Source organism: Micromonospora sp. NPDC005174 (assembly GCF_040608495.1).
In the GTDB taxonomy this organism is placed as follows: Bacteria; Actinomycetota; Actinomycetes; order Mycobacteriales; family Micromonosporaceae; genus Micromonospora.
Genome location: NZ_JBEXIJ010000013.1, coordinates 143,257 through 183,838, shown reverse-complemented (window position 1 = coordinate 183,838; position 40,582 = coordinate 143,257). Strand labels below are relative to the sequence as shown.

9 protein-coding genes are annotated in these 40,582 nt (G+C 70.5%); 2 read left to right on the top strand and 7 right to left on the bottom strand.

Translation table 11 applies throughout. The features are described from left to right. Nucleotides 1-477 (top strand): non-reducing end alpha-L-arabinofuranosidase family hydrolase (locus tag ABZU91_RS16990; protein ID WP_355240684.1); only part of this gene is annotated, 477 nt, incomplete at its 5' end. Between the two features lie 60 nt (nt 478-537). On the opposite strand, the gene ABZU91_RS16985 is transcribed toward ABZU91_RS16990, so the two are convergent. The 4 genes from ABZU91_RS16985 to ABZU91_RS16970 all read right to left on the bottom strand — a co-directional run bounded on the left by ABZU91_RS16985 (nt 538) and on the right by ABZU91_RS16970 (nt 21,881). Continuing rightward, on the bottom strand, nt 538-1,161 hold the full coding sequence (locus ABZU91_RS16985; RefSeq protein ID WP_355240681.1) for a response regulator transcription factor: 624 nt from the start codon (nt 1,159-1,161) through the stop codon (nt 538-540). A gap of 38 nt (nt 1,162-1,199) precedes the next feature. Then, nucleotides 1,200-1,799, bottom strand: a complete 600-nt coding sequence (locus ABZU91_RS16980; protein ID WP_355240679.1) for a response regulator transcription factor — start codon at nt 1,797-1,799, stop codon at nt 1,200-1,202. A 98-nt stretch (nt 1,800-1,897) separates the two neighbouring features. Then, nucleotides 1,898-19,654, bottom strand: a complete 17,757-nt coding sequence (locus tag ABZU91_RS16975; RefSeq protein ID WP_355240677.1) for a hypothetical protein — start codon at nt 19,652-19,654, stop codon at nt 1,898-1,900. A 28-nt stretch (nt 19,655-19,682) separates the two neighbouring features. Beyond that, nucleotides 19,683-21,881 carry a hypothetical protein gene (locus ABZU91_RS16970; protein WP_355240674.1) on the bottom strand — a complete coding sequence of 733 codons (2,199 nt, stop codon included), beginning with the start codon at nt 21,879-21,881 and terminating at the stop codon, nt 19,683-19,685. Between the two features lie 185 nt (nt 21,882-22,066). Between ABZU91_RS16970 and ABZU91_RS16965 the strand changes: the two genes are divergently transcribed. Next, entirely contained in the window at nt 22,067-26,803 is a 4,737-nt protein-coding gene (locus ABZU91_RS16965) for a hypothetical protein (RefSeq protein WP_355240671.1), read from the top strand. 72 nt (nt 26,804-26,875) lie between these two features. Here ABZU91_RS16965 and ABZU91_RS16960 read toward each other — a convergent pair whose 3' ends face one another. The 3 genes from ABZU91_RS16960 to ABZU91_RS16950 form a co-directional block, all read right to left on the bottom strand. Then, nucleotides 26,876-27,682 carry a hypothetical protein gene (locus tag ABZU91_RS16960; protein ID WP_355240668.1) on the bottom strand — a complete coding sequence of 269 codons (807 nt, stop codon included), beginning with the start codon at nt 27,680-27,682 and terminating at the stop codon, nt 26,876-26,878. Nucleotides 27,683-27,708: 26 nt separating this feature from the next. Further along, nucleotides 27,709-28,023, bottom strand: a complete 315-nt coding sequence (locus tag ABZU91_RS16955) for a YbaB/EbfC family nucleoid-associated protein (protein ID WP_355240665.1) — start codon at nt 28,021-28,023, stop codon at nt 27,709-27,711. Between the two features lie 72 nt (nt 28,024-28,095). Continuing rightward, nucleotides 28,096-40,104: a hypothetical protein gene (locus tag ABZU91_RS16950; RefSeq protein WP_355240662.1), complete on the bottom strand. Its 12,009-nt coding sequence runs from the start codon at nt 40,102-40,104 to the stop codon at nt 28,096-28,098. Nucleotides 40,105-40,582: the final 478 nt, after the last annotated feature.

The following is a 40,582-nucleotide window of genomic DNA, read 5'->3' as shown; positions in this document are numbered from 1 at the left end:
ATGTACCTCTTCTTCGCCGGCGACAACGGCAAGATCTACCGCGCCAGCATGCCCATCGGTAACTTCCCCGGCAGCTTCGGCTCGAACTACACCACGATCATGAGCGACAGCACCAACAACCTCTTCGAGGCCGTTCAGGTGTACAAGCTCCGGGGCCAGAGCCGCTACCTCATGCTCGTCGAAGCCATCGGCTCCCGGGGTCGCTACTTCCGCTCCTTCACCGCCACCAGCCTCGGCGGCACCTGGACCCCCCAGGCCGCCACCGAGAGCAACCCCTTCGCCGGCAAGGCCAACAGCGGCGCCACCTGGACCAACGACATCAGCCACGGCGAGCTGATCCGCACCAGCGCCGACCAGACCTTCACCGTCGACCCGTGCAACCTCCAACTGCTCTACCAGGGCCGATCGCCCTCCTCGGACGGCGTCGACTACGGCCTGCTGCCGTACCGCCCCGGTCTGCTCACCCTGCAACGCTGACACCACCCACAGCACAGAGCGGGCCCGGCTGTCACCGGGCCCGCTCTGCCACTGCCGGTGCTACCGATGCGGCGACACGTAACCCAGTTCGATCGCCCGACGGGTGAGTTCGGCCTTGTTGGCGGCGTTCAACTTCGTTCGGATGCGCTTCAGGTACGTGCCGACGGTCGACTCGGTCACGCCCATCTGCTCACCGATCATCACGTTGCTCAGCCCGCTGGCGACCAGCCGCAGTACCTTGATCTCGCGCTCGGCCAGACGAACCGGATTGGAACTGAGGTGCCCACATACGGCCTCGACCAGTCCGGGACTGATGTAGACGCTGTCCAGGGCGGCGGTCTCGGTGGCCGTCCGCAGGTCCCGCTCGGCGTCGTCGGCGAGGATCATCGCGCGGACTCCGGCACGGAGCGCGTCCGGCAACGACAGCCGTACGTCCGGCCGGCACACCAGCACCACCCGGGTCCGCCGCGGCAGCACCGACCAGAGATGGCCATGTACGGACGCGCGCCGCAGCCCCGTGATGTCGACGATGGCCAGGGGCGGGCTGGTCGGGAGGGCAAGAAGCCGCGCGACCGAGGCGAGTTCGAGGCTCACCTCCAGACCCGGCAGGTTGGACACCAACCGGACCAGCCCGGCCCGGGCGACGTCGGACGGGGACACCACCGCCACGTCGAGGGTGCTCACACGTGCTCCTTCGCGTGGTTCAGGGCAGCATCTCCCGGTCAGCGGGGTGCGACGTAGCCGAGTTCGATCGCCCGGCGCGTCAGGTCGGTCTTGTTGGCCGCGTTCAACTTGCTCCGTACCTGCCTGACGTACGACGTGACGGTGGACTTCGTGAGGCTCATCCGCCCGCCGATCTGCTCGTTCGTCAATCCCCTCGTCACCCAGTGCAACAACTCGATCTCTCGTTCGCCCAGCGCGAGATGGCGGCGCTCGGTGTCCCCGGTCAAGATGCCCAGCATGTCGGCGGCCAGATGTATCCCGCCGTGCCGTGCGGCCTCCACGGCGAGAAGCAGGTCGTCCACCTCCGTGTCACGGGTCAGGAAACCTCGCACGCCGGCGGCTATCGCCCGACCGAGATCCGGTGGGTCGGTCGGGTCGCAGAGCAGCACGGCACGGGAGTTGGTCGGCAGCGTGCGGACGAGCGCGTCGACGGCGCGGGTCGGCCAGTCGAGCACCACCACGTCCGGAGCCAGTTCGGCAGGCATCTCCGCCAGGGACGCGAAGCCACACGGCGTGAACCTCGACGACGCCTCGGCGAGCAGACGACAGACGCCCTGCCGCACCACCGATCCGGCGGCGACGACAGCGATTGTTGTCATACGGACTCTCCTGTAGATCGCCGGACGAACATAAACAGATCGTCTTGACATCCACTGAATTCGCCTTGCGCGAGCGGGCGGTTACCGACGCCGCCCGGTCAGCAGTTGTAGACCTCCTCGGCCAGCGCCTGGAAGTCGGCGGCCCGGCTCTCATGCCCGGCGGCGACTCCACTGATCGCGTCCACCCAGTGCTGCTTCGCGTCGTTACGCAGTTCCGCCGAGTTCTTCTGCACCCAGTCGAGAGCAGCCGGCAGACCGTCGGCGAACATGAGGTCCACCGCCCGGAGAGCGGTGGCCGCGCCGGCGACCTGATGACCCGAGTCCTGGATGAGGCCTACGCGCAGGCCGACGTCCATCCCACGGCCCACGTCGCCGATCAGCAGGCTGTTGCGCTCCACCGGGCTCGTCAGCTCCTGGAAGTCGAGCACGAACTCGGCCCTGCCCGACCTACCGAGCTCGCCCAGCAGCGGCGTGAACTTCCGGAACCAGGGGTCGCCGTCCACCTGTTCGACGATCTTCCGCAGGTCGTCACGAGCGGGTTGACCAGTCAACTCGTCGCGGAACGCAGTGATCACGTCCAGCTTCGCGTTCCGGGTCGGTGCGAGCAGCAGCTTGCCGACCGCCCGGCTGGTCGAGTCGCCGTTCGGCCTGGCCAACTCAAGGGCCCGGAACAGGACAGAAGCCCGCAACGACTCGCCCTGTTCCTCGACGTCACCGTTGCCGCCGACGACCTGCCAGACCGGGGTCAGCGCGGACTGTTGGGACAGGACGGCCGACGGCAGCGCCGCCAGACCGCCCGACATCGCGCCCGATTTGGGAATGAGGTGCACGAAGCTGAAGCCGTACGTCTGTGCCATGGTCCTCAACGCAGGCGTCAGCCGGGCCGTGGTCACCACGACGGGTTGCTCTTTCCGCAGCGCCAACTGCTGCACCAGGCGTCCGACATCGCGTACGTCCGCGTCCAGCGGCTTCAGGCCCGGCCGGGCGCTGCCCAGGTAGACGACCGGGCCGTCCACCTCCGCGGCCGCCGAGCGGATTCTTTCGCCGCGAGCCGCGCTGGGTTGCGGCCCGACCCAGTAGAGCTGACCCGCATCGAGTTCCGCCCTGCTGCCCGGCGGCAGCACCACGGGGTCGGTCAGCGGTTCGACGGGCGTCGGCCGGGCGTCCAGGACCGGCGACGGCACGCGCGGCTCCGGTGTGACGAGGGTGTCGGGTACGCCGCTTCGGACGACGTCCGGTGGCGGATGGTCGGTGTCGGACGCGAGGTGACCGGCGGGGTCGATGCGCCGGGAGGTCACCGTGCCGTCCGCCTCGGTCAGGTCGAGGTGCACGTAACGACGCAGGTTGTGCGCGATGAGCCGGGCGGTGAGGAGCGGATCGTAGGTGTCCGGCGTGAGTCCGACGGGCGGTACGAGCGTGGGTTCCCGCTCCCGGACCAACTCGATCAACCTGGCGGTACGTGTCCGGAGCTCGTCGACGAAGGCGGGCGTCGGTTCGCTCTCGTTGATCTTCCACATCAGGTCGTAGCGGCCCGCGACGTCCCGGCGAAGGCGGACAGCCTCCGGGTCGGCCTCGCCGAGGTGTCTGACCGCCCACTCCTCGACGAGGAGAAGGCGGTGGTAGGCGCGACGGGCCGCCGAGGACGACACCACGACCTGGTTGGTACGGGCGTGGTCCCGGATGTGGTTGGAGATGTGCTCGGCGACGGTCAGCTGGTCGTGACCGGCCCGGCCCGGCACGCTGGCGAGCTGGTCGAGGTCGTGGCGTGGCGTGTGGTCGTCGGGTCGGGGCCACCGATCCGGCTCGGTCGCCGGCTCCGACAGCGGAACGGCTTTCAGGCGTGCCTGGAAATCGGCGATCTCGTGCTCGAACAGCTTGGCGTACACCGGCCCGGTGAACCGGTCGCTCACGAAGCTGCCACTCGACCGGGACGGATCCCCCTGCTCGAAGCGTTCCGCCTCCAGCCGGCCCTTGAACCGCATGCGCACCAGGTACAGCCGGCCCTGTTGCTTGACGTGCTGTTCGGTCCGGTAGTTCACGGTCTGCCCGCTGCCGTCACCCCGGGGAGCGACCCGGGCGAACTTGGGCTCGGCCGTCCCGGTGTGTGTTCCCCACGGCGCATCCGGTTGGGCGGTGTCGTTGACACTCACCGCCTGGTTCTGGTTGACGCTCGTCGACAGCTCTACGCGCAGGTGGCTCCTGCTCGCGGTCGCGGTCGTACCCGCCTGGTCCTTCGCATACCGTCCGGTGCCGCTGCCGTCGAGTTGGAACAGCACCTCGATGTGGTGCAGGTCGCCGACGAGGTGCAGGCTGGCGCGGGTACTGGAGTGACCGGGCAGGAACATGTCGTCGGTGAGGGTGTGTCGCTGACCGGCGACCGCCTGGTGCAGGAAGTTGCTGAGGTGGCCCGGCGAGAGGAGCGCCGGCAGCGTGACGGACGACCGGAATGTCACGTCGTTCGCCTCGGGGCCGAACATGCGGCCGAGCAGACCCCAGCCGGCGGCCAGGGCATCGGCTAGGAACACGCTGTGGATGTACGTGCCCTGCGGCAGTTTCGGGAGCGCACGCAGGTCGGACTTGTCGAACAGGCGGGACAGCCGGCGCGCCTCGGCGACGCTGTGCGGCAGTTTCAGCACCAGTTCGCCCTGGTGCTCGCGCCGCAGCGGCGCCGACTGCCCGGTGAAGGGCCGGGCACCGCGTAGGAGCAGGTTGGACAGCGGCCGGTTCGGCATGTCGAGCCGGTTGACCTCGACGCTCAGGGAGACGTCAGCGCGGGCCAGGTAGTGCGCCACCCAGTCGTAGACGGTCTGTTCCTGGGTGCTCTGGTGGGTCTGGACAATGCCGGTCTGCCGTCCGCCGGAGACGCCGAATCCGAGGCCGCCGCTGGTGTTCGCGGTGTCCTCGGCACCGGCGAAGGCCGGCTGAAGCGGTGACAGCACACCGGAGAGTCCCACCGACGTGCCCGAACTCTGCGCGTTGTACGCGTGGCCGTACCTCTCGATGCCGGTTTTGGGGACGAAGTCGAAGATCTGCGGGGGCGTGGCCAGTGTCAAACGCAGCTTGACTTCGACCACCTCGGTGAGTGCGCCCGCCACCTTGTTGACCAGGTAGAACTGGACGCCCTGCATCAGGTCGTCGCTCATCGACTTGAGGCGCGTGCCCGCGAACATGGTCTCCAGGTAGTCGAGGCCACCGACGAGACGCCCGATGACGGGCTTCTCGCCGACGAGACGCCGCCACCACACCTCCATCGGTCCGCGGTCCGCCGCGTTCGGGGTCCACTGGGATCGGCGCGCCCCCACGAGGCCCGGGACGGCGGCCTCGATCGCCTCGTGGACGATGTCGAAAGGCCGCACGCTCTTCTCCGCCGACCTGCGGAACGTCAGGGAGTGGACGCCGCTGTGGCCCAGCGAGGTCGGCCCGTTCGGGAGCAGGTAGTCCGGGATGGTCAACTCGGCGATGCTGTCGAAGCCGAGGGCGGCCAGGCGCGAACTGAGTGCGTCGTGGCCGCGATCGATCAGGTGCGTCCGCAGCTTCTTCAGCTCCTGGTGGTGCGGGTAGTCCGGCCACGCTCGCGCCTCCCGCTCCATCCGCTCGATGACGGCCCGGACGTCCCGGTGGTGGAGTTCCAGCTTCTTTTCGCTGTCCCCGTCCCCGTCCTCCCAGCGGCGCAACGCGTTCAGGAGTTGCGTGTGGCTGATCGGTACGGCCCCCGCGCCGTACCGCTTCAGCGCCTCGTTCTCGGGCAGCAGATAGATCATCTGGCGACCGTCGACGGACTCCGACGGCGGCCGGCGCACCGACGTGGGCAGCAGCTTCGCGTGCGCCTCGTACGTTCCGGTGACGATGAAGTCGACCGGGGCGAGGAAGGCGTACATGTTGTGGAAGTCCAGGTCGAGGATCTCCACACCGCCCGTGCGGGACGACGACCCCGACCTGTTGGTGCCGTACCGGACCCAGACCGAAGGCTGACTCTGGACCGCGGAGAGGTTGACGGCGGTGGTCCCCACCCGGGTCCGATGATCCACCGAGAACTTGATGCCGTGGCCACTGCTGTGTCCGTGTGACGCCTGGGACAGGTACAGCTTGATCAGGCCGGCGGTGAACTGGTCGCTGGTGGCGCCGACGAACTCGCTGGCACCGAGCGCGCCGTGCACGCCGAGGCTGCCCTGCTTGTGCCGGACAAGGCCGGAGCGGAAGAGGTTCTCGGTCTGATACTCGTCGTGCAGGATCTCCTTGAAGTACGAGCGCACGGCGGCCGTGCCCGTGAAGATCGAAAGTTCCTCGTCCCCCGGCTGCCCGGGGCCGCTGAGGTCGGGCTGAAGCCGACGTGCCGCGTCCAGCAGCCCGTGGGTGTCCGCGTAATAGATCACCGCCTGGTCCAGCACGCTCACATCGGTGGGGTGGGTCATGGGCTCCTGGTCGTCGAGCCGAGTGTTGATCGAGGGCACGAGCAGCACGGCCGCCGCACCGTCGACCGGGCCGCTCTGCCAGGTCGAGGACTGCTGACGCGGCTTGTACTCGTAGTCGACGGTCACCTGATAGCGGCTCGGTAGACGGAACTCGTCCACGTCCCCCGGGTACTCCAGCAACTGCGGCTCGCTGAGAGTCTGGCCCGCGGTCTGCGTCGCGCCCTTCGCATAGCTGTACTCGGCCGCCACACCCCAGGTCTGCATCAGCTTCACGCCGGCGCCGAATCGGGAGCCCAGGGCCAAGCCCCGTCGACCACCGGCGGTGTACGACCCGGAACTACTCCCGATAGCGAGGTTCACCAGGTGGTACTCGCCGGTCCGGCGCTGCAGCAGCGTCGAGTTGCCCCGTTCGTCCGTCCTCTTCAGCTCCTCCGGATCCTGAACCGCCCTGATCGTCACCCGCGCCGCGTGTCGTCGGTGTCCACGCGGGTCGCCACGCAGAGTGAAGGAGAGACCGTCCTGGTGGAGCTGGTCGTAGAAGGCGGAGAAGGCGTTGGTGGAGACGAACTTGTCGATCAGCGACAGGTTCGCCAGGCGACTGTCGCTGCCGATGTGGGCGTTCGTGCCTAGCGTCGGTTGCGTGGCGAACGGGAACCGGCGCGGCGGGACGTACCCGGTCCGGGCCAGCTCCGACAGCACCTCCCCTCGAAGCTCCTCCGCGACGTTGTCGTCTACCGTCGCGAGACCCATGCCGATGCCCCGCCCCTGGGCGACGTGGCGGGGCAGGACCACGTCCTGGAGTTCGCTCGCCGGCGTGCTGCCGTCGTTGACCAGGCCCGGGGCGTACTCGACGGTCGCCACCGAAGGGGCCGGTGGCTGTCGGAGCGCGGCGGTGTCGACCGGGAAGCCGTGCGCGAACGCCGCCGGCTCCGGGAGTCGGAGCAGCGCCTCCCCGCGTACGTCGGCGGTGGTCGTGGGCGTGCTCCGGACCCTGTTCGCGACGTGCACGACCGCCTTGTGCCGCAGGCCCACCCGGTAGCCGGCGGTGCGTCCGGTGTACCGCGACACGTGCACCCAGATTCCGGTGTGACCACCGCTGACCGAGTCGCTGTTGCTCCAGGTCCAGCCGACACCGACGCTCGGGCCCAGCACCAGACCGGGCAGAGGCATGAAGTTCAGCTCCCCGCTGGCCCGTACCTCGCTCTCGTTGGTCAGCCCGAAGCTTCCACTGTGCGCGCCGATCGCCGTGCTGACCCGCTCGATGTGCGACTTGTCGCTGGTGGCCCCGACCCGGGTGATGGCGGCGTCGGCATCCCGCTCGGTCTGGACGACCACCACGGCGACGGCGTGACCGGCCCGGTCGTGCAGGGTGATCGGATAACCGCCCGCATTCGCCTGGACCCGCCGTCGCCGCGCCTCCTCGTCGTCGGTCACCGCCGCGGGCTGCCGGTTGTTGATCGCCGTGTCGAGGTTGAAGCTCAACTTCCACAACGCCTGGCGCAGCTCGCGGCGCTCCGGGCCGTTCGGGTCGAGCGACAGTCCGTTGGTCCGTAGCTCGGCGACGATCCGGTCGTACAGTTCCGGCAGCCCGGTCAGCCCGGTCGCGAAGTACGTGTCCGGGATCTGCCTGCTCAGACGAGCGAACTCCGCGCCGAGCCCCTCGTCGGTCGGCCGCATGGCCTGGACCTGCGCCTCCCCCTGTTGCAGGTAGTGATCGGGGACCCAGACCTCAAGGCGCTCCTGCCCGTCCGGGTGCTCAGCGGCACTCGACCAGGTGGTCGGCAGATCGGCCCACGCCGTCGAGTCGTCGGGACGCGTCCGCACCGACCAGTTCGGCGTGTACGACACCAGCGTCGAGTCGATCCGGTCGTCCTGCACCCGGCCGGACTCGGCGTCCTGCACGCCCACCGTCGTACGGTCGACCCGGTTGGCCGTACCGGAGATCGTGACCCCGGCCCGCGCGACCTCGAGTACGCCCGGCCCAAGACCGACTCCGACGCCGAGGCCGACCGCGCCACGCAACGCGCCGGCCTGACCCGAGTTCGACAGGGAAGCTCCGCCCGTGTTGAAGCCACTGCTGGTCGTCTGGGTGGCGTGGAAGAGCTTCTTCCTGGCCTCCGGGTCGGTCAGGTGCGCGCCGCCCACACCCTCGGCGTCCCAGTCGTCGACCTCGTCGGCCGCGTAGCGTCGGTCGGCGAGGTTCGGGGCGAGAGTGGCGTCGGTGGGTTCGATCCGGACCAGCACCTCGACCGGGCCGACCTGGACGAGGTGACCACCCCCGACGAGTTCCCGGTAGTTGGCGAGCAGCCGGGAGGGCAGCATCGCCTGCTCGTTCGGCGACATCGTCACGCCCCTGACGTGTGCCGCCGCGATGATGTTCGCGACCGCTTCGTCGAGGTGCGGCAGGGTCTGGTGCGGGGTGCCGATCGTGTGTACGATCGAGCCCGGCTCGGGTGCCCGCACCGGTCGGGATTCACCCTCGGCCGCGCGCGAGTCACCCGTCGCGGTGGCGTCCGCGAGGGCACCGGTGGCGTCGGCGGGGCGGCGGATCGCGTCGTACCGATCGGCCACCGGCACGGCTGGCATCACGTGACCGTCGGCGGTCACCAGCAGACGCAACGGTGGCGCGTCGGTCGGCTCGACGGACTCCGTTGCCGGAACGGATTCGACGTGGGTGGGATGGATCAGGTCCACCCGCACGGCGAACATCTGCGCGAGCACCTGGGCGATCCGTCGCGGCGTCTGCCGGGCAACGGGCGCTCCGGGGGTGGCTAGCCGGGAGATCCAGCGCAGCACCGACTCCCGGTTCGCCGCCAGCGTCTCCGGTGCGAGACCCAGCAGCGGGGCGGCGACACCACCCGACGCCACCAGATCCGCGAGCAGCACCGCGGCGATGTTGTGACGCAGGGCCGGCGCGGGGATCTCGGCAAGGCCCGACATGCGCTGCTGACCGTGGCGCGCCGAGAGGCGCAGGGCCTCGAAGACCGAGTCCGGACCGGGCCGCGTCCAGACCGCTCCCAGGCGTGCCTCTTCGAGCGTGGCGATCTGGAAGTCGGTGAGCCGGTTGACCGACGTCGAACCCGGTGGCAGCACTGTCAGTTCGGCCGGGTCGGTGGTGGCCCCCTCGCCGCGGTCGACCACCGCGGCGCGTACCTCGCGCAGCGCCTCGGCGAGGCCGTCCCCGACGGGGTCGGCAACGCCGTGCAGCGCGCCGGGCAGCGACGCGGCGAGGTGCTCGGACGCCGGCAGGGGCAGGTCCTCGGCATCGACGAGGTGCCGCAGGAACAGGTGCAACCCGTCGAACGTCGCGACGTCGCTCGGCATGCTGCCCTCGGTGCCGAACTCGGTCGCCACCACGATGCGGTCAGCTCCGGCCGGCACCAGGGCCGGCACCGCCGCACGGGGTACGGTCGCCAGGAGCTGACCGTCCTCGGTCGCGACCAGCAGCAGGGCGTCCCGAGCCGGGTCCGGGTCACCGGTCCGGTGCACCCCGCCGTCGGGAAGAAGCACGTCGATCGGACGCTCGACCAGGTGGGACATGAGCGTGACCATCGCCCGGGTCCGCCCCGACGCCGAGTCCTCCAGTCGCAGCGCGGTACGGATCGTCTCGGGCACCCGGCTCGGTGGCAGACCCTCGGCGAACCAGTCGACCACCTGTTGGCGCGCGGTGTCGTCGGCGGTGTCCAGGCCGAGCCGGCGACCGACGGCATCGACGCCCGACAGTTCGGCCTCCAGCATCCCGGCCATGGCCAGGTGGAACATCTCAGGAGGTTGCTGGGCGAGTTCGGCGCCGCCCGGCAGGCGACGGTGCGTGAGGGTGGCGGTGACGGCCGCGAGGTAGCCGTCGTTGGCGGGCACCAGGGCCCGGAGTCCCGCCCGTTCGAGCACGGCCGCCGCCGAACTTCGGAGCGCCCCGGGCCCGACCGTCCAGGCGAGTTCGTCCGCGACAGACGCCGCAGGGCCGCCGGCCGACAAGCGAGGCAGGCCGTGCGCCCGGAACTCCCGGTACGCCCGCATCGCATGGCTGTCGCCCGTTCCCAGCTTCGCGGCGTCCCCGTCGGGAATCGTCGCCGGCGCCAACCGGCTCGGATCGGCGGTGGACAACTGCTCCGGAGGTGCGGCAACCAGGCCTGGTTCCTGCTCGCCGGCCGGCGCACCCACCCAGACCCGGACCCAGTCGTGGCTCCGGCCCCGATCGCGGGACGCGGTGGAGACCAGACGGACGGCGTCCGGTGTGAAAGCCACGCCATTCTTCGTCTGGTCGTGCGCCGCCAACAGATCCGTCAGCGTCTCGGTCAGCCGGGTGGAACGGGCCTCCGCCGTGCGTCGGCCCAACCCGCGATCCAGCCCGGGTACCCGTTCCGCGAGGCGGTCGATGAACCCGGGCGCACGGCCCGGCCCCACGGCGGCACGGAGGCGCAGTGGTGGCAGTCCGTCCTCGACGCGCCGCGACGTCTCGGCCACGACCGATCTGACGAAGGCGTCCAGCTCGGCATGATCGGGCCAGGAGAGGTCAGTGGCACCGGGCGCGAGGACGAACTCGGCTTGGAGGTCACGCCCGAACAGGGGTGTGGGCAGGGGCGGCGGCCCGTCGCGCAGGAACCGGTCGACGAAGTCACCGGCCACCTGTTCCGCCTCGTACTGCTGCCGATGGTCGTTGTTACGCAGCAGGTCGAGCATCCGGTCGGCGAGTTCGGCGCGGCGCACCGGGGTGAGTGCCGCGACCGCGCCGGTGAGATTCCGGGCCTCGACGACCTCGTCCGCCCACGTTCGGTACTCGTTCCGCAAGCTCCTGGGCAGGGCCGCGACCCGCCGGAACACCGCCGCCGGGTCCTCGGACAACTCGCGGGACGGTGTCACCCGGTCGGGGGCCGGCCGCCGCCGGCGGGTCGGGGTCAGCGACGTGAGCGTCGGCTGGTCCATCCGACGGTCCGGTACGTGCCGAGGAACTCCGCCACGAGGCCGCGCCACAGTGGGTTCCGGTTTACGCAGCACCCGCTGTCCGGTCGGAGGACGGCGCAGCGCCGACCACTCGGGAACCGCCGGCTCCACCAGGTCCGACAGGTCGACCAGCACCCCGGCGACCTGGTCCGCCTCGGGCTCGGACGGCTGCTCCTGCTCGAAGTAGCCACCGCCGTTCGGCCAGGACTGGCGCAGGACGAGCGGCGCGTCCGGAGAGGGAAGGACGAATCTCAACTCTCCCTCGGGGCTGTGCAGCAACAGGCTGGTCGAGTGGACGACCACCACCGTGTAACCGTCCGGGACGTCCTCGAACTCGAAGTCGTCGCTCTGCCCCCGCAACGGGAACCGTTCACCCGCGACGAGACGCTCGGCCACCGTGGCGGGAAGCATGACGTAGGTGTAGCCCTCGACCCGATCCGGGTTCCAGGCCAGGAGAGCTGCGGTGACGTCGTGCTCGTACCGCAGGTTGTCGGCCAACCTGCCGGTGGTGACGGCTGGGTGCTCGGCGAACATCCGCTCCAGCAGGGGCGCCGGGCCGGGCGCAGTGGGCGCAGTGACGTCGATGGTCCCGCCGCTGCGGCGTACGACGGTGTGCGGCGCGGTGGCGTGGCTCTCCTGGACGAACGCGATCTCCCAGAGATAGCGCGGCGCGATGATGTGGTCCCCGCCCGCGCGACCGATGTCCTGCATCAAGGCGGGAGGCAGGTCCGGACGTCGCGGCCCCCGAGGATCGTTCGTCGCGCGCTTGGCGCGGCGCAGGACCGACGAGTTCCTGTCCGGGCCGCCGCTCGCCACGTACTCGTCCGGCAACCCCAACAGGTGCAGCATCTCGTGCAGGACCGAATCCCGGACCTGCTGGACAGGCTCACGCAGGACATCCCGGGGCCAGGTGCCGGCGTCCATTCCGCCGCTCTTCGGCACCCTGATGACGTGGTGAGCGTCCTTCGCGTCGTCGGTGAACCGTACGTCCAGGTGGAACTGGTCCCCGCCGGGCAGGCGGAAGCGTCCGTTGATCTCCTGTCGGACGGCGTCCCGTGCGTGCGCCGCGTACGCCTCGACATCCGAGACGGACACGTCCTCCTGGGCCGCGAGGTGGATCCTGAGGTGGAAGACCCGCAGGAAACGCGGTGCGGAATCCGCACCTGAGAGCGCGCCGTCCTGGACCTCGACCCGTGCCACGTCATATTTGACGTCGGTGCCGGACAGGCTGAACAGCTGCGGACGGCCGGATCGCTCACCGATGTCCCTGATCTCGGCGTCCACCGCCCGGAAGGCCGATCCCGGTAGCGCCGCCACGATGCCGTCCGCGTCCGACATCGGGTCGTGTGCACGCCACCACCCGTCCTTCTCCGACGAGAGCGGGCTCAGACGCCATCGGCTCAGGTAGTCCAGCTTCGGGCCGGCGAGATCGTCGACACGTGTCGACGGTGCGGGCGGAATGACGTAGCCGAGTTGCACGGCCGGCTCGGAGCCATCGAACACCGGGTATATCTCGTGCTGGACCCCCACGCGGGAGAAGATCTCCTGGACCTGCTCCGGATCGGCGCGGACGCCTGTCAGAGCCGTGATGCGGTCGCCGATCGCTGTCCGGAGGCTCCGCTCGAAAGGGTCGGCCACGTAGAGGATGGCCTCCTCCGCGTCGTCCGGGCTCTCGTTGGCCTCGTCGTACGTGGCCGCCAGTTCGACGTACGGGCCGGTCGTCTCCTTCGGGGCCAGCTTGACGATCTGCTTGCCGAGGAACTCGTGGACGATCAGGTGCCGGAGCACAGCCTGGTCGGCGACCTCCCGGGCCAGCGCGTCGATCGCCGGCACCGCCTGCTCGGTCGGGTGCCGCGAGGAGGCGTCCAGGGCCACGTCGATGGCGCGCCCCCGCAGGATGTTGGCCCACTGTCCGGTCAAGCGGTGGGGTTCGCCCGGTACCGGCTCGTGGGTGAGGCCCCGCAGGCGGACGAAGTCCACGGACGCGGTACGTACCACCGAGTGCCGTACCCGGACCTGCGGTAGAACCCGTTCCTTGCCCTCCCGCTGCGCCCACCCGGTCAGCCCGACGTTGAGGTGTCGGTACACCTGCGCCGTCAGCCAGCCGCCGAGGTCCGCCTCCCTCGCCTCCCGGATCTCACGCGCCTGCGCCGTCTCGTCGGCGGGCACCGGCCGCAGGCCGATCTCGACCTCGACGGTCAGCCCGCGCGGGCCCGTCCCCGGCTGTTCACCGAGCAGTGTCGCCAGTGCGCTGTCGGTGGTCGCCGCGTTGACCGTGTCGCGCATCCACTCGATGGTCCGCCAGGCGGCTCCGCTGCCCCGATCGGCCGGTACGTCGTTCTCGGCCGAGGGGGCGCGCAGTCTGCGGAGGTAGCTGGACAGGCTGTGGCCCCAGGACACCGGCCAGTGGTCCGGACCGGGTACGACGTCGAGCAGGCCGGGCTCCTGCGCCACGACCGGCTCGTCCCACAGGACGGGTCCGCTCGTCTGCCGCGTATCGGGCTCACCCTGGACGTTGGTCACGTGACCGTCGCCAGACTGGTCGACGACGACCGGCCACCGTCCATGCATGCCGATGGGAGGGGCGGCAAGGGCGGAGTCGCGCCCGCTCCGCGCCGGCTTCGAGGCGGCGGCGGGCGGCAGGACGAGCTGGCGATTCTCGATCGTCCCGCCACCGGGATCGACGAGTAGAATCCTCGACTCCACCGGGTTTCCCAACTCACCGACGACGCTCGACCGGCCGTCGTCGGTGACGAGCCGTGCCTCCTCGGCGGCCCGGGGAGTGATCCAGACGTTGCGCTCGTCCGAGGTGCGGTGGACGGCCAGGCTCCGAAGCCGCCCGTCGACTCCCGGAGCGAGGACGAGTGCCGTGCTGCCCGGTCCCGATCGTCGAAGGGCCTCCTCCACCGCCTCCCACGACGGGGGCCGGCTCCAGTGCTCGATGGTCCGGAAGTCGTCCACGGCGGGACGCATACCGGTGACCATGTGCTGTGGGCCGGGCAGGGGTCGTACGCCCGCCGGGTAGAGCGCGCCGGCCAGGGCACCCAGCAACGCCAACTCGTCCTGGCTGCCCCCGACCGACTCGACCACGCGGTTGGTGATCGACGACAGCCGGGCCAGGGTGAACGCCCGACCGTTGAGGGCGAGCGACTCCCGGCGCGGATCGCCGTCGGCGAGCAGCTTCTCGGGCATCCGCCGGCTCTGGCCGTACAGGCTCTCGGGCGATCGCACGGGGACCGTCCGCCCGTCCGGCAGGTGCACCACGAACGTCAGTCCGTAGCGGTACAGCGCGTGCGGAGCGCGGCTCTCCGTGTTGCGCTCCACCACCTCGGTCAGGTCCTCGGCGAACGTGCCAGCCGAGCGGCGACCCGCCTTACCGGCGATACGTGCGCCGGCAGATTTGGCCTTCGCCGCCGGATAGGCAGCCCCGTCCGCGCTCAACCCCGCCTCCCAGCCGCTGGTGAAGCTGTTCGACGCCACCGGCTTGGTCTCGTTCTGCGCGTACCGGCGGGCCTTCACCGTGGCGCGCACGGGCATGCCGTCCTCGTCGAGCAGCTGCGCCACCTCGTTCAGCACGATGCCGACGCGCACGTCGGTCCCGGGCACCCGGTACCGGTGGTCCAGCAGTTGCTGCACGCGCGGACGCAGGTTCGGCTCCGACACGAACCGCTCCGGATCGACCAGGGCGTCCCCGAGGGTGAATCCGGTGAGCGCCAACAGGTGGCGGTACACGAATTGCCCCACGCTGTTCGTCGGCGCGACCTTGGCCGACAGGTCCGTACCCGACCCGCCCGGCTCCAGCGCCTGGATGAGGTCGTGGCCGAACTGCTCGGTGATCGGCAGGGCGATCGGAATGAAGGTGGGGTCGGCCGCCACCAGGTCGTTGAGTCCCGCGTCGCCGGCCTCCGGGGCGGCGAGCAGCGGTTCCCACTGCTGGCCGGCGCGGCCGGCAGGCCCGGTCAGATACGCGGGCAGCAGCCGACGGACCGCGCCGGCATCCGGCAGCGGTGTGGTGAGCTCCCACGCGTTGCGCTGCGGATCGATGATTTCGCGCAGCGCCGGGAAGCCGGACGCCAGAGGCAGCAGAGCCGACCGTACGGCGTTACCGAGCACTTGGAGCTTCAGCGGCATCCGGAACGAGTAACGCATCTCGACGGTGAAATGGACGCGGTTGTTGAGCTCGTGCGCCCCCTTTGTGCCGTACCGGAAGATGTTCTTGGTGGTGTGTTCCGCACCCTGCTCCTGCGACGCGCCGCGCCCGTAGTCGAACCGGAGGCCGCCACCCCCGATGCCCTTTTTCTCGCCGGCGGTACCCCGGCCTCGACCCGCGAGATTGACCTCCGCCGCCCATCCGGAGGAAGCGCTCTCTTGCGCAGAGTCGAGCGCCTGGGTGCGGAGGGTGAGGTCCACCTCGGGCCGGGACCGCTCGGACGTGACCGCACCGAGGCTGGCCTTGACCCGCACGGAGAGGTAGCCGGTGCCGAGCAGTCCGCCGGGAACGACGAACGACTCCTGGACGCCCCCACCGAACAGCTCGAACGCCTGGCTCTCCAGGGCGGACAGCGAGAACGTCCTGCTCAGTGCCGTACTCAAGCGCTTGGGGGCACCCTGACCCGGCGCGGGCAGGACACCTCGCTCGACAAGCGTGTCGAGGATGAACTGCAGCGGTGGTCGTTCGGCACGCAGCTTCTCGACGTGGCTGGCGGCCCGACCCAGCTGAGGGTCCAGCTCGTCGCGAGGCTGCGTCGGCGGCTGGACCGCGGCCGCCTCGGGTAGGCCGAGGTCGTGAGCCAGCCGGTTCGGTACCTGGAACTCCAGGCCGTTGTGCAGGTCGACTGTCGCTTGACGGACGATTGGCGGACCCGACGAGCGCCAGCCGGTCAGCTTCACAGTGAAGCGGACGAGACCAGCCCGGTAGCTGTGCACGAGTTGTTTGTAGGTGGCCCGGGTGATGTCGATGCTGCCCACGCCACTCGCGGCCGAGGCGTCCTGATGCACGGAGCCGTGTACGACCAGGGTGCCCCCGCCACTGTTCGAGGCGATCGTGGAATCCGTCGTGTCGCCCGGCGAATCGGAGTAGAGCACCCCGCCGCCGGCACCGAGCGAGGCCTGTCCACCCGCCTCTTCGGTGACGTCGAACTGCGAAGCCGCCTGCGCGTACTGCTCGATCTCCACCCGCTCGCTCGACGAGAGGTGGCTGACCTGGTGCACGGTGGCCGAGATCTCCGCGACGGCGGTCACGTCCCCGTCCGCGCCGAGAGGGATGGTCCACCGCTGCTCTCCATCGACCAGATTGGCGAGGTTGGCGCTGAGTTCGGTCGGCACGGCGAGGTCACGCGCCCACAGTTCGGCGGGCCAGTTCGACGGATCGCCGAACCAGGTCGCCGGCTTGCCGTGCACCTGACCGTAGAGACGTGCCACCACCGCCGGCAGCTCGTGCAGTTCCGCGAAGCGCGGATACACCCCGGCGACGCCCTCGCGGTCGAACGGCACCATCTCCTCCGGCAGCGCGGGCAACGGGCCGGCGCCGTGCAGGGCGACCTGGACCCCGACCTGGTCGACCTGCGCCATGGTCGGAGTGATCTCGGGCAGATGCTCGACGGGTACGACCACCTGCTGCTGGACGTCCGGTCCGTCGACCACCATCCGGATGGGTGGACCGTCGTCCGGCCGCACCGTGATCTCGTACGCCAGCAGGTAGTCGTGCTGGACCACGTCACCGGTGGTCTCCGTACGTCGGTAGCTCTTCACCGCCCGGGCGCCGCCGCGCTCGGTGCTCCGCTCGTACGTGCCGTCGGCGCTCAGCCCGCTCAACTGCCCCCGGAGCTTGCCGTCGTACCCGAAGACGGCATTGGCGGAGACGCCGGCGTGCAGTCCCTGATCGCTGGTGACGCTGCCGCTCGTCGAGGCCGTCGACATGGCCCGGTTGTTGACCGACATCGGGTAGGTGCTGCTGCCCACCCACTCCCGCGTCTGGGCGGTGACCAGCACCTGGTACTGCCGGCCGCCGATGCTGAAGGTGGTGTGGATTCCCGCCCGCACTCGCGCCGGGTCGCCTTCGAGCGCCGGCAACCCGTAGCGCACGGCGACGAGCCGCCGTGCCTCGGCCCACTCGTCGCTTCCGGCCGTCGGACCGCGGCCGCTGCCCAGCGCGACACCCAACGCCTCCAGCACGTGGGCGGCGACCCGGTCCCCGCCGGGCAGGCCGATGGTGGTGCCCGGTCCGTCGCCCCGGCGGGCCGCCATGATCAGCGGCTCCCGGGGGGCCGCCGTCTCCGGCCGGTACGGCTCGCGGACCTGCGGCGCATCCACCCGGGGCGGGCCCAGTCGCTCCGCGACCTCGGCGGCGGTCACCTCGATCGGCCGTGACACGGGCGGCACGATGGTCCCGTACCAGCCGACCTCGGCGGGCAGCGGAGCACCATGGTGGTGCCGCTCGAACGCCTCGGCCTCGGCCGTCGGAACTCCGAACTCGGCCTTGACCGCTGTCGCGAACCACGGAATCCGGTGGGTGGTCGACTCCAGCTTCACGTTGACCGAGACGTCGGCCGCGTAGCGGGCCTGTTCCGCCGAGCGGACGAGGACGGTGTGGTTCATCGCCGCGTCGCCGACGGCCTGCGCGGTGGTCTTGCCCCAGCCGGCCGACAGGACCGGCCCGATTCCGCCCCGGTCGTTGCCGCTCGCGCTCGCGGTCAACCCGGACGGCAGCAGTCGGGGGGCGAAACTCAGGGTGTACGACCCGCTCTGGTGCCGGGAGTCATCCCGCACCACACCGAGGTCGTCGCGGATCGCCACCCCCTCGGTGTCGCCGATCCGCTGTAACCGACGCACGACCAACTCGACGACGGCGTAGCCCTCGAAGCTCCGTCCCGTGCCGATCGGCACCGCCAGCCGTTCGGTCATGTCCCCGCCGCTGAGCAGCCAGCGGCTCCGGCCCCGCGAGGTGCGTTCGTTGAGGAGTCGCTGGCCCACCCGCTGTGCCACAGTCGCCGCGCTGTGTGCCGGCAATCCGCCGTCGCGCAACTGTCGGTGCAGTCGCGCGACCGCCGGGGTGTAGTCGATCGCGGTGAGCACCTCCCGCGCCGTCTCCGGTCCCGGCGTCAGGGTGCCGTCCGCCTCGACCACCGGGCCAGGACGGGGGCGCTGGTCCCGACCGACGTACTGCTCCGGGAACTTCACGACGAGCATTCCGTCGTCCGAGCCGAGCTGGTGGGTCTCGCCCCATCGCCTCCCGTCGACGAACACGTCGACGGCCAGCCCGCTCGCGTAGCTGGGCCCACCGTTGAAGAAGATTTTCCGACCGGAGATGACCCGGTACGAGGAGGTGCTGGCGTCCGAGGTGGAGCTCTCGACGTCGAACGGCAGCCCGATGGTCATGAGCTGGAACTTGCGGGGCAGCCGCAGCAGCAGGTCCGAGCCGATGCTCAACGCGCGGGAGGCGGGCGTTTCTCCGCTGACGCTGGCGGCGGTCGAACCGAACGACACGTCGTACGTCTGGTCATGCGTCGGAGTGGTTGGCACCGGTTTGGCGTCGTGCAGCCGCGGTTTGATCCAGACCAGCCGTCCGTCGATGACTCCCGTCCACCCCTCCCGCAGCAGGTCGTCCCACCGCTCGGTGTTGGCCGCGGCGGAGGACAGCTCGACGAGTCGCGCGGCGGCCTGCTGGTCCGGGGTCGCGGGCAGCGGAGCCTCGGCGTGGCCGTCGATGCCGAGAAGGTCGGCCAGTCGTGCTCGTACCGCCTCGCGCAGGTGGTGCGACTCGGCCTCGGTGGCCTCGTTCGGCGCCCGGTCGGGAAGCGCGTCCACGACCCGGTCCGCGATCTCGGCCGGGTTCCGGTAACCGGCCGCCTGGATGATCATCGCGCCGGTCGCGCCGTGCTCGATGTACCAGGGTGCGGACGGCACGTCCGGGTCGACGACGGTGGCGCTGTCCTCCGCACCGAGACCGCGCCGGGTCAGCTCCCGTGTCGCCTCCAGGTCGAGACCCTCCCGGGCCAGCGGATTCACCGGCTCGACCGGCAGGTCGACGACGAAGCGTCGTCCCGTCAACCGGTCGGCGGTTGTCCCGGTGACCTCCTGGCCGGTGACGCCGTGGGCGGGCACCGTCCCGGTCAGGCGTTCGGCGGGATAGACGAGGACGGCCCCGGTCTCGCCGAACGCCTCGAACGGCACCACCCGCGGTCCGCTCAGGGTCAGCGAATCCGGGGCCTGCACGAGCACCGGCAGGCCGAGCTGGTCGGCGTGGCCGACCGCGGCCTCCGGACCAGGTTCGAGAACCTGCGGTACGTAGACCATCCGTTCGATGACGGACTGCGGCTGAGTGCGCAGGGCGTCCGCGACGAGCCCAATCGCGGCCAGATCGACATGGACCTGGTGGAGTCCTGGTAGCTGCGCGGCGGCGAGCACCGAGTCGGGCACCGGGGCGCCGAGGCTGAGCCACTGTCCGGAGCGCACCCAGGTGGCGACGAACTCGGGGCAGCCCACCTCGGCGACGTCCGTCATCGCGGACCTCCTCGTCCGACCCGGCGCGTCAGTGGCAGGTCAGAATCTCGTTTGTCAGTGCCTTGATCTCGTCGGCCAACGCCGGCGTTCCGTTGAGCCGGTCACTCGCCAGGAGTTCCTTGAACCGGAAGTGCCAGGGCACCCGGTCCGCGCCGCTCAGACATTCCACTGACAGCACCTGACGCCAGTCGTCACTCCCCGGCACCCGATCCTCGCTGAGTAGCAGCTTGACCGCCTCGAAGATGGAGGCGTGCGCCTGGGCGACCTCCTTCGCCCCGTCCGCCACCCGCGCCATCTGTTCCTCGTACGACTCACCGACGGCGCGGACCAGCGTGATCGCCTCGGTCGGGTCGATGGCGTGGTCCAGCATGCCCTGGAACAGCAGGCTGTCCCATGCCATCCGGGTGCCGTGCGTCGTCCTGGGTCGCGTGCCCGGGTCGGGCACCAACTCGCCCTGCCATCGGGTCGACGCGGTCAGATAGTCGAAAACGAAACGCACGTCGACGGGCTGACCCGTCGGCCAGGGTGGCTGGGCGTCGAACATCTGCGCCAGGGCGGGTTCGACCGGCTCCGTCCCGGCGACGACGGGTGTCCGGGCGGCCACCCGCAGGGCCAGGTCGAGCCCTTGAAGCCGGAGATCCTCCGGGAACTCGGCGGCCAGGTCCCTCGAAGCCGTGAGAACAGCCGGATCACGCAACTGGTCGGCATGGTCGGCGAAGTGGTCCGCCGCCTGCTGGTAGGAGTTCTGGGTCAGGAACTCGACCAGAACGGGCGGCAACGGTTCATCGGCCGTCATGCTGGACAGGTTCGCGGCGTCCAGGATCTTGCGGGTCACGACGCGACCGTCGAAGGGCTGCGGCGCGGCGTCGGGCGCGATGACCTGCCAGCTGGATTGTGCGTCGATACCGCCCCGCATCACCTTTTGGACCACAGACGCTTTGTAGGTCCGGGCGAGCTGCTCGATCTCCGAGTTCGGGCGGGTCGCCACGACCGTCGGTCGCACGTTGTTCAGGTAGTACCGCTGCAGCTGCGACCTGATCTCGACGAACTGTGCCGGGTCCAACGGGTGGCCCTCACCGGGCTGCTCGCGCACGTCGACTGCGACGACTGGCTCGCCCAAGAAGTCGACCTCGTCCATCCCGTACCGCTTCACGTTCTCCTCTGGCCACGGACCGACCCACGTCACCTCGTAATTGAGCGGACGGACCATCCCGGGCCCGACGGCCTCGCGCAGGGCAACCGGCGTGCCGTCCGGGCCGACCAGCATCACTCGCGCGTCGTCGCGTTCGAGGACGGCCGTGCGCCAGTCGTTCCCGCCGTCGATGTCGAATTCCCGCGTCTTACCGTCGGCGCGCGGGTCGTGCCACGTGAGAGTGCCGTTCTCGTCCGAGGTCAGCCAGAACACCTGCTCGGTGGAGGTACCCGCCGCGGTACCGGTGACCAGCGCCGACGAACCAGGGGTATTGCGGAGCACGGTCGCCAGCGCCGCCGGCCGCACGGGTGTGAGGCTGCCCCCGATCGCGTTCGCCACGCGGGTGGTCGTCGGCGGCTCGGTCGAGGTGAGCAGGTCGAAGGCGCCGGTACCCCCGTACCGCGCGGCGTACGCGCCGAGCGCGTACATCGTCGCGTGCGTCGATGGTCCGGTGTGCGCGAGTTCCCCGGGGCTGACGCCAAGTCCGAGCTGCGTGCGGGTGAGCGCGGTCCGTTCGTGCCAGCCGGCGAGCCGATCCATTCCCTCGCGGATGCTGGACGGCGTCCCGGGCAGGCTGACTGCGTCGAGCAGCGCCGCTCGCTGAGCCGCCGCGCTCGGCGGAAGAACCCGGTAGCTGGCCGCCTCTTCGGCGGTCACGCGACCCGCGGCATCCACCGGCACGACATCCTCGCCCGCGAGTGGCTCGACCGTCGAAACGGGCAGGTCGAGGCCGGCCGCGACGGACCGCAGCGTCTCCGGGTCGCTGACCGGAAGCAGTGTTTCCGGGTCGAGCACGGTGACCACGTGCGTCGCCCGCGCCCTCGGGTCCAACTGGTCCAGGTACCGGCGGAACGCGGGATCGAGGGCGGTATCCCGGCCGACGAAGACATTCACCCCGTCGCCGACGCTCATCCGCTCGGCGGTCTCCAACATGCCGGTCTTGACCTGCGGCGCTGTCGAGTCGGCCAGGTATATGAACCCTTTGCCTAGCACAGTGGCCAGCACACCAGGCAGGCAGTCGGACAGTGCGGGCATAACTGCTCCCTCGGTGGCGGGGCGTGATACGTCGTGTCCGCACAACGGACGGGAGGGGTTCCGGGTTCAGTCCGCAACAGGCGAGAAATCGGAGCCGGGCAGGGACGTCGTGTCCCACACATGAGGACTACGGCCGTTCCGTCCCCTACTGGGAGGCTGAAATTTCCTGGTGTTCGGAGGCATGCGTGGCGGACGGCGCAGATGTGGATTGTCTCGAGTTCGTCACCACGTGGGTGCGATCCGGTCAGTACCTGAGCGTGGACAAGACCGCCCTCCCACCCGAGGTGCGTCTCGCCGAGCCAGTGGCTGGCCTGCACCTGATCCATTCGATCTCGGGGGCGACCGCCCCCGAGATGACCGCGCAGGCTCTGCTGGCACAACCGCTGGGCGTGCTCGCCCGCGCGGTGGACGCCCCGCCGATGTCGGTCGCCGCGGACTTGGATCTGGACGCGGCGATCACCCGCGCCGACGCGCTGCGACTACCGGTCCGCGTACCCGGCAACACGTTGGCAGGCTCGACCAGTGACCGAGTGCTGCCGATCGACGCCCACGGGATTCCCGCCGAACCAGCCACCGCGGAGTACGTGCTGGTGCTGCCGGCGACGCATCTCGTCGCCGAGCACTCCGCCGCCGAACTCGGTCACGACCTCGGTCGGATCGTCCCGGGACCACCGATGCCCGGCCAGGTCCGCCTGGCTGGTGACCGGGTCGAGCTTGGCCTGCCGCTACCCATCGTCGACGCCCGCTTCGCCGGTATCGACCTGACGGAGGTGGCGGCCGGCGAGTTCCGGACCGTCGAGGGCGGGATCAAGGGGCTCTGGCGCGATCTGGCGAACCTGGCGGTCGGACACGCGACGCGGGTGCGGGTCACCCAGGCCGGCATCGACGCACCCGAGGACTTGCTGGCAGTGCGCTCACCCGATGGTGTCGCCCTGCTGCGTGACACTCCCACGGGCGCGCAGGCCGCAACCCTGCCGCGCCACCCAGCCACGATCGAGGTCGGCCCGGCCATCGTCTCGGCGGAGCTGGACGCCGCCGCCGTCCTGCGGGAGCCGTTCGCCGGTGCCGTGCCGGCAGTGCACCCGGATGTGACGGCGGCGGCGGTCTACCTGGCCGGCCGAGGCGGCCTCCTACTGCTCGATCCCGACCAGACCGCGCAGATCGACGCCGCCCAGAACTTCCGGGCGGACTCGACCGAATATCCGGTGTTCGTGCACGGCACCCCGGCCGGCCCGGTCGTCGGGGGCCGGCTGGTCACGGCCGAGCAGCTACGCGATCTCATCGCTGCCGACCCCCTGTCCCGGGGCAGGACCATCATCCTTGTGCAGTGTGACGCGGCCTCGTCGACCACAATCGTCGATGATTTCGCCGCCGCGTTGTTCGCGGCGTTGCCACGCGAGTACCCCCGCATCGTGGCGATGGGGGGCACCGCCTGGGTCCAACCTAGACCGGTTGAGTCCGACGAACTCACCGAGGTGCTCGTCACCAGCACGGACCTCACCCCCGACGGCCAGTTCCGGCTCGTCGCTGGCGGCATCCGCACCTATACCGGCGCTGATGCCCTGGCCACCACGACCCCGGCACGCGTCCCAGTGGTCACCCAGCACGGGCCCGCACTCTCCAGGACACGCGGGGGAGACGGTGTACGCCTCACCGACGCATCCGGTGCGGTGCTCACCGGTGACGAGGCGCCGACGACCGAGACGGTGCGGGAATTGACCGGCATCGGCACAGCCGTCGACTCGACCGCGGTCGGTGTGCCGTTTTCCTACACATTCGCCCAGGCGTACCAGGGGGTTGAGGTTGCCCGTACCGCTGCGGCCAACGCGGCGGAGGCCATCGTCACGTGGGCCACGCAGGCAGGTGACCGCGCGCTGGCGCACGCCGGCATGCTGTTCCACGCGGCCGACGCACTTCAGCACTCCGACCCGGCAAAGATGTCAGCCAACGTCTTCGAGCGCCTCAGAGCGGACGATATCGAGAGGGTCCGTGCCGACCTGGTGCAACGCGCCAAGTCGGCCCGAGACGGCCTCTGGACGCGGACCAGAGAGCTCAATGACGCGGCCGGCCAGGCGCGGCACGTGGTAGCGCATATCGGCAGGGACCTGAACCAGCGCGTTCGACTGCCTGGGCTACGCCCGCACGTTCATCCCCAGCACCTACCGACCTTCGACCAGATCATCCAGTATTTGCACCTCTCCGCGCAGGGTCACTACCGCACCCCCCAGGAGAGTGGTGTGCTCAACAGCCTGCTCGCTCACTTCCGTGGGCCGCAAGGCGCTCTGACCGCTCTGACGACCATTCTCCACGAACTCGACACCAGGCTGACAACGCAGGCCACCCAAGTGATGGCTTCCGCCACCAATCTGGAAACCCAGATCGCCGCCGTCGAAGCCGGTCTCGCCTGGGAAAGGGCCTGGCTCGACACCTCACACGGGGTCGCCGAGGGCGTCATCAGACGGGTACGGGAGAAGCTCAGCTACGGCCCAGCCAACAACGACGAGATCATCGCGCGCTACAACGATGGCGCGGTCGCCTTGGTCCACCACGTTCGGGCACCCGTGTACCGAAAGATTCCGAACGACACCGACCCGCTCCGGTTCCAGAGCACCAAAGCCTTCATGGCCGCTTACTTTCGCACCGGCCTCTGCGACGAACACGCGGCCGTGGCGCTCGCCGAACTCTTCGCCAGGCCGGACATGGTTGGCGTCCCGATCACGCTCGTGTACGGCAACGTCGTCGATCGGGGCCAGCTTCGCGCTCACGTCTTCCTCGTGCTCGGCCCACTGGGACACCCGAACGCGCTCGTGGTGGATCCGTGGCCCCTGTACCCCACCGCCGTGCGGGCGGGGCGGTACATCGCGGAGATGAACGCGGTAACCAGGGCCTACACCTTCGTAACTGACACACCGAGGGATCTCTACGCGTACGGTCGCGAGCAGGTCCATGCACACCTCCTGCCCCGTTTGCGACATCCGGTGCTGCAGCCGGTTCCGATACCGGTTCTCGCTCCCGATCCGGAGTCGTTCGACACCCACTACACGGATCGCTACGCCGAGAGGGCACGGGCACGGAGATATGCCGCTACCGTCGCACCCAGCGGGGTGCACGCCTCGCCGCAGGACGTCGCCGTCTACCTCCCCGGCGATCAGCCCGGTCTCTACCTGCTCGGCCGGGATCAGCAGCACCTCATCGACGCGGCACGCGAGTTCCGGGCCGGCGACAACGAGTACCCGGTGTTCATCGACGGCACCGCCGCCGGACCGGTGATCGACGGCCAGCTCATCACGGACGAACAACTGCGCGACCTGATCGTCGCCGACCCGAACTCCGCTGGTCGCGATATCGTCGCCGTCATCTGCGATCTGGCCGTAACCCGGGCCGGCGCCACGGCACTGGATGATTTCGCCACCCGCCTGTTCACCCTGCTACCCGCCGGAAACAGACGGGTGCTGGCCGCTGGCGGGGTCGCACAGGTCGTACCTGGCATTGCGAGCGACCTGACCGAGGTGGTGATCTCACCGACGGTGCTCGGCGACGACGGCCGGTTCCGTCTTGTCTCCGGCGGCTTCCGGGAGATCCGCGACGCCTCCGCCGACGGACAGGTGTCAGGCCGTACGCCGATGGTCGTGCAGCACGGCCCGAGGCTGTCGCGCGCCCGAGTCGAGACCGGCGTGGCTCTCACCGCCGACGACGGAAATCTGTTGACGGGGGCCGACCTCCCGGCCGTCACCGACCTGACCGCCCTCGGCCTACCCGACCCCGCGCGTATTCAACGCCTGTTCGACAGCGCAGACCGACAAGCGGCCACTGCCACCGAACAGCCGGTCATGCCCACCGAGGCGGTTGGTCCACCGACTTGGCGACTGCGGCTGGCCCACGGTGTCACCGAACACGGTGACGTGCACGTCATCTCCTCGAACAGCAGGCATGCGCCGCAGCGGCTCATCAACCAGCTGGCCGAGGCGGCGGATGCCGAGCACCCGGTGATCCTGCTGGGCGCTCCGGGACCCGGCGAGGCCGCGCTCGCCAAGGACGTCGCCGCGTTGAACAACCTGCTCGAACAGTTCGCCCAACGTGAGCAACTGCCCGTAGTGGTCAGCCGCGGCAGGGCCGACCTCGACCTGCTCGACGTGGTGGCCAGGTACGGGGCGACAGTCCTGCATCCGACCCTGAACAAGACCGACGGCTCGGGGTTGGGTGGCCTCCAGGTGGATCACCGCTGGAAGGTGGCCACCCGGCTGCGGGAGGGTGGCTCTGAGAACTCCAGCGACATCTGGGAGAGGATCACCGCCGGCGTCCTGGACGCGGCGGCCAGGCTGGCCCGGCCGACCGAGGCCGTCACTCGGGTCGACGACGCCCTTGGCGAGCTGATCTGGGCACCCGACCTCACCGTGAGTCGCGAGGTCTTCCACCGACTCGAAGAGCAGTGGTCGGCCGAGCGGATGACAGCGGCCCGGACCCAGGTCGAAAAGATGATCGAGCGGGTGCCCGGTCAGCCGGAGCTGGGCATCTTCGCTCCGGTGCTCGAGCTGGGCGCGGTCGGTCAGGCGGACATCGTCTTCGACTACGCGGGCGCGGACGAGGCGCTACGGCCCAAGGTGCTGCTCGACTCCGTGGGCCGGCTGGAGACCACCGGTCAGCTCAACATGCCTGTCGACGGTGGCCTCACCACCGAGCGACTGGGAGCGATGGTCGAAGCCGTCGGTGTCACCGACATCTCGGTCTCGGTGCTCACCGTGCTCGGCGACATCAAGGCTGGCGAGTTCGAGAACGCCCAGAGTTTCATCGCGGCCAACAGAGGCAAGCTCACCGTCGAGCAGAAGAAGCAGTGGGTCGACGCCATCACCGGCCTGCAACCCGCCATGAAGAACCACACCGACGAGCTTCGCCTGTTGTCGGCGGGCGTTCTGAACTGCTGATCCAGCCCTGACCACGTACGGCGGAAGGCGCCGGGCCCGACGCGGGCCCGACGCCTTCCGCTCACCGACGGGTCAGACCGACCACGCCGGTGCGACGTCGACCGGCCGGAACAGCTCGGCCAACGCGCGGTGCCGACCGATGTCGGTGACCGGGGAAAGCAGGTAGTTGCCGGCCCGGATCGCCGCCAGGAACTCCGGGTCGGGCGCCAGCTCGTGGTGACGCAGGTAGTACGGAACGCTGTCGGTCCATACCCACACCCCATCGGTGCGGTGATCCAACGGAACGACGTTGCCGCGCTCGGGGTCCACCACGTCGATCATCCGCTCGGTCGAGGTGAGCAGCAGCGGAGCATCCTCGAGGTAGCGCAGCACGGCGTCGCGTTCAGTTTCGTCAAGCCGCTCGTGTTCCGGGGCGAACCCCGGGCCAGTGACCGGATCCACCACATCGAAGGCCCGCGCGATCCGCATGCCTTCCCCGGCCTCGGCAGCCCACAGCAGCGCCGCGCCGCGCCGGATCTGCCGCTGATACGGCGATGCCTCCGCGTCGGTCCCCACCAGCTCGACCAGGGTGCCGTTGTCGGATGCCGTGGCCTCTGCAAGGCGGCTGCGGAACTCGGACGGGTCATCGTCGGGCCGGTCCACCTCGATGAGCAGGACCCGAGTCACGTCCGGGCCGGGACCGGTGCGCCACGCCCGCCACAGTGCCACCGCCCCGGGCAGCTCGGCCACCGCCGACCGGGCCGCCTCGTCCACCTCGTCGACCGCCGCCTCGATCAGCGCCGAGGGTGGTCCGGTCAAGTCCACCACCGGTGGGACCTCGATGCCTGCCCGGACCAGCTCCGCCCGGCGGACCGGCTCGAACTCGTACTGCTCTTCCATCAGGTTCTCCTCGATCTCGGCGGGCTCTAGAACCGACCTGTGGAACGAAGCACGTCCTGAAGGCCCGCCATTCGCTCGGTGGCCTGCTCGCGGAGCTGAGCGGCCGCGTCCCGCAACGCCAGCAGGACCGTGTCCTCGACCTCCGCGCGGCCGGCGGCCACGATCTCGTCGTCGATGCGCAGGCTTCTGACCTCGCCCGTCGGGGTCATCGTGACGGCGACCGCGCCCCCTGCGGCGGTGCCGGTGACCTCGAGGACCGCCATCTGGTCCCGTACGGAGGCGATCTGGTGCTGCAGTTCCTGGGCCTGCCGCAGCAGCCCGTCCATGCCGTCTTCCGCCATACTCCGAGGTTGCAGCGGTTCAGGGAGCGTCCCGTAGTCCTCGTGTGAGGGACACCCGACGTCCACCGGCGACTAACAGTCCATGATCCGGTTACCCAGCTCGATCATCCGGGGGTCCTCGATCATCCGGGGGTTGAGGACGTGCAGCGCCATGACGAACTCCATGAGCGCGCCCCGGGACCGCACCCGCACGAAGGCAGCCCGCTTGAAGGCCGCATCGTAAGCAGCGGCGTCGCCCTCCAGGAACTGTGCGACGTCGAGCAGAAGACTACGCACGACCGCCATATCGACGCCCATCGCGGGCAGCGCGGCGAGCAGCGACGGCAGGGTGGCCAACGCGTCTGGGGTGGCGTCCCGGGCGAGGGACGACAGAATGGTGTCCAGCCTGCCCATACTGGGCCGCTGCAGGAACTCGCGCCCTTCGGGCCTCCTTGCCAACGCCCGCAGGGCCGCGTTGTTCGCCCAGTCCAGGGCGGCCCGGTCCAGATCGGCGCCGAACTCATCGAGGGCAGCGCCGACCCGGTCCGGCGCGAAGCGGGCACCGGTGGCCGCGATCCGGACGCGATGGGCCAACTCCGCGCTCGCCTGGTTCACCCGGGAGCGGAGGAAGCCTTCGAGCGCCGTCCGCTCCTCGCCCGCCGGCACCGTCCTGAGCGCTCGGCCCAGCCGGTCCGGGTCGGACGCCCGGACAGCCATCCGTTCGTCGAGGATCGGCTGTCGGGCCTGGTCGACGAGGACCGCCAGCTCCCCTGCGAGCTGATCCCCCGAGTCGGCGGGGTCGGTCAGGCGCCGGGTGTACGCCTCCAGTCCTTCGCGCCGCACGGCCTCCGGCGCTCCGTCCGGAAGGTCGGCCACGAAACGGGTGTATTCGTGGGCGAGGGGAGTCAGCCTCCGCAACACCTGCATCGCGTCGGCGTGGTGTTCGTGACCCGTCGTCACCACCTGGGCCCGCGCGGCGTCGTACGCCAATTCCCGCGCCTGCGGGTCGAGGTCACCGTCCTTGACCTCGGAGACGCGCAGATACATCTCGATCAGCTCGTCCGCACGCGCCCGCCGCTTCTCCTCCCTACGGGCCTCGGTCCTCTGGTCGCGGGCGGGCGTGCGCTCGTCGCCTGTCGGGACTGTCCGGTGCTCGGGGATCGGGTCGACCACCTCGGCGACCGCCTGCCGCCGGGCCTGGGCGGCGAGGGACGCCAGCACCCGTTCGAGGTGATCCGCCGAGTCGGCAGGCCCGCCGATCAGCCGGGCGTACGCCTCCAGTCCGTCGCGCCGCACGGCCTGCGGGGCGCCGGCGGGGAGGTCGGCCAGGAACCGGCTGTACGCGCCGGCAAGGCGGAACTGCCCGTGCAGCGCCTGCACCGCGTCGGCGCCCAGATCGCGATGGGCGGGCACCACGAGGGTCTGCGCGGCGTAGCGGGCGATCATGCGCGCCTGCGGGTCGAGATTTCCGTGCTCGTTCTCGAAGTCGCGCAGTTGCGTCGTGATCAGCTCGTCGGCGCGCGCCCGCAGCTCCTCCGCCTCGCGGATCTCGGTCATCCGCCGGTCGGCGGCGTCGATCAGCACGGCGTGCTGGCGCTCGAAGATCTCGGCGGCGGCGTCGACCCGGGACGCCTCGTACTGGGCGGCGGACCAGGCCTGGCCGGCCAGCCGTCGTACGCCCTGCTCGAACTCCGCGACCACCTGGTCGACGAGCTGCGGGTTCCCGCCGTCCCACCGCGCGCGTACCTCGGCCACGTCCCCGGACCTGCGTCGGAACGCGACGACCCGCTCGTAGAAGGGCTCCTGTTGCCGGAACCGCAGGATCAGATCGTGATAGTCGGCGCGTGCCGACGCCTCCGACACGCTGCTGGCCGGCCGGTCGAAGATCCGCTCCGCCTCGCGGACGAAGTCCCGCTCCATCTCCGCGTGCGGCTCTCCAAGTGGCCCGGCGGTCATCCCCAGCACCCGACGCCGGAAACCATCGGCGAAGTCGGGCGGGGTCAACCGCGCAACGGCGGGGGCCGAGGCCTCCGGCGTCGGTTCGGGGTCGCCCAGGGCGTCACGCACCTCGCCGATCAGCGCGGCACGCAGGCTGGCGGCGAGCGTACGCACCGCCGGACTGATCCGGCCCTCGTCGGCCCAAGCGCCGACGGTACGTTTGAGCTGTTGGGCAAGGTCCGCCACCGGAAGGGTGGAGTGGTGCCCGGGAAGGGCTCCGGCCAGCCGTGCCGCGGCAAGCCCCGCAACCAGACGTTGCCCGAGTTCGGCCAACTGGTCGAGTTCCCAGTCGGCGACATCGGCCTCCCGCCAGCGCGCGTGCTGGTCGGCCACCACGGCGCCGACATCGTCCGTCAGCCTGCTGGTCAGCTCGGTACGCTGCCGGTACTCGGGCAGGCCGTCGAGGATCCGGCTCTGCTCGGCCTCCCAGCGTTTGCGGGCCTGGCCGATGGAAGACGCGGAGCCGCTGCGGCTGTTGTACAGCCGATCGAAGGCTCCGAGAATCAGCTCCCGGGAATGCCGGCCGGGGTTGTTGTCGTCGAGCGTCCGTTCCAGCGCGTCACGGTCGGCGCTCCGCATCCGGTCGCCCGCCGCCCAGTCGTCCAGCCAACGCTTGCTTCCACTGACGGTGGCGTCGTACTCCTGCCGCCAACGCCCCCGGTCGAAGTTCCAGTCACGGGCGAACCTGGCGTCGAGGTCGGACAACACCTGCGCCCGGAACGCCGCCGCGGCGGCCTCTGCAGCGGCGTCCACCTCGGATTCCGCCCCGTGGTCCCGCAGCAGGTCCGACACGCGTTCGTCCAGGGCCGCGCGCTCGGCCGCGAAGCCCACTCCCTCCCGGGCTGGCACCTGGTTGCGGAACGAATCCACGACCGCAGCGTCCGTACTGCGGACGACAAGTCGAACGATCCGTTCGACGAGCGCGTCACGCTCGGCCGGACCGAACCCGGCGGGCAGGTCCTCGATCACGGCGACGTCGAGGTACGGCCGCAGGACCTTGTCCACCGCCTGAGCATCGACAGTCGGCGCGAGATCCCGAGCCCGCTCGGCGATGGTCCGCACGGCGAGCCACGCGTCCAGACGGGGCAGGATCTTGCCGACGCGGTTGGTCCACCACGTCTGCTGGTCCGCTGCGAAGACGGTGTGCGAGGGGTATCGCCGGTCGAAGTCCTCGATGACCGCGTCGACGAACGCGTCGGCGGCGACGGCGGCCTCGTCCGTGGTCAGACCCGACCGCGCCTTCGCCGCGTCGAGTTGCGGTCGTAGCGCGGTCGCGATGCCCGCCCGGGTCTCGGTCCACCTGGAGTACGCGTCGAGCCATGCCGGCGCGTCCTCCAGCCGGGTCGTGAGCCGCGTTGGCCACGCCTCGACGTCGAGGTTCCACCACCGCGCGTGTGCCGTGTCGAATTCACCCAGCACGTCCTCCCGAAGCGCCGCCACGGCAGCGGGGTCACCGGGGATCTGGTCCAGACGTTCCTGGAGCTGAACCCTGCTACTTGCGAGGTCGTCACCGGGCGGCACGGCTACCGGATCGGTGCGCAGCCACTGCCGCGCAGCCTCGCCCACATCGCCGTCGAACCCGACCTCTGCGAGGTCCTTGGTGCTGACGTGCCCGACCAGGTACGCGGCGAAGTCGGCCTGTTCCTGAGGCGTGAGCACGGACGGGAGGTACCGCTTGGACCTGAGCGAAAGGTGCGCGTCCATCGCGTTCCCGATGTGACGGACCAGCCGATCAACCGTCTGGCCCACAGGACCCTGATCCGCCTCGTCGACGCCGTGGGCGGCGGCGGCGGTTTCGCGCAGGCCCTGGACGATCCGGCTGCCGACCTGCCAGATGGCGAGCCAGCCGTTGATCCGGCTGGTCAACACGTCGAGCCTCCGCTGCCACTCACCAGTCTGCTCGTCGGCGAAGCGAGACCCCGGCGGGTAGGTGGCGTCGAACTCGTTCATGGCCGCCTGCCGGAACTCCCCGGCGGCCCGTACCGCGGATACCAGGCGTGACGGCCCGGTAAGGCCAATCGCCAGCGTGGTCGCCACGCCAGGCAGCTTCTCCAGCGCGGTTTCCAGTGCCTTGTCGAGGGCGTTGCCGAAGTCCGTCCTAGCCTCGGCCCGGCGCTCCCGGGACCCGATCCAGTCGTCCTTCGCCGCCAGCCGTTGCTCGAGCTCAACGCTCCAGGCCGCCCGGTCGAAGTTCCAGTCCGCCTCGTTGGCGGCGTCGAAGCGGCGGAGTTGGTCCTCCCGGAACGCCATGCGCGCCTCGTCCGTACCGGGCACCTCGGACTGCAGCCGTTTGTCGAGTTGGATCCACTCGTGCGCGAAATCCGTGGGGTGGTACGAGTTCGCCCACGTTGGGTCGGAGGCCACCAGGTCGCGGTGCACCATCCTCCTCAACTTCTCCGCGGCCCGCGCCGGAATGACCCTGGCAAGCTCGTCGACCAGGCGCTCCTGCTCGTTCCGGCCGAGGGACCGCGCCGGGCTGACCCGGTGGCGGGATCCGAGGTCGAGGTACGGCGTGACGATCTTTTCGATCGCGGCGGCGAACCGGCGCGAGCGCTTGTTCTGCGCGCCGCGGCCGGCCGCGAGCTGATGAGCTCGGTCTGCCAGCAGACGGATGGTCTGCCATGCCTGGGAGCGTGTGATGAGCTGCCGGTACTCCCGTTGCCACGCGTCGTACTGGGTGGCGCCGAACTCCTTCCCGGCAGGAGCGCTGGCGGTGATTTGTCGGAGCACGGCCGTGCGGAACGCGGCGGCGGCAGGCCCGACGACGTCCACAGCGAGTTCTGACTGCAACTCGTCCAGGGCGTACGCCCGGATCATGCGGGAGGTCACCGCGCTCGTCGACGTGGCGATCGCGTAGGTGATGTCGAAGGACGGCGCGAACCTCCAATCCTGCTCGAAACCCGCGTCGGCGGCGGCCAGAATCTCCCTTCGGTGCTCCTCGATCGCGGCGCCGAGGTGCCGGAGTACGACACGCCCCGCCTCGATGCCGAACGGTCCGCTCCCCCAGCGATGCCGGGCAGCCTTCGTACCCTGGTACCGGGCCTGGTTCTTGATCGCGGCCCTCGTCTGGGCGAGCGCGATGTCCAGACGCTCCTCGATCTGGGCCCGCCGGGTGGCGAAATCGTTCCCCGGCCGGGTCGGTACCGGCGTCGTGCGCAACTCCTCGGCGAACGCGTCGCGCTCATCCTGGGTCGCGTCGGCGAGCAGGGAGCGGCCGAGCACCTCCTGTTCGCGCGGACCCATCGAGGCCGGCAACGGGGACGTCGACGACAGGTCGAGGTACGGCCGTAGCGCCTGGCGCACCGCGGCAGCCTGCTCGGCGTTCTCGGCCCTCTCGACGGCCCGGACACCAACCGAGTGAGTGACCAGCCAGGACTCGAACCGCCCGACCATGCCGTCGAGGCGGGCGTGCCACGCTGCGGCTTCCGCTTCGCCGTACCGGCCGTCGACCGGATGAATCCGGTCGAACTCCTGGATGACCGCAGCCGTGAACTGCGTGACGGTTCTCATCGACGGGGGTGGAAGGTCGCGCAGGGCCTCAGCGACACGACGGTGTACGGCGGTCCGGCCCTCGGCCCGGCGGACGTATTCCGCCACGAACTCCCCAGCCCCGGCCAGGTCGTCGTCCACCTTGCTCGCCAGCGCCTTACGGTCGAACGCCAAGCTGTTCTCTGCCAGTGCGTCGAAGCGTTGCCGCACCCGGTCGACGAGGGCCAAACGAGCCTCCGTCACCACCGGGTCCGGCTCGTGGGCCGAAAGGACGCCCTGCAAGCGCTCCTCAACCTGACGGGTCAGCGCCGCACGCTCGGCAGCCAGGCCCGCCCCGGTCCGGGCGGACACGGGATGTTGACGCAGTGAGTCGACGATCTTCTCGCTCAGTGGGGCCACACCCTCGGCACTGGCCACCTCGTCCAGCCGCTTGCCGATGTCACCAGCGAGCCGCACCTGTTCCTGCGCACCCATCGAGGGCGGCAGGGTGGCGTGCCCCGCCGTGGTCAGGTACGGCGCGAGAGTGTCCGTGACCACCTGCTGCAGCCGCTGCCGGACGTGGGCCAGCCGGTCGGCGTCGACCTCGGTGGTCGTGCCCGGCTCCGGGCGCAGGTGCCGGTGCACGAGCTGTTCGATCCGTTGACCGATGAGGTGGGTGGTCACCCACGAGTCGAACGACCCGATCAGTTGGCCGTACTGCGCGTTCCACTGGTGCACCTGGGTGAGGGTGAACGTGGGGGTAGCCGCGAACCTCCGGAACTCGGTGGTCACCGCGTTCGTGAAGGCTTCCCCCGCCGCCGCCAACGCCCCGATGCTGACCGAGTTGCGGCTCAGCGCGGCAAGTGCTTCCGGCACGTCGTGGTCGAGACTGGCGACGAGAAGGTGCTCGGTCTCCTGACGCAACGGCTGTGAATCGATTCGCCTACCGATGTCCCGCACCGTGTCGTCGAACTGGCGCTCCCAGGGACCTCGGTCGAACTTCCAGTTCCGCTGGTGCAATCCGTTCAGCTCTGCGAGCACCTCGGCCCGTACGGCGGCAGCCGAGGCGGCCCGCGAGGCGTCGGTGAGGGCCGGTGTCGGTCGACTCAGCACCTCGGCGATCGACTCGTCGAGCTGCGCGAGGGCCCGCTTCACCTCACCGGCGAAGCCCGCCTCCGCCGACGTCGGCACTCTGCCGGGACCCGAGAGCTTGTCGGCCGTCCACCGCACGGTGTCCGACACCAGCTTGCGGACCGGCTTGCTGATCCCCTCCGCGAGGAGCGTCCGGTTCACATCGGCCGGCACCGCCGGGCGAATCTCACGCAGCAACGCTTGCTGCTCGGCGGAACCGAGGGAGGACGGTAGGTGCGGGATCTCTCGGCGCAACGCCGCGCCGAGTTCCTTGCTGACCACCTCGCCGAGGCGACGCAGCTCCGTGTCGGGAAGTTCGCCGGCATGCGGTGCAAGGAAGTCGTCCGCGACGTCCTTGATCCGGCGTTCCATCATGACGACCGTCAACTGCGTGTCGACCGAATCGCTCAGGCTCTGGTACCGCTTCTGCCATACGCTGGTGAAGTTGTCGCTGTATCGCGCTCCGTGCATCTCGTCGGCGAAGGATCGCCGAATGGCCGCGGCGGCGGCCTCGGGCTCGGCCCGCTCGACGCCCCGCACGCCGATGCGGTCCACCGCGGCGCGCAGATCGCCGTCGAGGCGCCACTGAAGGTCGATTGCCCACGAATCCCGCCGCAGGTCGGCGAGGTGGCTGCCGTACTGGTCCCCCGTGAGATGTTCGTCAGCGAGCCAGGTGGTCCGCTCGGAGTCGATCCGCAGATTGCGGGCGCGAGCGGCCATGAAATCGGCGCGATGCGCGGCGGCCAGGTCGGCGACCACATCGGAACGCAGCGGCGCCCCGGCACGAGATGCTGCGAACCTCTCGATGATGTGGAACTCCTGGGCCGCACTCTTGAGGTTGCCCAGCGAATCCAGTTCGGCTTCCACCCGGCTCGACAAGCCGGCGCGGATCTCGTCCACCTTGCGTGCCCACGCCTCGTGCGCCTGCTCAGGTGGGCGGCCCGGGGTATGGATTTCGTCGAAAGCGCGCCGAACCTCGGCGGAGAGCCGTGTGCCGAGCCGGTTGAGACTCGCGCTGTCGAGCGGGCCTGCCACGTCGTCCAGACGAAGCAGGAGGGTGTCCCGGGTGAAACGCACCGTGTGCGGCTCGGCCAGCACGTCCAGCTCGGTGGCGAGACGGTCGCCGGTCAACTCGTCGAAGCGCGCCCTTGCCTCGGCCGGTGATGCCGCGCCACGCGGCGCGGCGCCGTCGACCTCGTCTCGAGGGCTGCTGGTGTGCAGGCCGTCGTCGAGCCGGGCGATCAGATCGTCCTCAAACCGCGCCAACTGTTGCGGGGTCAGATCAGGTCGTAGCCCGGCAGCCTTCCGCACCTCGGCCCGGGCGGCGGCGGCCTGCTCCAACCGTGCAGACGCGTGATGGGCGGCGGTCAGGCGAGCGGGCAGGCCGACCGAGCCCTCGATGTTCGGGTCGATGCGCAGCAGCGACTCGAAGGCGCCCCGCACCCGCTTCTCGACGGAGGCCAGGTGCTCCGGGGCGAAGACGTCCTCCAGTTGCCGCGCCTCGGCGGACCCGGCGAAGATGGATTCCGGCTTCCACCGCTCCACCCCGAACACGCCGTCCGGCCCGAACGCCTTGTCGAAGGCATGCCGGGTCTGGCTGGACAGCGTGGCGACGATCTCGTCCGCGATGGCGTTGCCACCGGGTCGCATCTCGTCACCGATGGCGTGGCTCTTCGCGATTCCCTTCGTCAGCGCCGAGTTGCCCGTCAGGTACGTGTCGACGCGCAGTTCCGCATCCGTTGCCAGGCTGGTGATTCGGGCGTCGACGGCGGCCGCGAGGTCCGCGTGCGAGCCGCCCTTGGCCAGGTCGTCGATCGCCTTGGCCGCCGTCGGGGAGAAGCGTTCCCAGAACGCGGTGATGTGCTCACCCGTCTGCGCCGGACCGGCCTGCGAGAGCAATGCGGCCCGGTCACGCAGGCCCGCGTCGCGGTGGAACGCCTCCTCGACGGCACGGCGGACCTCGCTGGCCCGCGTCTCCCAGCGCACCTGGGCGTCGAAACGCCCCGACAGCGTGGACCGGAGTTCGTCGTACTCGCGGCTGAAGCCCACTGCGTCGGCGTGCCCGTGCCAACCGTCGCGGCCGCCCAGGTACTTGGTGATGAGCGCCTCGGCGTCCGCCTCGTACGCCCGCAGCAGCTTGTCCACGGCTGCCGACGACGGCAGGTCGACGTTCGGCTCGACCGCCCTGAAGTCGCGGCCGGCCTGCTCCCCCACCAGCCGCCGGGTCTCGGCGAGGTCGAACGCGTCCCCGTACTTCTGGGTGCGGGTCAGCGTGGTCGGGTCGGCGGAACCGTCGACCAATTGCTCGATGGTCTCGTGGGCCCCCGGACGACTGAGCCAGGTGACGCCGGGCCGTTGACCTGCCGGCAGCCGATCCACCAGGTGGTGGATCTCGCTGACCACCGCGTCCGGGACGTGATTTCCGGACGCACCCACCACCACAGGCGTGTCGCCGTTGAGCTCACCGAGCCGGGTACGGAACGCGTCGATGACCGCCACCTCCGGCGGACGTGCCCACACGCCCCACGAGTGCGATTCGAGCGTCCAGCCCTCGCTGAGCCGGTACAGGCCGGGCCGGGCTCCGGGGGTCAGCCCGAACGGCGCGTCCACGGCCGGCACCCCGGAACGCCATTCGACGGCGAGGTGTTGCAGCGTGGCGACGCCGGCGGCGTCCACCGGATGGGCGACGGCGTCACCGGGTGCCGGGCGGCTCCGGAAGGAGACGGGCAACCCGGTGCTCCGCGCGACCCCCACCAGCGCGCTGTCGTCGAGGAACGGCGCGTACAGCACCACGCCGTCCCGGGCCAGTGGACCCAGGCCGGCAAGGTCCACCTCGGGCCGTACACCCGGACCGGCCACGATCCGGAGGCCGTCGGGCAACTCCCCCAGCTCTCTGGTGGCCCGCACGACGGCGCTGTCCGCGACCGCCTGGGCGGCGTCGACGTGGACGACCAGACCGCCGGACGTCGGGGTCACCGCCAGTCCGCGTCCGTTCAACAGTTCGCTGATCTGCCGACGATGCTCGGTCCACGATTCGGGTGCGCGACGCGTGACCGACGCTCCCGGGTCGCCGGCCGCAGACCGGGCCTCGACCCGCAGATCATGGAGAACCTGGACGGGAACCCGAGCGTCGCCGGTGTGCATGATCCCGTCGTACGCCGTCAGCCGCTCGTGGACGTAGGTCGCCTCGAGGCGGTCCAGCATGCTCTTCGGCAGCTTCGCCTGCGACAGCGGATCCAGGCTGGCGAAGTCCCGGATCGCCTGGTCGCGTACAGCCACCAGATCAGGGTGGAGCGCGGACGCAGGCGAGCCGTCGGACACGGGCCGTTGCTCGGTGAACGGGTCGCCATCGACCCGCTCGGACTCGACCGGTCGACGCCCGGCGGCCGCCTCCGGGGTGAAAGCTCGACGTACCTCGGTCTGCATCCGGACCGTCAGGTCGTCCCACCGGGCCAGGTCCGGCCCTCGGCGGCCGATCCCGCGCACCAGGTCGCCGATCTCGGTGTGGTACTTCTCGCGAATCACCTGGAGGGCTCGGCTGACGTCGCCGGCGGAGCCACCGCGGAAGGCGAGGTCGGCCCTGGCCTCCGCGATGTCGTCGACCACGCGTTGGAATTCGTGGTACGCGAAGCCGTCGACCCGTAGCTGCTCGCGCATGCCCTGGAATCGGGCTGCCCAGACCTGCTCGGTGGCCTGGAATCGGGCACTGCCGGGCCCGTGGCCCGCCTCGTAGACCGGCCGCCAGACGCGCTCGAACTCGTTGTCGACGGCGTTACGGAACGACGCCCGCCACTCGGCCGCCTCCTTCTCGGGCAACGACTCCAGGGAGCGCAGCCGGGGCGCCCCCGCCACCTTGGTCAGACCGGCGATGTCGCGCGTGGCCCGTACCTCGGCGTTGAACGCCGCATCCGCGTCCGGTCGGAAGCGTTGGACGGTCGACGCACTGTCGACAGCCGCTTCCCACCGCTTATTGATGTGCGCGACCGCGTCGTCGAGCGACCGCGCCGGATTCTGGCCCGGCCGGTACTCGACGCGCTGCTCTCGCTGCACGTGGGCCGTCGCATAGCGCTCCTCGGCGAACTGTTTACCGAGGCCCTTGCCGAGACTGGTGAACTCCTTGTCGCGGGCGGCGGCCCAGTTCCGTGCCTCGGTCTCGACCTGCCGCATGACCTGGGCCGCGTCGTCAGCCGCACGCGTCAACTGCGGATCGCTCCGCTCGCCGGCCGCAGCTCGGGCGTCCCGGGCGGCTGTCACCTTCGCGTCCGCGTCGAACGTCGTCCGAGCCTGGTCGAGGGTCGTCGGCCGGTCACTCGCGACGTCGTACCGCCCACCGCGCGCCTGTTCGGTCCGGTGGTCCCGAATGGCGTTGCGGAAGTCGTCCATCGCCTGCGTGAACTCTGCGCGGTTGGTGCTGCCCAGGCGATTGACCAGGGGTTCGAACCTGGACGGGGGAAGGCCGGCCCGCCGGACGATGTCCGCCGCGACCGTCTTGACGGCTCCGGCCATCTCACCCTGGATCGTCGCCGAGAAGTCCCTGCCGATCATCGTCCGGATCGCGGGGAGTTCCTTGGCCACACCGGCCTCGCTCGCGAAGTACGCGGCGAAGCGCTCCAGGGTCTGCAGGTTCTGGCCGGCCATCCGACCGGCGTGCGGCCCGAACTGCGCGGCCATACCCTCGCGGACCGACGACATGAACTGCGTGCGCGCTTCGGCCATCGACGCGACCCGTCGCGACGCCGCCGCCTCCTTCGGATCGGGAATCCGCTCGGCCCGCTCGGCCTTGGCGGAGACCAGCTCGGTATGGCGGTCGGACAGGTTGCGGGCGACCGTGTCCAACTCCCCGCGCGCCGGGCGGGCACCACCCGCGTCGGACCGGATCTCGGACCGATCGATCGGAGCGCTGCGGACCGGTTCGCCGCCGGTCGGGCGACCGGCCTCCGGTGACCGCGGCGCAACCGCCGGCGTACCCGACCTCGCGCCCGAGGCCGCAGGCGCGCCATCCGTCACCCGCGAGACACCGCCCGCCGTGGACGGCGTGGGTACCTCGCGAGCACCCACACCGGCAGCGGAGAACGATTCGGAACCCACCGCCCGCGCGGTGGTGACGGACGGCTTGGGCACCGGCGCCGAGACCGCCGGCAGCTTGCCCGGCAGGGACGGATCGGCACGCGGCACCTTGAGCGCGTCGGCCGCCGAGACGGTGATCGCGGTGGGCGGCTCACTGTGCCCCACGGCCGCCCGTGGCAGCGTGGGGGGTGCGCCGACCGAGTGCGGGCTGACGCCGACACTCGGCCCGGCGACCACCGCGTCGCGCGGCGGTGAAACCACCACCTCGTCAGACCCACCCAGGGTACGACTGCCGGAGAACGGCGCCTCCCCGCTGGCCGTACGCGGTGGATCGCCGACCCGGCCCGTTCCCGGCCTGGCCGTCGCGGCAGCCTCTCGTGCTGGACCGCCGGTCGGCTGAGCCCCGTGCGGCGAGGTGGCCACATCCGGAGGAGCCATCCGCGCACCAGCCGAGCCAGTGGTCGGCGGCCCATCCAGGACGCCTCGAGGGCCTGCCGGGCCGACCTGGTCTCCGACCGGAGGCATCCGTGTGCTCGACGAAACCTCCGGAGCACCCGCCCGGAAACTACCGGGGCTGGCCGTCGCGGGCGTGTCCACACCAGCCCGAGCAGCACCCGGCCCCACTGCCGAGGGGCCGTCCACACCAACCCGGGGAACGCCCGGCCCTACGGTCGGAGGCCCGTCGACACCGACCCGGGTGCCCGACCCGACCGCCGGGTGCCCGTCCGCACCAACCCGGGGAACGCCCGGCCCGCCCGACGGGTGCACGTCCCCAGCAAGCCGGGAAGCGCCCTGCCCGACCGTCGGAGGCCCATCCACGCCAACCCGGGGAACGCCCGGCCCGCCCGACGGGTGCACGTCCCCAGCAAGCCGGGAAGCGCCCTGCCCGACCGTCGGAGGCCCATCCACGCCAACC

What these genes read in the sequence shown, in the direction of transcription:
- ABZU91_RS16955 (WP_355240665.1), bottom strand. Translation starts at nt 28,023, where the DNA reads ATGGCGGAAGACGGCATGGACGGGCTGCTGCGGCAGGCCCAGGAACTG.
- ABZU91_RS16960 (WP_355240668.1), bottom strand. Translation starts at nt 27,682, where the DNA reads ATGGAAGAGCAGTACGAGTTCGAGCCGGTCCGCCGGGCGGAGCTGGTC.
- ABZU91_RS16980 (WP_355240679.1), bottom strand. Translation starts at nt 1,799, where the DNA reads ATGACAACAATCGCTGTCGTCGCCGCCGGATCGGTGGTGCGGCAGGGC.
- ABZU91_RS16950 (WP_355240662.1), bottom strand. Translation starts at nt 40,104, where the DNA reads ATGGCTCCTCCGGATGTGGCCACCTCGCCGCACGGGGCTCAGCCGACC.
- ABZU91_RS16970 (WP_355240674.1), bottom strand. Translation starts at nt 21,881, where the DNA reads ATGCCCGCACTGTCCGACTGCCTGCCTGGTGTGCTGGCCACTGTGCTA.
- ABZU91_RS16975 (WP_355240677.1), bottom strand. Translation starts at nt 19,654, where the DNA reads ATGACGGACGTCGCCGAGGTGGGCTGCCCCGAGTTCGTCGCCACCTGG.